Consider the following 57,671-nt stretch of genomic DNA (forward strand, 5'->3'; position numbering starts at 1 on the left):
GAGGGAGCGCTTGGACAGCTGACCGTATTCCTGCATGGACTCCACCGCGAACAGCACATGGCCCTCGGCGGCGTAGGCGTGGCCCTTCTCCAGCAGGCTTTCGATCATCGCGATCATTTCCGGCAAGTGCTGGGTGGCGTAGGGAACGATATCCGGCTCCAGGTTATTGAGCGCGGCCATATCCTCGTAGTAAGCCTGGGCATAGCGCGCCGACAGCACGCCGATTTCCTCGCCGTTATCCCGCGCGGTCTTCATGATTTTGTCGTCAATATCGGTGATATTGCGCGCGTAAATCACATCGCTGAAGTTTCTTTTCAGTACCCGGTACAGGGTGTCAAACACCACCACAGGGCGGGCATTGCCAATATGCACGCGGTTGTACACGGTGGGGCCACACACATACATGCGCACCTGATCTTCCACCAATGGTACGAAGGGTTCTTTCTTCCCGGAAAACGTGTTGTAGACCTGTAGAGACATCTTTTCTCTCAAATTCTTTTTGCTGTCTGGCTGGGCCAGCCCCTGACCCAACCGCGAAAACTGCCGCTCGGGCAGCTCTTCGCCTTGCTATTTGTTTTGCTCTTTAGCCCAGCTATCGCGCAGACCAATGGTGCGGTTAAACACCGGCGCTTCTGCGCTGCCGTACTTGCTGTCGCGACAGAAATAGCCGTTGCGCTCGAACTGGTAGCCCTGCTCCGGCTCCGCTTTGGCCAGGCCGATTTCCGCCTTACAGCCTTTTAGGATTTGCAGGTTGTCCGGGTTTACGCAGTCGAGGAAGTTTTTACCGCCGGCATCCGGCGCCGCATCGTTGAACAGGCGATCGTAGAGACGCACTTCGCAATCGACATTGTTATCGGCAGATACCCAATGAATAACGCCCTTCGGCTTAACGCCGTCGGCCGGGTCCTTACCCAGGGTGTCCAGATCAACCGAGCAGATCACCTCAACAATTTCACCGGCATCGTTCTTCACGACTTCTTCCGCAAAGATCACATAGGCGTTGCGCAGGCGAACTTTTTTGCCCAGCACCAGACGCTTGTACTTCTTGTTGGCCTCTTCGCGGAAATCCTCTTTCTCAATATAGAGAGTGCGGCCAAACGGAAGTTCACGGGCCGGCAGATCGTCCCGCACTGGGTGGCCCGGTGCTGACAACAGTTCTTCCTGACCTTCCGGGTAATTTTTCAGGGTGATCTTCAAAGGCTCCATCACGCACATAGCGCGCGGTGCATTTTTATCCAGGTCGTCGCGAATGCTGTACTCCAGCATGCTCACATCGACGACGGAATCGGAGCGGGTTACACCAATCATCTCGCAGAAGTTGCGAATGGAGGCCGGAGTAAAGCCGCGACGGCGCATACCGGACAGGGTCGGCATGCGGGGGTCATCCCAGCCATCTACATGGCCTTCGTCTACCAGTTGCTTGAGCTTGCGCTTGGATACCACGGTGTAGTTGAGGTGCAGACGTGCAAATTCGTACTGACGCGGGCGCGAAGGCACCGGCAGGTTCTCGATCAGCCAGTCGTACAGGGGCTTGTGATCTTCAAACTCCAGAGTACATATGGAGTGGCTGATACCCTCAATCGCATCACACTGGCCGTGAGCGAAATCGTAGCTGGGGTAAATGCACCACTTATCACCGGTCTGGTGGTGAGCCATCTTTTTGATGCGGTAGATGATCGGGTCACGCAAGTTGATATTCGGTGCGGCCATATCGATCTTGGCGCGCAAACTGCACTGGCCTTCTTCCATTTCACCGTTGCGCATCTTTTCAAACAGCGCCAGGTTTTCCTCGACAGAGCGATCCCGGAAAGGGCTGTTTTTGCCCGGCTCTTTCAGCGTGCCACGGTAGTGACGAGCTTCTTCTGCGGACAGATCGCAGACGTAGGCCTTGCCATCTTTAATCAGGTGCAGTGCCCACTCGTACAATTGATCAAAATTATCCGAGGAATATTTGGCCTCGCCATTCCACTCAAAACCGAGCCAGGAGACATCGCGCTTAATCGCATCGACAAACTCTTCCTCTTCCTTAGCCGGGTTGGTGTCATCAAAACGTAAATTGCAGGTGCCGCCAAACTCCTGAGCCAAACCAAAGTTCAGGCAGATGGATTTGGCGTGTCCAATATGTAGATATCCATTCGGCTCCGGTGGAAAGCGGGTTGCCACCTGGGATACCCGGCCCTCTGCCAGGTCTTCGCGAATAAGGTTCTGTAAAAAGTGAGCGGGCTTGCTCTCGGATGTCATAGGATTCTCTTATTTACAGCTGTGCGAACATAAACGGCGAATTATACCCTATTTGAGCCACAGAATATCCTATTTAGCTGAGCGCCAGACGATGATTTTTGCTGTTGGCGCACACTTTTTAGGCAATCCATTATGATATCGCGACTCGGCGTTTTACAGCTCCTGACTAAAAGGTATCATGCCGGCCGAAATCAACCCTCATAGGACATTTTATGATCACCTTGCACACTACCCACGGAGATATTGCTATCGAACTGGATTTCGACAAGGCCCCAAAGACCGCAGCCAACTTCCTGCAGTACTGCCGTGACGATTTTTACACTGGGACCATTTTCCACCGGGTGATCGACAACTTCATGATTCAGGGTGGCGGCATGACCCCCGACATGGAGCAGAAAGAAACCCGCGAGTCCATTGAAAACGAAGCGGACAACGGCCTGAAGAATGACACCGGCACCCTGGCCATGGCCCGCACCATGGACCCCCACTCCGCCAGCTCCCAGTTCTTTATCAATGTAAAGGACAACGACTTCCTGAACTTCCGCAGCAAAGACACCCAGGGCTGGGGTTACTGCGTGTTCGGCAAAGTGGCCGACGGTATGGACGTGGTCAATAAGATCAAGAGCGTAAAAACCGGCAGCAAGGGCTTTCATCAGGACGTACCCATGGAAACCATCGAAATCACCGGTATCAGCATTTCTGACGACTACGCAGACAAGTAATTTTTCGAGCCCATTTAGGCTCTAAGGCGGGGACATTGTCTATTTATTTTATTTCCGATCTGCACCTCGATGAGAACCGACCGGAGATTACTCAGGCTTTTTTTGATTTTCTGCGCGGCCCCGCCGCCGGTGCCGAAGCACTGTATATTCTCGGCGACTTCTTCGAGGCCTGGATTGGCGATGACGACGATGCCCCCCTGATTGAAGAGGTGATGCGGGAGTTAAGCCACTACAGTGGCACCGGGGTGGAACTGTACCTAATGCATGGCAACCGCGATTTCCTGCTCGGTACCGATTTTGCCCAGCGCACAGGTGCGGTGCTACTGCAAGACCCAACTACCCTCACTCTGGCAAGCCGGAAGGTTCTATTAATGCATGGCGACAGCCTCTGCACTCGCGACGAGGAATATATGACTTTTCGGCGTCAGGCGCGGGACCCCAATTGGCAACAGGGGTTGCTGGCCAAGCCTTTGGGAGAACGCCGCGCTATCGCCGCACAGATTCGCGCCGCCTCCAAAGCCATGAATAGTCGCAAAGCGGAAGACATCATGGATGTTACCCCTGAGGAAGTGGAAAGAGTGATGCGTGAATACAACGTAAATACCCTGATCCACGGCCACACCCACAGGCCCGGTCGCCACCCCTTCTCACTTGATGACGCTGCAGCAGAGCGCATTGTACTGGGAGACTGGGATCGCAATGCCTGGTGCCTAAAAGCGAGTGGGGAAACATTGGAACTGATGCACTGGCCAATCGGCTGAAGCAGGGCTACCCACATCCAGCTTCCCAATAGTTAGTGACAGAGCTTTTGTTCGAGCTTCACAGCCTCCGCCAAGAGGCGCAGGCTGTGGCGCAGACGCTTCGCCCCACCAAAGCGGAACCCTTTGGCCTGTAAATAGGCGCAATCCATTATTGCTGGCCGCTCTCCCTGAGCTTCTGGGGGCAGAGGGCTAGGCTTACCCAACATGGACTGCAAAATCTCCGCCACCTCTCGGTAACTCACCAGGCGATCACTGCAATTCACCGCCCTCCCCTTGGCATCCGCCTCCGATAGGACCAACTCCACTGCCCTGGCGACATCTTCCCCATGTACTTCTGTGGCAACTCTGGTTTGAGTGAAGGGCTCACCGCTCACCACTGCGCGAGCAATGTCATACCACTTACTGCGCTCGAGGGGATTCACCACACCATAGACTCCGGTGAGACGCAGGGAGACCGCGTGCCATTGACGCTGCTGGGCCCAAGCGGAAACCATCGCTTCCACCGCCGATTTGTAAGCCCCATAAAATGTATCGGGCAAGGCCGCCTGATGCTCGTACAAGTTGCCTCGCAAACACCCCGTCGCGTACACGGCCCTGCTGGAAATAAAAACAAATTTATCCACGGAGGCAGTATGAGCCACTTGCATCAGTAGCAGCGTACTGTTCAGGTTAGATTGGAGATAACCGGAAAGATTCTCCCCTTCCCCACCACGATAACGCCCAGGCAAGTGATCATAGGCACAGTGCACTATCGCATTCAAACCACTAACAAACCTGGATAGAACTGCACGATCCGCCATATCGCCAGCAACCCACTCAAAGTTGCTACCTGTAGCAAAGGGAAATAACCCAGATTTATGACCTGTGCGGGATAGTGCTCGCACTTTATAACCATGATCGAGAAAGTAACGGACAATAAACTGCCCCACATAGCCACTGGCGCCAGTGATGCCGATATTCACTGGGCACTACTCACTGACTGACTCTGCTCATGGGTCAACTGCTCGATTCTCGCACCGATATCACGACCCTGATTGACTGCCCACCACAATTCGATCAAGGGTCTGAGCTGCTCCATTTTCGTATGGTCCTTTTGCCAGGGTTTTTCGTATTGATAGTGAATCACATGAATGCTACTCCACAACCATAATTGCGGTAGATTAAAAAACAGATACTGCAGGGCATTGTAGATATAAGGCATGCCGTGCCAGCGGGGGAAGAATGCCTGCAGAAAAGTCTGGTCGGTGCGCCGCCAAAATGCGCCCGGCCTATCCAATAATGCCAGCATTTTCCGGTAAGTTTCTACACTAGGTACGGCGGTAAATAGGCCAGAATTCATTCGGCCAAAGCCGTCCAAGTTTTCATAGAGATTGGGCGCGGCACAAAATTCAGGGTATCCCATCAGGTGGTCGATATTGCGCAGTACCAACATATCTGCATCGAGAAAAATTAGCTTGTCATATTCCTCCAGCTGCCAGAGGGACAGCTTGCAAAAATTATTCAGAGGAATATGGAACCGAGGTTTTTCCCCCTTATCGAAAGGCGCGCGCATGTGAAGTCCTGCGCGCTCGTGACGCTGGATAAATGCCTCAGAAAAATCTGGTGGGCTGATCTCCCGCACCAGGCATCCAGATAATTCCAGCGGTTCCGTATCCACAGAATCGGCAACCACCATTGCTATCAAAGGGTGTGTAGCCCTCACCCTTTCCAGCGAACGTTTTAGCGCAACCGCACCAATCACATAATCCGGGCTGTTTACGAGGGTAATAAAGGCACAACGAGACATGATGGCTACTGCAATCTGTTTAACACTAGTTAGGTATACGCACTGCCTAGCACTCAGAAATGCCTATGGGAGACTCACAGGGGAGGCATTTTCTCATCCGCTCCATAAATTGAGCGAAGGCACCAGCGATCTGCAATGCTCTCCACCTGCTTAAAACTGAAACAGTTCACATTATAGATAAAGCTCGCCCGTAACTGACCGCCATAGACTGCCAATGAGAGATAAATTCCGTAAGGGGTGAGACGCGTTGGCAGCGGGGTCGTATGTATTTTCAAGTTCTCACTAATTTCTACCCACTCTGAAGTTTCGCCGGTATACACAGCAGTAAATCCTTCATGATGCTCCTCCGCCTGAAGAAAGGTTATAAGAAAGCAGCTTGAGGCATTGAGGCTGTGGCCGATACTGCCGTGAGGGCCAATTGAATCAGCGGCGTAGGCAGTGCGCATCGCATGCCGGATCTCTCGTGACAGACGCACGAGCTTTTCTGACCAGGATTCATTTCTGCAAACTGACAAATTGCCATAGCGAAACATGGGGCCCAGAATATAGCGGTGCTCTCGCTTTAAGCGCAGAGACAGGCTGGTATTTAGCCAAAAGTCATGATGAAGAAATTCACATAAAGTTTGCTGGTAGGCGGCGCATAAGAAGGCAAACAAGCTAATTTCTGCATCACTGACATTGGCTCGAATCTGTGCAAAATCGGCCCCGTCAATGCTGAGAGTCACCTCGCTACAATTAATTGAGACAATCTCTTGGTGCGAAGCCTGCCATACAACGTCTCTCTGCAACTCTAACTTATTGCGCCAATAGTAACTGGCCTTTTGCCCGCGCTCCGTCCCAAGATATGTCTCCTCAAAATTGATATAATCGGCAAAATCGGTGGATTCTTTGCGGGGCTTATAGGGTTTCCCAGCTCCCATTGCCAGGTAAGCAGCTAGGGATTCGGCCCACAACAGAGACAGGCTAATACCATCAGTAATAATGTGGTGGCACTTGGTCAAGAAAATATATTCATCCTCACCGGTACGAAAAAGGCTGAGGCCTAGCAGCTGGTCCGAATTTAAATCCATTGGGGAACTGCTGAACTGGCGCAGGAAGCTGGTAATATGCGCCTCGCTCATATGGCGAATATCCATATAGTCCAGTTCGATATCATCAAAACTTCGGATAGCCGGCTCATCCCGGTAGCGACAGCGAAAAATAGGGTAAGCATTTATAACCGCGGGCACAGCCCGCTCAAACAGTTCGACATCTACATCCCCCTTAATACGCATCGCGCGGGTAATCAGGTCCGCCAGTACCTTGCGGTGATTCAGGTTGTAAATACTCTGCTCCGTAATCGACAGAGGCACATGCGCAGAGCAATCCCAGCCTGGCATAGGAGTTCCAGTCGTCGGCTAAGAGTTAGTGGGCCGAATCAAATTCTGGGCCCCCTCAAGTACTTTGTGCAGGTGTGGTGTCTCAACATCTGGAGTACTTTCCTGGACTTTGTGGTTGCGCCAGTAAGAGCGACACGGGATCAGCTCTGCATTGCAGCGATAGGCATATTTCCCCGCTACTTCAGAGATTTCCTCCAGTAATCCCTGGGCCAAAAATGTCGGTTTTAAACCCAGGTTGCAGAGGCTGGCATTCTCCACAAATAAATCATTTTCTGCAGCCTCATTGCGCGGATTGTCGACAAATGCCACCTTGGCTCCGCTCACATCGGCAATCATTTTGGCGAGATCACGCACCCGATGGGTTTCGGTCATTTGGTTCATGATACGCACCCGCTCTCCTGCGACGGGAGGAGAGTTAATCGCCAGCTGGATACAGCGCACAGTATCGGAGATATGAATAAATGCACGGGTTTGCCCGCCGGTACCGTGTACAGTCAATTCATGTCCGGTAGCGGCTTGCATCAGAAAGCGGTTCAGTACAGTGCCATAATCACCGTCATAGTCGAAGCGGTTGATTAGGCGCTCATCCAGGGAGGTTTCCACGGTTTGTGTCCCCCACACTATCCCCTGGTGTAAATCTGTAATTCGCACACCATCATTTTTGTTGTAGTAGGCAAAGAGCAGCTGATCCTGGGATTTCGTCAGATGGTAAATACTGCCAGGGTTAGTGGGATAGAGTATCTGCTGGGACACCCTCTGGCCGTTTGCCATCGGTATTTCCACATCCAGATAACCTTCTGGAATCTTCATGCCCGCAGAGCCATAACCGTAAACTCCCATAGTACCGAGATGAACGATATGGCTATCGACGCCGGCATCCACCACCGCGGCGAGAAGATTATTAGTGGCATTGATATTGTTGGAAACGGTGTAGCGTTTATGACGCGAGGATTTCATGGAATATGGCGCTGCGCGTTGCTCAGCAAAGTGCACAATAGCAGCGGGCTGGGTCTCGGCAATCAACTCCATTAGCGGCTCGTAGTCACAAGCCAAATCCAGCCTGTGCAGCCGGATATTTAGCCCGGTCGTCTCCCACCAGCACTGTAGGCGCTGTCCAATACTCTCAATCGGTGTCAGGGATTCCACCCCCAACTCCTCGTCGATACGACGCCTTGAGAAGTTATCCACGATAGTGACCGTGTATCCCTGCCGCGATAAAAACAAGGCCGTAGGCCAACCGCAAAAGCCATCTCCCCCCAACACCAGAATATGGGCATTACCGTTTTGCCGCATATTAACCTCCCCAGAGAAAAGTCCGCGCCAAACACCAAAATATATGAATAAATAATATACAAGACTGCCGATCAGGTTACCGTCAAGTAAGTGAATAGTGTCATCGATTAGCCCCTGTAAGACACAAACTAGATAAGGCTAAGGGATAGCGCCTGGTTTTCTTTAACAGCCGAAAAGGCGTGAATAACGAACCCTGTCGGGGGTAATCCGTTGACCCTTTTTACGTCATAGTTGTCCCCCTAAGATTACTATTTATTCGTCGGTACTCACCAAGCAAAGGCAAATCGTGATAAACCGCCAGCCAGTCATTTAATCAATAGTCACTAAGATTCTCTTGATTTACGTCACTGCCCCATTGCATGATCCACTCTAACTAACCTCAGGGGAGAGGAGTGCGATCCAGGTGATTAATAACCTGAACAAACGCGTATTAATACTCGGCGGCTACGGCAACTTTGGCGCGCGCATTGCGCAAATGCTGAGCTCCGAGCCCAATATTCAGCTGATTATTGCCGGCCGCAACAAGGCTCTGGCAGACCAGTGTGCCGAGGGACTCGGCGGGCTCGCCGAAGGTTTACGCCTGGAGAGAGATGCCGTCAACTTGGCTGCACAACTCAAAGCCCTCCACCTGGATCTTTTGATTCACTGCGCAGGCCCCTTCCAAAAAGAGAGTGATTATCGGGTTGCAAAAGCCTGCATTGAGTCACGCACACCTTACATTGATATTTCCGATGGTCGTCGCTTCGTGTGCGATTTTCACCGCCTGTCCCCCGCCGCAGAGGCCGCAGGCATTAGTATGGTATCGGGCGCCAGTAGCCTACCCGGGCTGAGCTCCGCCGCAATCGCCGAGATCCAGCTTGAACTGCCAGTGATTCACTCCGTAGACATTGCCATAGCACCTGCACACCGAATAGATCGTGGCTTGGCGACTGTACGCGCTGGCTTTGAATCCCTTGGCCACAGCTTTCCACAGCTGCAGAGCGGCTACTGGCGCGAATCCCACGCAGGGAAAAATCTACGCCCCATCAACCTGGCCCACCCAGTGGGCAAACGCTGGCTGTGCGACTTTGATGTGCCCGACCTAGAGCTCTGCCCGAAGTATTTTCCCAAGATGCACAGTGCTCGCTTCGCCACTGGCCTTGAGCCTCTAACCCTGCAAATCGGCCTATCCGCTTGCGCCCAATTGGCGCGCCTACAACTACCGGCAACCACTGCGCGCCTAGCCCAGCTTGGCCATAAGATCAGTGACCGCTGGCCGGGAGGCACACCACACGGCGGCATGATCGTGCGTGCTACAGGGGAAAATGCCCATGGAGAAAGCGCCTCGCGCAGCTGGCAGGTATTAGGCCTAAATGGCGATGGCCCCTGGATTCCTGCAGCCCCAGCGGCAGCACTAGCACGTAAGTTTCTACGCGGAGAAATGGAAGAGACAGGAGCAAGAGCCTGCTGGCAGTTACTGAGTCTGGATGAGATTCTGCTTGAACTGAATGATCACTCAATCGTTACGGCTATAGAGACCCACTCCCGCGAGCGAATGCCAGCACTTGCCGGCTAGGGCGGTAACCAGACCAACGCTGGTGCAAAGTGAATGATTTGCGCCCATCCCCACTGAGAGTTTGCTGATATTTTTGGCGCAGTAATTCAAGCAAACTCGGCCTAACAGCCATTCTCTAAGATAAAACGCCACCGATCACTGAGTTTTTGCACGGTGTCACGGCTGAAACAGTTGGCGTTATAGACAAAGTTACTATGAAGGTGCCCACCGTAAGCCGCAAGAGAGAGATAGATTCCATAGGGTGTAATTCGGGTGGGCAAACTCATTGAGCACATTTTTACTCTCTCATTTAAATTGACCCAGTTCGAGGAAGCATCGTTATAAATCGCTTGCAGTCCCTCCTGCTGTACCTCTGTTTGCAGAAAGTTAATCAAATAGGTGCAGGGAGCAGGCAGGTTATTGCCAATAACACCATGGGGACCAATCGAATCAGCCACGTAAACCGTTCGTACGGCATACTGGATTTCTTTGGCCAGCCGCCGTAGTTTTCCCTTCCAGGTTTCCTCAGCTACCACTGCCAGATTTACCTGGCGAAACATTGGCCCCAAAACCTTCCGATGTTCTCTTTTTACCCGCAGTGACAAGCTGGTATTCATCCAAAAATCTTTTTGTAGGAGTTCGAACAAAGCCTGCTGAAATCCTGCACACAGATAGACAAAGTGACTGACCCCGGCAGCCCTTGCCCGCTCTTTAATATGGGAGAACTCTTTCTTATACAGGGTGCAAACCAAGTCTTCACAATATAGAGAGACTCCTTTCCCTGATGAGGCCACTTCAATCGCGCCTCTTTGTCGGGCCAGCTTATTTTGCCAATGTTGTAGAGCTTTTTGTCCCCGCTGGCTACGGATGTAGTTATTTTCAAAACCCACGTAATCGGCGTAATCAATGATTTCCGGCTGAGGACGGAAACCAGCCCCGCTCTCAAGATCCAGATAAGTGCTCAGTACCAATCCCCAAAGCAATGTCAAACTGATCCCATCGGTAATAATGTGATGACATTTCGTTAAGAAAATGTATTCATTCTCTCCGGTGCGAATAAGGCTTAAGCTCAGCAGCTGATCAGTATCCAGTGCTAATGGCGCATTACTGTATTGGGTTAAGAAGCTCTTTACATGAGAGTCACTCATGCCCCGGACATCCAATATATCCAATTCGACATCTGCAAAAATCCGCCGAACGGGTTCGCGGGTATAGCGACAACGAGCAATAGGATAAATATTGACAGTTCTTTGAACCGCCTCTTTGAACAGGTCGATCTGGAGGGTGCCCTTGATACTGATTGCACGGGCGATCATATCTGCCAAGGCTTTTCGGTAATGTAAGTTGTAGATACTCCTCTCGGTAATCGATAAAGGTACATCCGCAGCATGCTTCCATCCCGACATGCTTATCTCCCGTGAACGCTCAATCAATCTTATTTCTGCCAGAATTTTGTCAGGCAACTACTGGAATGCTCTGGCAAAGAACTCAGCCATTCGCAAAGGCCCACCCCATACCACTCGACCTTCAAGCCTCAATTGAAATTACTGAATTATTCAGAGGCCCGTTCCCTTATTAAGTATTGCAGGCCTCCCCGCATGGAAATAAACAGCTGCATACACTCAATGCCTAAAGCCAGTATTTACGCGCCTACAAACAGTAGATTGGCAAGATTCATACTGGGGGTGGTCAGTTTTGCGGCAGATCGTGGACCGATAGCGGCAAAGCCCCCTGTGATGATCTAGGTTCATTATCGGAACTCCCAGTAATGAGATTGAACCCACACACTATGATCATCTCCACAGCCTGGCGCGCCTATGCCAGTCGGAATGGAATCAAGCGCGCCATCATTCCAGTGACCGCCCTGGTTCTGACACCGATATTTTTAATACTCACCATTGCTGTCGATGCCTGGTGGGTGATCGCATTGCTACTCAGCCTGTTCTTAGTGCTACTGGGCATTTATGACATGCTCCAGCCCAACTGGAGTTTGACACGTAATTTCCCCGTTGCCGGGCGCATACGCTGGTTATTTATGAATCTGCGCCCCTACTTCCGCGCTTACATCGTGGAGGGTGATGAGGAGGGCAGACCATTTAGCTATGAGGCGCGCAGACTGGTCTACGCCCGCGCCGACGGTTTCTCGGATATGCACCCCTTTGGTACTGAGCTGGATGTACGCAGTGATGAATACATGTGGCTCACGCACTCCATTAACCCGGCCAAAGAGGCTGATATAAAGTCCCGCATCGAAGTGGGTTCTGGCCGCTGTGCAAAACCCTATTCGGCAACGCTATTAAATATTTCCGCCATGAGCTTCGGCGCCTTATCCGCCGCTGCGATTGAGGCACTGAATCAGGGCGCAGCTATCGGTGGCTTCTATCACGACACCGGAGAAGGTGGCATCAGCCCCTATCACCGCAAACACGGCGGGGACCTGGTGTGGGAGCTGGGTAGCGGCTATTTCGGTGCCCGTAAGGATGACGGCAGCTTCGATCCCGACCTTTTTCGCGAAGCCTGCGATGATCAGGTAAAGATGACGGAAATTAAGCTGAGCCAGGGCGCTAAACCTGGCCATGGCGGTGTATTACCCGGAGCAAAAGTTACCCAGGAAATTGCCTCAACCCGCAAAGTCCAGCCCGGCGTCGACTGTGTATCTCCACGCGCCCACTCGATGTTTTCCACCCCTATTGAAATGCTCGAATTTGCCGATCAGATGCGCAGCCTGTCCGGTGGCAAACCGGTGGGCGTCAAACTGTGCGTAGGGCAGGTTTTTGAAGTACTGGCCATTATGAAAGCCATGCTGGAAACAGAGAAATATCTCGACTTTATCGTGGTCGATGGCGCCGAAGGCGGGACGGGTGCCGCGCCTTTGGAATTATCCAACCATGTGGGTATGCCACTGCTGTCGGGGCTGATCGTAGTCCGCAATGCCTTAGTTGCTACCGGCTTGCGCGATAAAGTGCGCTTGGCGGCGAGCGGTAAAATCTACTCGGCTTCAGAGCTCGCAGCCTGTCTGGCGATAGGCGCCGATTGGTGCAATGCCGCGCGGCCTTTTATGTTTTCCATCGGCTGTATTCAGTCGCGACGCTGCCACACCGATACCTGTCCTACCGGTGTCACGACCCAGGACCCCAAGCGCCAGCGGGGCCTGGTGGTGGATGTGCAGAGCAAGCGCGCGGCGGCTTTCCAGGCCAAGACCCTGGAGGCCCTGGGGGAGATTGTCGCCGCCGCCGGTTTAACCGAACCGCGCGACCTTCAACCTTACCATCTCTATCACCGCATCAATGGTACTGAGTCATATCCTATTGATCGCATCTGGCACTTTCTCAATGAGAACGCCTTGATAGACGCCCCTGAGGAGACGCCTTACCGGCATTGGTGGCAGGCCGCCAGGGCTGATTCATTCCGGCCCGCAGTCAACCTGGCTCACCACGATGATCACTCCGCACTGCGGCGCTTGTAAGCCCTGCACCTTACTCTGGAGATTTCCATGGAGACCGTTTCGGAAATTATTGTCGATGCCCTGGTAAAAGCCGGAGCAAAGCGCTGCTATGGCATCGTCGGCGATACCATCAATCATTTCACCTCCGCCGTGCGCCAGTCCAAGCTGGAGTGGGTCCACGTTCGTCACGAAGAGGTGGGTGCCCTGGCTGCGGGCGGTGAGTCTTACTTGAGCGGGGAGCTCAGTGTCTGTGCCGGTACCGCTGGCCCCGGCAGCCTGCATTTTCTCAACGGCATCTTTGAGAGCCACCGCAATGGCGCACCGGTATTGCTGATCGCCACCCGCATTGACCGAGCCGAGCAGGGGTTGGGATTCCCGCAGGATGTCGATCAGATCAAACTCTACGAGCAGTGCGCAGTATTCTGTGAAACCCTTTCCGACCCTGAGCAGGCTCGCCGCATTGTGAGCCAAGCTGCTCAGGCAGCCCTCAACCACAGAGGCGTTGCGGTGGTTGAGGTCAGTGGCGATATCTTCAAGACCAAGATCAAAGACTCAATTCCCTGGGCTGTTCATCGCCCCCAGTGGATAGCACGCCCCACTGATGAGGAGCTGGATGCGCTGGCAGAAAAGCTCAACCAAGCAGGGAAAATTGTTATCTATGGCGGTATCGGCTGCCGCTTCGCGCACGATGCAGTAGTTAAGCTGGGACAGCAGCTGGCAGCACCCATAGTGCATACCACCCGCTCCAAGGAATATCTGGAATACGACAATCCTTGCAACGTGGGCATGAATGGTATCCTCGGCAACCCTGCCGGTTATCGCGCAGTTCAAACCTGTGACCTGCTGTTGTGCCTGGGTAACGATTTCGCCTACACCCAGTTTTACCCGGAAAAAGCCACCATTATTCAGGTGGATATAGCGGCTTCCCACCTCGGGCGACGCACGCCCATTCATATGGGCCTGGTTGGCGATGTCGGCGCGACCATTGAAGCCCTATTGCCGAGATTAAAAGACCGCAGTGACCATGCATTTCTCCAGGACCTGCTCGGTCGCTATCAAAAAGACCTGGAGCAGTTGGAAGAGCGCGGCCACGAGCCAGACCCCAAACTGATTCACCCACAGTACGTTGCCCAAGCCCTGGACAAACTCGCCAGCGACGAAGCTGCATTTACCGCCGATGGCGGCTCTCCCATGGTTTGGCTGCTGCGCCACCTGCGCGCCAATGGCAAACGCTCCTTCCTCACCAGCCTCTCCCACGGCACCATGGCCAATGCCTACCCCCAGGGTCTGGGTATGGCTAAGGCAGACCCCAACCGCCAGGTAATTGCGATGTGTGGCGATGGCGGAATGACCATGCTAATGGGCGATCTATTGACCCTGGTGCAGGAAAAAATCCCACTCAAACTATTGGTCTTTAACAATCACTCCCTCGGCTTTGTGGAAATGGAACAGCGTATCGAGGGACTGCTGGATAGCTACACTGACCTGCAGAACCCCGACTTCAGCCGCATGGCGGAAGTGATTGGTATTCCTGGAGAAAAAGTCGAGAAAGCGGGTGATCTCGAAGACGCGATGAAACGCTGGCTGGCAGTCAAAGGACCTGCCTTACTGGACGTCACTGTAAACCGGCTGGAACTGGTGATGCCCCCGGAGGTGACAGCGCAGCAGGTGTCTTCCACCGCGCTATTTGGCCTCAAAGCCATACTCAACGGACGCGCTGATGAAGTGGTCGACCTGCTGAAAGACAACTTTCTGCGCTGACGGGGAGCCGGCCAACTCGACCCGAGACGCAACCCAGGCGGGAGGTTCATGCACCAGCTCGGAAAACAAATGCCCACCAATATGTTGGCCCTGCTCGCCAGTGGGGAGATCGCCAGCAACAGCGCTCCTGGCCGCGCCGCCACACGCCTGCAGGAGGAGCTGGCGCAGCGCCGCATCGACCTGATCACCACGGTTTCCAGTGACGATGCCAGTGCCATGTTGCGCGCCAACCCGGCAATACAATGTCTGCTACTGAACTGGGAACTGCCCGGCAGCGGTCACCCCCCTGCGCTGAATGTACTGGAGCAGTTGCGAGCACGTAATCTGCATCTGCCGGTATTTCTGCTCGCAGACCGCGAAACCGTCAGCAATATGCCACGCCGCGCCCTGGAGCTGGCCAATGACTTCATTTGGATTCTGGAGGACACCCCCACTTTTATCGGCGGGCGCATCCAGGGTGCAATAAGGCGCTACAGCCAGGCAGTGCTGCCGCCCATGTTTGCCGCCCTAACCCATTTTTCCCATGTGCATGAATACTCCTGGCACACGCCCGGCCACACTGGTGGCACCGCATTTTTAAAGTCCCCTGCAGGGCGCGCCTTCTATGACTTTTTCGGCGAAAATATGCTGCGTTCAGATTTGTCCATCTCTGTGACAGAGCTGGGCTCCCTGCTCGATCACACAGGCCCCATCGCCGCAGGGGAACGCTACGCAGCCAAGGTATTCGGCGCAGATCGCACTTACTATGTCACCAACGGCTCCTCCACCTCCAATCGCGTGATTGTGATGGCCTCTGTGACCCGCGGCCAGCTGGCCCTGTGCGACCGCAATTGTCACAAGTCTGTAGAACATGCCATCACCATGTCCGGCGCTGTTCCTACCTACCTGATACCGTTGCGCAATCACTACGGTTTGATTGGCCCGATTCCCCCGGATCAGTTGACGAAAGCAGCCATTTCACAAGCCATTGTTAACAATCCCCTGGTGGACAGCGCCGATAGCCAGCGGGCGGTACATGCGGTGATCACCAACTCCACCTATGACGGCCTCTGCTATAACGTGCGCCGGGTGGAGGAATTGCTGGGTGAGTCCGTAGACCGGCTGCATTTTGATGAGGCCTGGTACGCCTATGCGCGCTTCAACCCAATCTACCGGGATCGCTTCGCGATGTACGACAGCGAGGACGACGAGCCTCACACAGGCCCGACAAAATTTGCCACCCAGTCCACACACAAACTGCTGGCGGCCCTATCGCAGGCCTCCATGATTCATATCCGCGATGGGCGCAGCCCCATCGAACACGGCCGCTTTAACGAGGCCTTTATGTTGCACGCCTCCACTTCACCCCTCTACTCCATCATGGCCTCGAATGATGTCAGTGCGGCGATGATGGACGGCCCTGGCGGCACTGCGCTCACGGGCGAATCTATCGCTGAGGCGGTGGCTTTTCGCCAAGTGTTGGCACGACTGAAACGAGAGTATGGGGAAAAGGGGGAGTGGTTTTTTGATGGCTGGCAGCCGGATCAGGTAACAGAGCCCTCAAGCGGCCAGAAATACGCCTTTCACAGCGCACCTACAGAGCTACTGTGCAGCGAAGCCAGCTGCTGGTTGTTGAATCCCGGAGACTCCTGGCACGGATTCGGCGAGCTAGAGAAAGGCTATTGCATGCTCGACCCCATTAAGGTCTCCATCACTACCCCGGGCATGCAGCGCAACAGTCAGCTGGCGGAATGGGGTATTCCAGCCGGCATTATCAGCAAGTACCTGGATAACCTCGGCATTATTGTCGAGAAGACCACTGATTTTACCATCCTGTTCCTGTTTTCCATCGGCATAACCAAGGGCAAATGGGGCACGCTGATCAACGCACTACTCGCCTTCAAACGGGACTACGATGCCAATCAGCCTCTCAGCCAGTGTCTGCCCAATCTGCTGGCCAAACACTCTGGTTATGCCGATATAGGCCTACGCGACCTGGCGCAAAAAATGTTTACCCGTATGAAGGAATTGCGCAGCACAGCAAAAATGTCCGCTGGTTTTTCTGCTCTGCCACAGGCCGACTGCAGCCCTGTGCAGGCCTATGAAGCCCTGGTGCGCGGCGAAGTGGAATTGCTTCCCTTGAGCCAGTTGGCAGGGCGGAGCGCAGCAACCGGGGTTATTCCCTACCCACCGGGTATTCCGCTATTGATGCCGGGGGAAAATTTTGGCAGCGAGGGCAGTCCTGCCCTGGAATATTTACGCGTGCTGGAGTCCTTCGACCGGGAGTTTCCCGGCTTCGGCCATGACAACCACGGTGTCGAAGTACACAAGGGGCACTACCATGTCTACACCCTGAGCCGGGGGGCCGCGCCATAACCCCCCGGACGGCGGAGAGTAATAAAATCGGCCTGGTGCCAGCCACGCTGATGGTGGCCGGCAATATGATGGGCTCCGGCGTATTTATGCTGCCTGCTAACTTGGCAGTTATAGGCAGCATTTCTCTGATTGGCTGGTTGATCACCATCGTGGGCGCCGTATCACTAGCACTGGTTTTTGCCCGCCTTGCCGCCTTGGACCCAGCCGCCGGAGGCCCTTATGCCTACGCACGCAGGGCATTTGGCGACTATATCGGCTACCAGACCAACCTCGTGTATTGGCTCGCCAATGTCATCGGCAATGTCGCACTGATCACCGCCGGGCTGGGCTATATCACCCATTTCTTCCCCCCGCTCCAGGACCCTATGACCTTCGCCCTGGCCCAGGTGGCCATGATCTGGCTACTTACCTACGCGAATATCCTCGGGCCGCGTATGGTTGGTCGTATCCAATCGCTCACCACCAGTTTGGTATTTATTCCCATTCTCGGTACAGCACTCTTTGGTTGGTTCTGGTTTGATAGCCAGACATTCAACGCCAGCTGGAATGTCTCCGGCAAGAGTAATGCCAGTGCAATTATGGCCACGCTCACCTTTACCCTGTGGGCATTTATCGGCGTGGAAACCGCATCTGTATCCGCCGCAGTAGTGAGAAACCCCAGCCGCAATGTGCCGATCGCCACTGTTGGCGGGGTATTGTTGGCATCGGTAGCCTATGTCCTGAGCTCTTCAGTCATTATGGGCATGCTGCCCAACAAGGAACTCATCGCCTCTTCGGCACCTTTTGCCGACGCCGCACGTTTGGCGTTAGGTAATACCGCCGCGAATATTGTTGCAGTCTGTGCAGCAGTAGGTTGTATCGGCTCTCTCGGCGGCTGGATTCTTTTGGTAGGGCAATCTGCCAAGGCCGCAGCTGATGACGGTCTCTTCTCCAAAGCCTTTGCCAAAACCAACCCTAAAGGGGTGCCCTCTGTCGGCCTGACATTGGTGGCCATTCTGATGTCCCTATTGGTACTCGCCACCATTTCTCCCAGCGCCAGCCAGCAATTTGGCAAGATCGCCTCAGTGGCGGTCATCATGACATTACTGCCCTATATCTACTCGGCAATTGCATTGCGGGTACTCGCTTACGGCAAAATACCGCAGCAACAATACACACTGTTTACTGTAATACTGCTAATTGCCGCAATCTATTGTCTGGTGGCACTGGTGGGCTCCGATGGCCAGCAGACACGCTGGTCGCTGATATTTGTTATTGCCACCGTTATTTTCTATGCGCTGATATTGAATCGCCGCCGCAGCGTCGCAGAGAAACACTGGCTACCCGGCGGACCGGAGCCAAAGTGGGTGCAATACTTTACCCTCGGCGCAACAGTTACTGCGCTGTGCGTTTTTTTCTGGTTTTCCGTGGGCCAGCATACAGACCTAGAGCTACGCCTGCGCGCGCCACAACCACAAGTCTCGAACCAACAGTCGCAACCAATTAACCACTAAATACCCGCTGTATGGTCTCGGCCGTGCGCCAGGTAATTCCCTGAGAATTTGATTCCCTATTGCCGGCCACATTTAAAATATAAGGTTTATTTTTACCGATAAAATCGCGAATTTGTTTGCAACAGTAATCCCAGGGATCAATCACTAAAAAGGGTTTCCCCAGCTCCCGGCAAAACTTAATGGTATAAGAGGTACCATCACTGCCGGGATTGTCGGTAAAAATCAAAGTTGCATCAGAATTACGGATATTCTCCCGAGTGCGCTCTGCTAAATTCCCAGATGCCAGTTCAATCAGCCCGAAGCTTTTGAGAAAATCGGCGCGCTCTCCAACTTCGGTCCAATACCCCTGCGGGGCAGTACCACCGGTGGCAATACCCAATCGTTGCCCGGCGATCAAGCCACCAGTATCCGCACCGGTCTGCCCACCGCTGATAATTTTTTCTGGTTTGAAACTCATAGCCAAATCAAACCTATAGGATTGAAAGTTATGCGCTAAAACTCTACCTTATTGCCGGTTTATTTTGGTCTGCCGCTTTATGAATTACTACCTCGCACTCAAGACACTACATATTCTCTGCGCCATTATCGTACTCGGAACCGGCACCGGGATTGCCTGGTATACTTTGCGCGGCTGGCTGTCCGGTGATTCCCAGGTGATTCAGTGGGTGAGTAAGGAAACGGTGCGAGCAGACTGGATATTTACCGGCAGCGCAGTGCTCGGTTTACTGGGAAGTGCCATGGGGATGCTGGTGATTAACCCGGCATGGATAGAACAAACCTGGCTGCAATTGGCTGCCGGGCTAACCCTAGCGGTTTTCCTATTGTGGCTCCCGGTTGTCTACCTGCAATATCAATTGCGCGCACATGCAAACCAAGAAAATAGCCACAGTCAAATCCGCTGGATCATGCGCACCTGGTGCCTGCTAGGTGCTCTGGCCTTTCCCTTAACGATTGCTATCGTTTACCTGATGGTTTCCAAGCCCTCCTTTTAAACAGCATCACGAAAATTTGATGATGACCAAATACACGTTTTCAGCCTTAACTCCCTCCCCGCAGTATTTTATAGCTCGCTCTCTCCCCCATATCTTTCCACTGCCGCTTAAAGTCCTCCAGCACAACCCCTGCGATAATATCGGCAAAACCGTCAGGGGTTTTACTCAAGCGCTCTAAGGCTTTCTTTTTACATAGTGGAATAATAACCGCAGATTTCTCGCGCCTATCACACCTCAGCAAGCGACTGCGAATTTGCTCAGCCTCGCCACCGGAACAACTTGCATCGGTAATGACAAAAACATTGGTATCACTATCGAGATCAGGGCAGATCAGGTCCCACCCAAGATCAAACTGCCGGAATACAACCCCGCGAAAGCGCCCCCTGCCCACCTCACTACCTGTGATAAAGGGCCAGGCATGGGCTAGGGTCCAAAGATAAGATTTACTGAGCACATATTGCAGGTGTTGGTTTCTCACCAAACCCAACTGACACTGCTTTTTGAAAGTTTCATCATCCAGTTTTGCCTTACTGCAGATTGCCTTGGGAATAAGCTCCCCTTTATAACTGGTGGTAGGAATTACCACGACAAAGTCATCGGCCTCTTTCTTTTTTTCCAAGGCTTTAACAATGGTGGCCTGTAAGTGCAGAATAAATTCTTCAGTAGAAATTACGTCATGGGGTAAAGACGCCCTCTCTTCCCCCAGGTTCATGTATCGCGCTTCATTTCGATACGCCGAAATAATTGGCTCTAGTTCTTCTCTGCTAAACAGCAGCTTCTCATCCAAAACCGCTTCTTTATTAATTTTTCTGGCATAGCAATCCAGAAGCATCTGGTCAGCCCGGTAAATTCCTTTATTTTTAGATGAGACACAGCGTGAATATTCAGCATCCTGAAACGCGAGAAAACGCTCAACTACCGGCCGGCTGATATCCCTGCCAAACAACTCATACAAAACCTCTTCATCTCTGGGTAAAAAATAATTGTTCGGGCGAAATATATTTTGCAATTGCCTATGAGCCATTCATCCAACTCACTTTTAACCTTCTTCTTGAGATCCTGATGGCATTCACACAGTGCCCTCAAACAACTTGGCATATCTCATCGAATTCAAAGCGCGGATTGCGCGGATGTAACTTGGCATCCACACCGTATCCCAGATTACAGAGAAAGTTGGATTTAATATGGCCTGGACAGTGTTCCTGTACAAAGGCTGGGGTCGAGGACTGATCACTGAAAAATTCATGATCTACTAGGGCATTATCAAACCCAGACATAGGGCCGCAGTCCAGGCCCAAAGCCCTCGCCGCCAGAATAAAGTAGCCACCCTGTATTGAACCATTGCGAAATGCCGTGGTTTCTGCCAACTCTGGATTATCGGCAAACCACTCACGCGCCGGTGTGTGGGGAAACAACTTGGGAAGATATTCGTAAAAGCGCATATCAAATGCGATGATTGCTGTCACCGGTGCCGACATGGTTTTCTCAATATTGCCCGCATTCAAAGCCGGTTTAAGCCGGGCTTTTCCCTCCTTGCTCACAATAAAAACAACCCGCATCGGGCAACAGTTAGCGCTGGTGGGCGCCATCCTGACAAGATTGTGCAACTTTTTCAGCAACTCTTTCGGCACCGGTTTATCTTGCCAGTAACTGTGTGTTCTAGCTTCAAAAAATAATTGATCTAATGCTGGAGGGGCAATCGATTTCATACCTGGCATTCTCGTGTCGCTTTCTGGTGAAAGTCTAGCTTTCAGAACGACGGAGAAACGGTTACTCCAAGTGTTAACGCAGCAGTATCATGCCGATATGGCAAGCAATCACCAGATAGGTCACGATACTGCGAGTACGAAAATACTGCTCCCGACCAGGCAGATTGGGATTTAAGCGGGCCTCCATCCAGGCCACAAAGGCAAAACCTATTGCGAGAATGGGCAACCCCCAAGCACTTTGATAAAGCATTAATCCCACCCACCCGGCAAGCGCAACCACATTACTGAGCACGATCAACGCCAACCGGTGAGGATGGCCGGGCCGGTTCAGCACGCCCCCCCACCAGATACCACACAAAAAGCTGAGAATCACTGCGCTATAAGCGGTAAAGAATAGGCTGGCATCAATACCCAGGAGGGAGACTTCAGTTAGCTGCAGCAATAGACCGACAACAAAAGGACAGAGCCCCAGGTAAGCCAGGGCATCAAATAAACGGGTATCCACCACCGGCTGCTGATAGCCGCTACTATCCATGCTGTCTAATCTTCCATACAGTAAGGGAGAACAGAAACAACAAGTTTAGTGGCACGGGGAAGCCAGTATGGAAGAGGAGAGCAAAATTGATGTCAAACAGGCCTTGCGGGTATTTGATCGTGTCACCCGGGAGGGACACAGGGAAACAGACGGCTGGCACTACAAAGGACTGACAGTGAGCACCGATTTTGATGGCTACACCGTATTTATCAACTCAGCAAAAGTGAAGCTCACCGTCTTTTTTCACAATAAGTTTTCTATCGATTATTCGAGCGACAGAGAACTGCAGGATTTTATACGCCTACTGGCTAGTCTTGATCAAAAATGAATACCTTAAGCGCCGTTGCTCCCCAGTGGACTAGCACCTTGGTAGCGCCTAAACCGCGGTAGTACCTAAACAGTATTTTGGTGTCCAATGTACTGCCTGCAACTGATGTAGAACAAATTCACAGCCCTCCTGTCTAGTCAGGCAAGAAAGTGATCTCCATCAGTGACAGTTCAATGATTTTTAACGGACCCTAACCCTGCGACTTTCCCGGCACACCGCTATGGAAACGAAACTCACCATCGCCACTCAGCACGAGCTCTTTTTCCAGCGCTAACAACGCCTGCACTCGCGGCTCAATATCTTCGTCTGCGGCTTTTTGCGCGAGATGTAGATAGTCGCGGAAATGGCGAGCTTCAGATTTCAGCAGAGACAGGTAAAATTTTTGCAGCTCTTCATCCAAGTGTGGCGCTATACGGGCAAAGCGTTCACAGGAACGTGCCTCAATAATGGCTCCACAAATCAGAGTATCCACAAGGCGCCCTGGCTCTGCGCTGCGCACCTGAGCACGCAACCCAGCCGCGTAGCGGGAGGCGCTCACGTGGGGGTAGGCAATGCCGCGCTTTTCCATAATGGCCAGTACTTGCTCGAAGTGGCGCAACTCCTCACGAGCCAAACGCGACATCTTGTGCAGCAGCTCAAAATCCCCCAGATAGCGAAACATCAGGTTGAGCGCTGTACCGGCCGCCTTCTTTTCACAGTTGGCGTGGTCCACCAGCATCATTTCCGGCTCAGCCAGTGCTGCCTCAATCCAGGCATCCGGGGTGGCGCACAGCAGGAATTCGTGAATCGCGGACAAATCGGGAACTTGGGCACTCATGGGATCAGTATTTCATCTGGTATCAATCATTTGGCGCGGGATTATAGCGGCACAACAGCAGAAAGGCAGGCCCCAACAGAAATCAAGCGCTGCTCTCCAGGGCGGCTTTTACTGTAAACAGCTATCTATCCTTTTCCCTATGACGCACCCCCTTCAGTCAACCTCTAAACAACTTCACACGCCAGGCACCCCCAGTTTTAAACAGTCCAAATAGAAATTTGTTAACGGTTTATTAAGTGCATTAAAATGTTGATCTTTTGGATAGTGGAACTCGGCGATGAAAGACCATCGGCAATTGGCACTCAGCATCCCCCCCTTACTGGAGCAGATCCACAGCAGCGCAGCAGAATTACGCGACTCTCTTGAACAACTTCAAACTGCCAGTAAGCCCTGGCAACACTATCTGCTGCAGCCACCTTTTGCCTTGGAAGCAGCCCAGTCCTTGCAAGAAAGCTTTGAGCGGCCCTTTTCTCTTGCTGGCGCCCTGTATAACCAGCTGGATTATGCCGAACCTCTCGGAACCGGAGGCGATGCCCGTGCAACCCTGCAAATCCCGGGTCTATTGGCGGTTCCAGACAAGACTCTGGCACTGGCAAAACAACTCAACAGCGACAAAGAGGCCTTTGCCAATGCTATCGCCGAGTACCGATCAGCCTTAGCAGAGCGGCCCATGGCAGAGCGAGACCGCAACGTGCGCGAGGTACTGGCGCAAGCAGGCTACCCCCGCGCGCACCTGCGCCAGTGCTACCGCCTGGTTTTACTCTGCGAACAGCATCCGAATGCCATTACCCTCTCCTGGATAAAGGCACGCAAGTCCATTCGCAAAGTCACAGTGCAGTGGTGTGAAAAAAAGCTGGTCCAGATGGACCCAACCGGTGCAGATCCCGGCATCCAATACCAACGGCAACTGCTTGCCGGCCTGCACAAAAGCCAACAGGAGGACCTGCGCCAGGTACAAGTGCAGAGCCGCCCCAATCTACAGGTCGCCGAAATTTTCTTCGCACAGGAAGCTGGAGAGGAAGACCAGTATCGACAAGTGGGTTACTCCTCCATGCCGATACTAGTGGCTGCGAATGAAGCCGGGCGATTGCCTGAATTTACTCGGGTCGATCATCAACCCAGTGTCAGCCGGCGCCGACAAAGAAGGGACCTGGCTATTTCCACAGAGCCATTCCTACCTGCCTTGCGTGTCTTCTTGCGACAGCAACGCTAGCGCCGGTTAACCGGAACGCCCAAAGGGCTACCGGAGCCTTTGAGCCAGCTCCACCAATGTTTCTTCGAGTTGAGTCCGGCAGACTTCTTTAAGCGCCTTGTGGGATTTATCAAGAGCACTCAACTCATCATCGTTAAGACGCGCAAGTAGCTCACGATCGGCGTCTTGACGCTTTTTGAAAATCTCTTTGGTTTTGTCCTCAGCCAGTAGGGGCGCAAAGCTCTGCAGTAGCTGTTCACCAGCCTTGAGGTCCCTATCCGGCTCAGAAGGCAAACTATCTTCGGCACGAATTGCCCGCTCTAACTTGTCCGCAAGCACCTGCCGGCGTTTGGTAATTGTGTTTAAGAAATTAGCTGCCGACTTTTCTTCAAGTTGCCCGGCCGCTGCCCGGTAATCCTCCTCGCTACGGCTAATAAGCATAAAAAGATCATTCAATGCTGCCTGGATATCAGTGCGAATGAGTGTCATTGCCCTCTCTCTTTTCTACTGAGGAGTTCCTCTGAATTGCGTGGCACCAGAACCTCAAGCGCTCTGGGAATCACCGAAAAGGTTGCAGGGGTTTCAGCAACCGGCTCCCCATCCGCATGAATCTGCAGACGCGGCTTGGTTTCTACCTCTATTCGCTGGGCACTGGCATTAAAAACCCCCTCGGTTAGATGGTGCTTGCCACCGCGGAGCAATAGTGCCATGCCCAGCAACTCCAACAGGCCGCGCGGACGCAGACTATAGAGGTTAAGCTTGGCATCATTGATGCGTGCCTTCTCTGCAACCAGGTTGCCGCCACCGTAATAACGACCATTGCCCACGGCCAATTGGATTGACCGCATTTGGCAGCGCTCTTCGTCCAGTGCCAGATTTACCCGGAATTTTTGTGTACGCCTCAGGGCAATAAAGAAGGCTCTCAGATAACTCAGAACCCCCCAGCGCTTTTTAATCTCGGAGTCCTGTGCTTCAGTCACTTTTACCCCAAGCCCCATATTGGCCACATTGAAAAAATAGTGACCATTGACAACACCGAGGTCGATTAGCTGGCGATGGTTGCCGATAATGACATCAAAAGCCTGCTCCAAGTCGACAATGCCAAGGGAGCGTGCCAAGTCATTCGCGGTACCCAGCGGTAGAATTGCCAGGGCCAATTGGCACTCTTTCAATACCCGAGCGGTGGAGCTGATGGTGCCATCTCCGCCACCGACTATCACAAGGTCGAGGTTCTTATGACTCTGCCGGATCGCAGCCTCGGTCTCCTCTGGGGCCTCGGAATGCAAGACTTCAACCTCTATTCCGTCAGCGCGTAAGCGCGCTAGGCCGCTGTCGATATCCGCCTCGGCACCATTCCGGCTTTTTGGATTAACCACGAGAAGTACTCTACGCGGATTTTTGTGAGCTGAGCTGATAGCCGGTTCTCCATTACCGGAAAGATGAACATCAATTCTAAAGGGGTAAGTCGCCTCGGGAAATACAGTAGCCCAGGCACGTAAGAATGAGTTGAGGCTGTAAGTCAGTCTTGTATCAAGCCAGGGGCGATAAAGCGCTGATAGTAAGCCACAGACAAGGCATAAAAATCTTCATCGATGCGCCGGCGAATTTCCACCAGACTCACTCCCCTGGCCTGAGCTGTCGGGCGCAGGCCGTAAGCACCCAGATCGCCAATCTGGCTGGCACCGGCGCGCAGCAGTTCAAAAACCCAGCAGTAGGCACTTTGGCTTTCATCAAAGCGAATTTGTTGATGGCGCAACTGGGAAAGCAGCAACGACTCATCAATGATTTCCAGCTGGCTGCGTACAGCATTGGTTAGATAGCCCTCCCGCCTGGAGGCAATAATACGGCGCTGCTCTTCGGTATAAGCATTCCAGTCGATCACCTCGTGGGCAAAACGCTTGCACCCACGACAGACATCATCACCTATTCCCGTTGAACAGACACCAATGCAAGGTGTACGGACTTTTTTGTACATCAATTAACCAGATTTAGCCGATCAGGCAACGCGGGCCTGGATTAAAATTGCGCGTAGACTATTTTGTTTCGGCCACTAAGAAAAGAGGTGAGGCAGCTGCAGTGGGCACAGTAAAATTTGCCCTGCGAATAGTCGAAATTCACTTAAATTATTGATTTTTCGATAAACTTAACAGCCGTAGGGCTTTGCTGTAGTATTCGCCACCCCGCCTTCAGCGGCCTCGAAAAAAAAATCCCGACAACAGTACAAAGATCGGGAATTCCACCCGCTGTTGGTGCCACCCCACACACCAAGAGGGACTTATCCGTGCTTGAAGCCTATCGTAAACACGTCGCAGAACGCGCCGAACAAGGCATCCCACCGAAGCCACTCGACGCAGAGCAAGTCGCTGGCCTGGTTGAGCTGCTGAAAAATCCGCCAAAAGGCGAAGAGCAGGAATTAGTTGACCTGCTAACCCACCGTGTACCCCCCGGTGTTGACGAAGCCGCTTACGTTAAAGCCGGCTTCCTGTCCGCCATTATCAAGGGCGACGCGGAGTCCCCGCTAATCGACCGCAAACACGCTGTAGAGCTGCTGGGCCAAATGCTGGGCGGCTACAACATCTCCACCCTGGTCGAGCTGCTGGACGACAAAGATCTGGCCGAACTGGCTGCCGAGCAGCTGAAAGGCACTCTGCTGATGTTTGACGCCTTCCACGATGTGGAAGAGAAAGCCAAAGCCGGCAACGAATTCGCCAAAGCGGTAATGCAATCCTGGGCTGACGCCGAGTGGTTCACCAAGCGCAACAAAGTGCCCGAGAGCATCAAAGTTGCCGTATTCAAGGTCACTGGCGAAACCAACACCGACGACCTATCTCCGGCACCGGATGCCTGGTCTCGTCCGGACATTCCCCTGCACGCGCTGGCCATGTACAAAATGAAGCGCGACGGCCTGGAGCCTGAAGAAGCCGGCGTTACCGGCCCGCTGAAGCAAATTGAAGAAGTGAAAGCCAAGGGCCTGCCCGTTGCTTTCGTTGGTGACGTAGTCGGTACCGGTTCTTCCCGTAAGTCCGCCACCAACTCCGTGTTGTGGTACTTCGGTGAAGAAATGCCTGGCGTGCCCAATAAGAAGGGTGGCGGTATTTGTATCGGCGGTAAAGTTGCCCCGATCTTCTACAACACCATGGAAGATGCCGGCGCACTGGTATTCGAAGCCCCCGTTGACGAACTGGGTATGGGCGACGTGATCGAGATCCGCCCTTACGACGGCAAGATCCTGGCCGAAGACGGCAAAGTCCTGTCTGAATTCCAACTGAAGTCCGACGTACTGCTGGACGAAGTTCAGGCTGGTGGTCGTATCAACCTGATCATCGGCCGCGGCCTGACCGGCAAAGCCCGTGAAGCCCTGGGCCTGGCGCCTTCCGAGCTGTTCCGCAAGCCTGAGCAACCTGCCGACACCGGCAAGGGTTACACTCTGGCGCAGAAGATGGTTGGTAAAGCTTGTGGCGTTGAAGGTATCCGCCCAGGCACCTACTGCGAACCAAAAATGACTACCGTGGGTTCCCAGGACACCACTGGCCCCATGACCCGTGACGAACTGAAAGACCTGGCTTGCCTCGGCTTTTCCGCCGACCTGGTAATGCAGTCCTTCTGTCACACTGCGGCCTACCCCAAGCCCGTCGATATCGACACCCAGCACACCCTGCCGGACTTCATTATGAATCGCGGCGGTGTTTCCCTGCGCCCGGCTGACGGCATCATCCACAGCTGGCTGAACCGCATGCTGCTGCCAGACACCGTAGGTACCGGTGGTGACTCCCACACCCGTTTCCCCATGGGCATCTCCTTCCCGGCAGGTTCCGGTCTGGTAGCTTTCGCCGCCGCTACCGGCGTTATGCCGCTGGATATGCCTGAGTCCGTACTGGTGCGCTTCAAAGGCAAAATGCAGCCTGGCATCACCTTGCGCGACCTGGTTCACGCCATTCCTCTCTACGCCATCAAGCAGGGCCTGCTGACCGTTGAGAAGAAAGGCAAGAAGAATATCTTCTCCGGCCGCATCCTCGAGATCGAAGGCCTGGAAGACCTGACTGTAGAGCAGGCATTCGAGCTGTCCGACGCCTCCGCCGAGCGCTCCGCTGCTGGCTGTACCATCAAGCTGTCCGAAGACACCATGGCCGAGTACCTGCGCTCCAACGTAACCCTGTTGCGCTGGATGATCGCTGAAGGTTACGGCTCCAAGCGCACCCTGGAGCGCCGCGCGCGCGCCATGGAAGAGTGGCTGGCCAACCCGAAACTGATGGAAGCGGACGCCGACGCCGAGTACCTGGAAGTCATCGAAATCGATCTGGCCGAGATCAAAGAGCCGATCGTCTGTGCTCCTAACGATCCAGACGACGCTCGCCTGCTGTCCGACGTTGCTGGCGATAAGGTAGACGAGGTGTTTATCGGCTCCTGTATGACCAACATCGGCCACTTCCGCGCTGCCGGTAAACTGCTGCAAGAACACAAAGGTGGCATCTCCACGCGCATGTGGATCTCCCCGCCCACCAAGATGGACGAGCACCAGTTGATGGAAGAGGGTTACTACAACATCTACGGTTCTGCCGGTGCCCGCACCGAAATGCCCGGATGTTCCCTGTGTATGGGTAACCAGGCGCGTGTGGCTCCGAACAGCACCGTACTATCTACCTCTACCCGCAACTTCCCCAACCGTCTGGGCGATGGTGCCAACGTGTACCTGACCTCCGCTGAGCTGGCTTCTGTAGGCGCCATCCTGGGTAAACTGCCGACTCCGGCTGAGTACCAGGAATACGCACAGAACCTGGATTCCATGTCCAGCGAGATCTACCGCTACCTGAACTTCGATCAGATTGAAGACTTCCAGAAGTCTGCCGAAGAAGGCAAGCGCATCGCCGCGACTGAGATCCAGGAAGTTAGTGTATAACTAACCGCCCTACCTCACTAAAAAGCCCCGCCATTTGGCGGGGCTTTTTTATTGCCCGAATACTTTGCGCAGTCATAATCTAGTGCTATCTAAGAAGTAAAACTATAAAAATAAAGCGTAAAACTGAGTTAAAGTGAGCTTTGCCTTTGTTCAGAACGGGACACTTAACGCAGTAAACCCATCCAAATCAAGCCTTACCTCTTCCATTAATAAAAAACACACTCACCACCATACCTAACAAAGCCAAGTGTGCATTCATCAAAAAGGCCCTACTCATACCTGTTGCTAGATCTGGAGCCAGTGCAACGATTGTCGTATTCAAGCCCAAGCCAATAGCACCGCCAATAATCTGAAACATATAAATAATGGCTGCTGCGAGGCTTGCACGGTTGAAACGAAGGATCAATATCGCTGCCGTCGTCACAGTTGGATAGAACAAGCCCATACCAACCCCCATCAATATCAGGCCCGGGACAAAGGCTGTTGGATCAATTTGAGCACTAAGCCTCGAAAGCACCAACATACCGATCCACATAAATAAGGCCCCTAGACTGGAAAGGCGTTTGGCCCCATACCGCCCATAGAGATGTCCAGCCAGATAAGAAGTGACACCAAAAGCAAGCATCATGGGGAGCAATGCAATACCACATTGGATTGCAGAAAAACTCCAAACCTTGCTTAGAAATTGGGGGATAAACATAAGTGCAGCAATAAATGCCACAGAGACCAGAAGGGTCGCCACTCCCTCCGCTAAGAACTTCTTATTCTTCACCACATCGATGGGAATTAGCGGCTCTTCTGAGGAGTGGTAATCCAAAAAGATAAAAACTGTAAAGAAAATCGCAAACGCCAAAAATAAAAGTATTGCTCTATAGTCAGTAAATCCCATATCTACCGACAGGTCCAATCCAACCAATAGCGCAAGTAATGCCAATGAGAGGAAGAGTAGCCCCATTAAGTCCACACGCTCAGAGGGAGCCTCAGGCAAGTCACTACCAATCAGTCGCCAACAAACCAACATTGCTACCAAAGTTATCGGGAGATTAAGAAAGAGAATCCACCGCCAGCCTAAAGAATCAGTCACAATACCGCCAATAATTGGACCAAGTGCGTTAGCGACAGCACAGCCAAGCATTAATAACCCACCAGCCACTCCTGCGCGTTTACTATCCAAAAGGTGGTATGTCATTCCAATCACGGCGGGCCACATCAAAGCACCACCAATACTTAACATTACGCGGCACCCCATCAACATCCAGATGTTAATGGAAAAGCCCCCCAGCAATGAGAACATCGAAAAAAGTGAGGCGCCTATGAAGAAAGTTCGGCGCCTACCCAGCATATCGGCTAAACGCCCACACGATATTACAGAAACACCAAAAGCCAAGGCATAAGCATTAACCAGCCACATTGTTGTAGTAAGATCGATATTAAAGGTTTTTTGGATCGCAGGTAGAGCAACAGAAAAGGCCGTATAGTCATACCCAATAAGGAAAATAGAGAAAATTAACGCCGCCAGCCCCAAACTGCGGGCTTCGGAAACCGTTAACCCCTTTAAATTCATTATTTTTTACTCACCTAGCCATAAAACACGTTTTATCGACTACTCCATTTTCTGCCCCCCCAACAAATACAGCAACTTTAAAACTCCGCTACTTTGCACTCCAAGCATTATCAAAGCCCTTTCTATAAGTCGTTAAATTTTACCTGTCAAGTCAAAAATCACACTAAAAAAGCATCCCCATCTCACTATTTCATTAGAGCATTCATTAGTGACCATCGCTTAAAAATAATCCTTAGTCCCCTTCCACAACTGTAAATCATGAAGTGAATCATTCATTAGCCAAGCACAATAGAAAAATACTGAAAAAGAAGCTGATGTTTACCCAAACACAAAGCCTTCAATCTTCCATTCGGTAAAAAGAGTAAGATCTCACACCCTGCAAAGCACTGTTAAATTGAATTGCTCCGCAAACAGATAATCAAAATTGATCTTAAAATTTTACCCAGCAGACAAGATATATAAAGCGTCAAAACGAACCTCAAGAAAAACGTGCATCAACACCCCTCAAAAAATAAAGCGGCAATAAAAAACCAAGAAAAGTTATAAAAGCATCCACCTCAAAAATCCTGTAGACACCTTCAGCAATATCATCATAATAGGCTAGGATTATTGCGTTGAACCCAAGAGCAAGCGCACCACCCAAAAAACGGAACATATAAACAATTCCCCCCGCGAGACTTGACTTACTGGGATCAACCAAAGCAACGGCAGCAGTAACCGCGGCTGGTGAATAGACTCCTAAACTTGCCCCTACCAATGCCAACCCAGGGATAAAAAAAACATAACTTGTGGATTCATTGAGTACTGACAGCCAATAGAGCCCGACACTCATACCAAGGGCTCCGCTACAAATTAACAACCTTGCACCACACTTTTCGTGTATCAATCCAGATATAAAAGAAAAAATACTGGAGCTTATCATCATTGGCAAAAGTGCAACCCCTGCCATAAGGGCACTATATTTATGAACCTTAATAAAAAGTAGAGGTATATAAACAAGGACAGCAAAGAAGGCTGTCGCAACCAACAAAACACTAAACACTATAGATAGAAAACTGGCATCTTTTATCAACTCAACGGGTATTAGCGCAGCAGATCCCTTACTGATCTCTCTACAACCAAACCCCACAAGAAATACCATTGAAGAACACAACAATAAAGTGGAAAATAATCCAAAAGCATGCTTTTGAGCCAGCACTTCCATAGCCAGCAAGAAACAAAATAGTGACACTGAAAGCAATAATGCACCCAGATAATCAACATCCTCCTCAATTCTCACTACTTCATCAGCTGGGTACTTCCTACAACACAAAAAAATTATTATAAATGCCAATGGTATGTTGACAAAAAGGACCCACCTCCAGGTTAGGTACTCACTAAAAAAACCACCCAATATGGGCCCTAGGGATGTCGACAAACCAAGGGCAGCCAGTATTAACCCTCCCGCCAAACCGGCTCTCTCTGGAGGTAACAGGTTATAAGCCATCCCAAGAATCGCGGACCAGATCAAGGCTCCAGCAAACCCCATTAATGCCCGACATAAGAGAAGCACCCATAGATCTTGTGCCAAACCACCCACAAGCGAGGACAACGCAAAGACAATAACGCCAAATATAAATAAGCGCCTACGGCCGTAAACATCTGCCAGTCGACCACCAGTCACAATGATCACTCCATAAGTAAGAGAGTAAGCATTTATTACCCAGTGGACTGAAGTAAAATTTGAGGAAAAATTGGCAGCAATCGCCGGCAATGCAGGAGAGAAAGCTGTAAAGTCCCCTGCAACCAAGAAGACGGCAAGAGAGAGAACAGATAAGCCCCAATAGTGAAGTGATGTGAGCGTACTTTTATCTGCCATCATAAAAAACTATTGAGTGATAACATTCTATTATTTACCAGCCTAACAAGACAGATTTGACGTGAAATAATGTGAGGAAACTGTAGATATTTTCATATAATTCGACCTCATCAAAAATAGATATCCTTTACCACAACCACTAGCCTTAAAATATTTTTATGCTTACCTTTAAGAAATAAAAATCCCTATTGTAGGCACGAAAATCCGCTGACACATGATCATTACCCTCCTTCTAATTCTCGGCCTGGTTACTGGCTACATTTCTATTATGGCTGCAGGTGGTGGCGCACTGCTGCTGGTCCCCCTAGTAGGATTTCTAGTTGGCCCCCATTTAGTCGCCCCAGTATTAACAACAGGAAATGCGATTGCATCTCCATTCGGCGTGTATTTATTTTGGAAGCACATAGATTGGAAGGTGGCATTATGGCTAATCCCAGGCATCATACCTGGAGCAATTATTGGCGCCTACGTTTATACCCAGATGCACCCACTATTAATAGAGTTTACTGTCGGCTTATTCTTAGTTTCGACCATATTTCAGTTTGGATTCGGGCATAAGAAACGTTCATTTGTTATGTACCTGCCGTACTTTCCAATGCTCGGCTTTGTCACCACACTCTTCTCTTCAATTATTGGCGCTGTAGGCCCCGTACAAAATCCTTTTTTCTTAAATTACGGACTTAACAAAGAGGAGCTAGTCGCAACCAGAGGCGTGAGCTCTTTAATGATGCACTCGACGAAACTTGTCGCTTACTTCCATTTTGGCGCGCTTAACACTGAATTGATCACTTACGGCTTGACCATTGGACTGGGAATTATGACAGGCATGTTTATAGCGAAACATTTCCTAAAGATAATAAGCATACAAAAATTTAACAGCTACGCACTTTCGATCATGTTTGTATCTGGGTTGATTTTAATTTTCAGAGTTAGCGTGCAGCTATGGGAGGCAGTTTCATGACCCCAAAATTACAATTAAAACTGGCAGGCAACAATTCAATTTTGAAGCCTTCAAAAACCTTAAGACCTTATGATTTCACCTGACACAAAAGAACACCTCCTTCAACAAACCCAGTCATAAAAATTCAAAACATCTTATAAGCCCCACACCACCATAAAGACCACGAGATTATTATCTTTAACTCCTTGGATATACTCACAATTAGACATTAACCCTCATTTCCTTTCCCCTTCCCCTTCCCTTTAAGATATTCTTCCTGAGATATTTCTTGCCCATGCCGGAGGGCATCATTAAACAGTCGATTATTGCTGGGAATTGGAGTTTGACCTTCCTCTTCACCATAAAATTTTCTGTATATATTTTTAGTCTGATGATCCCTCCTAAACATGACTGACTCAAAAGGATAGTCAATAAAAATATGCCTTAGATTTAAATATTCACCCGTTTTAATCGGCATCAGCTCAGACCTCAAAGACGTATAGTAATTTTTACTTTCAACTTCAATCTTCTTTCTTCGTGGATCATCTTCTTTCAAAGAGCGCCATTTCTCGTATAACTCATGTCCTTTTCCACCTTCAACTGTGGCTCTATTTGAAATAGATGCATATGCGTCCTTACCCAGTAGAGCTATCGCAGACTCAGGAGATTCTTTTGCATATATCATCTCAGGGGAGTTCACCTGTATTTCTGCAACCAAACCACTACTCGTTTTAATTTTAGAGTTTACTCCGCTATAACCTAATGGATCCACAGATCCATCGATAACTTTTACCATTGCTCCTTTTGCCCTAAGCATTCCAACTACTATAGGGATTTTATCCTGCGGTACAACAATGGTATTCCTTGCAAGATCCTTGATTCGAGTTGGGTCACCGCCGTAATCATTAATAACTTTTTCCTTAGATCTCTCTAATGACTTTATCGGCACTTTAGCAACACTCCCCTCATTCATAGCCGCTATTTTATCGGCCAGAAGGTCAATTTCTTTCTTCGCTGCGGGAGCTTTTGCATATAACTCATCAAAGCCTTCGATCTTCTCTGAGTGGAACGATGACTGATCGCTTTTTGAAGCCTCATTTGGTGCATACTGATGAGACTCAACCCCAACAGGCAACCAATTTTTATTTTTCTTTGAGCTCCCAACAAATAAATTAATGACATAATATCTAGAATCAATAACGCAACTGCCTTTAATGGCACTAGATTCCTGCCAGAACGGATTAGGCCCTGAAAAGCAGGGCTGAGCCAGTGTCGCAGAATCAACCTTTAAAGGTACCAATAAGCCGCATACTAAATAAATGAAATTATAAAGAGTCAAATAGCATAAAATTGAGCGACTATTCATGAATCGACCCCAATTGAAACGTTTACTCACAGTTTATATCTGGAGAGTAAAAAATGGATACTTTAAGGTAACCCGCGACAAGGGTCAGAATAAGATTACCCAGAATTACTATATCACTTAAATGACTTTGAAGATGTAAATATGGATTTCACCCAACACCATTTAGACCATTATCAGGGAGTATCATCTTGCCTACCTGATTACCAATGGAAAGCATTTGGCAAGCTCCAGGATAACCGCTTATTAATTTCTATACATATTATCCTAGGAGATAGGTAGGATTCCCTGGCAAATCATTCATAAATCCTTGCCGCATAAATAATTTCAGCAAAGACTTGCCACTGAATATTTTCAGGCATACCCTTCCCTTGATTTGCATAAAATCCATCCATATCTTCTGTCCATGCAGCCATTGCTTCGAGAAAATTGGCTAAATCAGTATTTTCCCAGGTTGATGCGTTATTTTTAAAATCCTCAAGTAGATCCAAGATGAAACTGGAAAAATCAGCCCTTGTTTTAATTTCACCCAGCTTATTTGGCAGATCTAGTGATTTCATCGATCTTCACCTTCTTCACGGATACGAATAGATGTACCATCGTTACGACTGGTAAACTTAAATGATCTGGTAGATAATTCCTCTGATGTGGCGGGAATTATTCTTATCGGCTTATTCGCCTCTTGGAAAGCTTTGAGCCTTCTATTATCCAGGGAGTAAATCTTTCCGTCACGACCAAAAACCCGAATAGGAGGGACATCATACGCAGTTACTTTACCCTCTTTAAGACTTTGAATTAAATCTTCAACTTTACGACCATTTGAAAACGTTGGCTTAATACTATCCTGGGTAAATCTAACTTCTTTGGGATTTATCAGCCCCTTTCGGATCACAGCAATCCTTGGGGATGCTACCCATTTACTGTAGGACGTAAAACGACCTCCCGTAGCATAAGACCGAACTCGAAACTTGTAAGAGCCACTCTTTAATCGATTATTTTTTTCAATTGGGAGGGTTACTGAAACAGCTTTTGCTCCCATATAGACTGAGGACCATGTTGCGCAATCATCTTTACACTGTTCAATTTCATACCCTGATACTTTTGCTCCAGTATCTGGAGCTTCCCATTGAACTTTGACCGTTCCATGAGATTCTGGATTGTCTGAAGCTGTAATCACTGATAAGGGGGCTGACTGTACAGGAGGCTGTACCTGCTGAACTCGCTCTCCCTCGCCACCAGAAGCGGTAACATTTCTTGGCGAAGAAGGTGGGATAGCTACATTTACCCACTTTTCAATGGAGTAAGCGCCACATCCACTACTATTACAAGCCCGGACCTTAAATCCCCAAGATCCTGTAGATAGCTTTTTAACCCGATAAGAATGCCCAGCAATTTTTATGGGCTTAGACCAATCTCCATCATTTTTTTGCTTTACAAGCTCATAGGTGTCTACCGTCTCTGGGGGAGGATGCCAAGTTAACGTTATATCCCCAGTTCGACTTTTCATTTCCGAGACAGCTACTTCAACTTCTGAGGGCGGTGCCACCCCAAAGGCTGACTGACTAGAAAAGTTATTAGCAAAGGTTATAAGAGAAAAAGAAAGTAAATATAAATATGTAATGATATGCAGTTTAAAAGCCACTACTATCACCCGAAAATTTATATGGTGAGTGGGAATTACCAATTGCCTTATTACGGCTGACAATTATAGGGTATAGCTTAGCTATAAAAGAAGATAACTGCTGAATTACTGGTCAGCTTTAAGTGTGGAAAGTTTATGAACCTCTACGGAAAAAATGTTTAGGAAAGTAATACAATTTATGTAGATATACGGAGTCTATGAGTTAATTCATAAAGGTAACTCCGTACACTAATGTTAGATTCTGGCGGAATTTTAATTGACTATAACCTAGCCCCTTAACCTTTACCTATAAAAAATCCAGTGAGCAAGTCACTCATCCCGCCTGAACTCTAAAATATCACCTGGCTGACACTCTAGTGCCTCACATATTGCCGATAGGGTGTCAAACCTAACGCCCTTCACTTTACCACGCTTCAGTAGGGAAAGATTAGCCTCAGTAATTCCTATCTCTGCTGCCAACGACTTTGAACTGACTTTTCGCTTGGCCAGCATTACATCTAGATTGACAATGATAGCCATGCTAAACAAACTCTTTGTTTTCTTGATCGATTTGTTTTGCTGCACGCAAAATATAGAGGACGCTCACTAGCACGAACAATGTAAATAGCCTGCCGATATCAAGTGCAAGGAATAGAGTAAGTTCATTATTATGCAAATACGATAAATAACTAAGCCACAAAGATTCTAACATACGTACCAAAATCGCAGCGCCATAAAGCCAAACCAGCCATAGGTAGCATCGGTCACTCTCCTTACCAAAGTAATCCCCCTTGGCGTACTGTCCAAAAAGTCGCCAAAGCCAATAAATAAACAACCCGGAAAGCACAAAAGTTGGCAACTGGCCGAGGAATAGCATCGGTCTGAACTGATCACCTAGCCCCCACAACTCTTGAAAAAGTGGGTTGCTGCTATTGAAGGCATTCATGTCATAGAAAAAATAATTGATCAGCAAGCTGCTAACAGCAATAAGGCTGATTACCACGATTGCCCAGCGCAGACGTGCACTTAATACCTGGATCTTATGATTCACAGATTAACTCCTATTGGATAGGCAGGCATTATACAAAAATATTGCATTTCTGCAATCAAGCAATAAATTATTGCTTTACAATAATTTATTGCTGATCTACAGTATGCCTCATAGTCATTATTGATAAGGAGTAAAGCACATGGAATTACAAAATAATCGTTGGTCAGTACGTAAGGCCATCTGCTGGCTAAGTCTTGCGGCCGCATTTAGTGGCTGCAGCATTAACCACCTCGTGGAGGATTCAGTATCGGCGGAAACTCAGCAGGAACTACTCTCTGTTGAGAGTTTCTTTAATGACTCTGCAATCAGCGGGGTTAAATTATCTTCAGATGGGCAGTGGCTAGCCTGGCTCCAGCTGCACAATGGAGCACCGAATATCTATGTAATGCCGAGCAATGGGAGTATTGAAGATGCCTTCCCGTTGACCGCTTTTGCCGACGGCGCAGATAGCTTTTCTTGGGATAAACATCAGCTCGGCATGTTTGTCTCTAAAGACTCGAAAGGGAATGAACTGCACCAGATCTATAGATTGGATCTGGAGGTAAAAGATAAAGATCTAAGTTTGCTCGACACCCAAAAATTAACCTCAAAAGACAGCGCGAGATACATAATTTTAGGGCAAGCTTCAGAAAAGCCCAACAGTCTAACTCTCTTTGCTAATCACGACGATCCGAAGTTGTTAAGTTTTTATCAATTGAACACCCAAACTGGTAAGTTGACATCAATAATGTCTAATAATCAGCGCTTCCATGATGTACTGATTGACAAAGAGGGAATTCCTGTCGCCGGTGTAAGGTCCAACCCAGACACATCCATGGAATTGTTTATTCACAAGAATAAATCCTGGCAAGAGGCTCTGAAAACTGAGCCTGGAGAAATCTTACACCTATCCAGTTATAACTCAGATCTCGGGAGAGTGTATTTCGAGTCTAGTTACGGTGAGGCAGACACATCAGGGTTGAAGCAATTGAACCTGGCTTCAGGAAAAATTACTGATGTGCATACAGATCCTAATAAACGTGCCGATGTTTACAAGACTCTTTTCAATAAAGATGGTGAGCTTCAGTTGGTTTCTTACTACTATGGGTACCGAGAAGATTATCCGGTTAGTAAGGAATTCCAAAAACACTGGCAATTTATCACTACTCAGTTTACTCGCAGAGTAGAGATCGATGTTATCTCTATAAATGAAGAGTCTGGCATTTGGTTGTTGGACATTGCTAGCGATGTCGATCTGGGAGCTTTTTATACCTACAATCAAACAGACCAGTCGCTAACGCGCTTGATTGATAAAGATACTAAATTAGACTCTGCATCTCTGGCAGAAAGACATTCTATCACCTATCAGGCCCGTGACGGTATTACCATCCAGGCCTATCTTACCCTGCCCAACGGCAAGAGTAGTCAGTTACCGCTAGTGGTATTGCCGCATGGTGGCCCATGGGCTAGAGATTATTGGAGACTGAGTGATAGCTTTTTCAACCGTGTGTCTCAACTGTTAGCAAATCGTGGTTATGCCGTTTTGCAACCTAATTTTCGTGCATCGACTGGCTTTGGTGAAACCTTTATCTCTTTGGGTAATCGCCAGTGGGGAACCGGTGGGATGCAACACGATCTTACTGATGGTGTTGAGTATTTAGTAGAACAAGGCATTGCAGATAAACACAAAGTGGCAATCATGGGTGGCTCTTATGGAGGCTATGCAGCACTTTCCGGGTTGACTTTCACCCCAGATGTATATGCCGCCGCGATATCTTTTGTTGGCCCATCAAGTTTAATCACATTGATAGAGTCATTCCCGGAGTATTATCGACCCTTTATTTCTAACTGGTTCAATGCTGTTGGCGACCCTTTGATTCAAGTTGATCGAGAGGATATGCAAACCAGATCGCCCATAAACTTTACGGATCAAATTAAAGCACCCTTACTGTTGGTGCAAGGTGCAAATGATCCTCGCGTTACTCAACTTGAGTCTGATCAAATTGCTGTAGAAATGTATCAAAAAGACTTGGATGTCGAGTATATTTTAGCAAAAGATGAGGGGCATGGGTTTAGCAAGCGCATTAATAAGATGGCTTATTTAATAAAGATGGAAGAGTTTCTTGCTGAGCACCTTGGTGGTGAATTGAATCCTGAAATCCCTGAGGAGCTTACTACTCACCTGGCAGGGCTTGAGGTCGATATATCAAAATTAGCCAAACAATAATCTCAAGTCGATTTCTTGCGATCTTAATTTGATTGCCAACGTAGCACGCCTGTCTTTGACCGATATTAATCAATATCGGTTAAAGACAGGATACCTGTTATCAGTCTTACCTAAGCAGTGAAGACCAAATGAATTTACTACTTCTCCACTACCTGACCTCAGCATTTCCAATCGAAGCAATGTCACTATGTTGATTGGTTTCAACCCGTTTTAAACCTTAGAGCCCAGTCTTAGAAATTAAGAAAAAGCGTAGTAACCATATGGAGGAAGCCATGCATTCTCGTTTAATCACCATTCTCGGAACCCTTGAAGTTTCAACAAACACAAGTGCAGCCGAGTTCGACAACCAAAGCCACTAAGTTTCCATCCGTATATACCCTTGAACACAAGGTATAGAGAAATGGAACTTACTAGAAATTATCGAACAACTGAGAAAGGAAATACAAAGGAGTTTAGCTACTTAGAATTCACTGCTTCTGAGAGCGAGTCATGGAATAGTATTTCAATAGGGGCAGACTTTGACAACTATCCGCTGAAGTTGCGATTATGCTACTGTACCGTTTCTACTGATAAAATTGATGCATGGGATTTTGATGAGAACAACCCCATCTTTGCGCTTATTTTTGATGCCTGGCAAGAGTATGATTTAGAAGCATTCTCTCTGACTGATGTTTTTGAGCTATCGAAATCCTGCCAAAAAGCCTGCCTGTAACTGCTAGGGGGTTATAGCTTTGCCGAACTAGATTGGTCTCTATCTATGGAAGGGGTAATTGAAGGTATCGATAGTCACGAGTCGAAATTATTCAACAAAAGCTTCGCCCACCTTGGAGATGGGTTCCGCTACAAGTTCACTGGCTCTTTGTGTATGAATACTGAATACATTCAACACAACATCGATTAGATCGGCAAATATAAAATAACTGAAACAAACGAATGGAATTCGATCTGGATAACCTTGGTGTATGGCAGGCAAGAGGTATCTTATATTTTCCAACTAGAGATGAGTACGCTACTAAATAACAACTAGAGGCCTCACCCCTATGGCCCTCAACAATAATGAGCTAATAAAGCTGACAGGCTAACTCCAATAAAATCAGGCCCAGCGAAATAGCAAAACACCGTCGGGCCTTTATTTATTTGGAAATTCTTATAGCAACTGAACTAACAATTTTCACTGTTTATTAAGGCAAGAGTAAGTCTTAATTCATCGACTGTTGCGCCCTATTGTTAAAATATTTTTCGTACTATTTAACTCCCTTTAAGGCGAAGATGATAAAATCCTTGCGACCAAATCTCCCCCCATGACTGTGAGCAGGAAGAAAATTTATCCTCATTAAACCACAAGGTTACACTCTTACCAGTTGCATGTGCAGTGGTTAGAAGAGAAAAAGCAGCCTTACAGGATTCTTGCTTGAACCCGCCCTCCAAATTCTCGGTGATCCGGCAAAGTGCGACACTATGAAAGTTAGTGCCACTTCCACTGTCTATTATACTGGCGTTAACATTTCCGTTTAACGCAATTTCTACCGTAGTTACTTTACCGGTACACTCAGTCCCAGAGTAAGCACTACCAGAGGCAAAAATCAGCCCCAACAGCATAGCTTTTCCTGACCTTACTGTAAGCTTCCCGAATTTACTATTCATATCTACTCGCAATCAATTCAAATTTGGTATTAAATAATTCTGGAGGAAATATACTATATTTACCCCTGTCATGAGAAGGTAAATAACATAAATTATACGCCCTTGCTGGATAATACCATACTTGTATTTTCAGTTTGGTAAGAGTCGATAATTAGATGGAACCAAGTAAGAAAGTTGTTTTAGATAGCGGTAGAAGCTCATCAAGCCAGCTCCAAGAAATAACTATATAAGTGCTATATAGAGAATATTCGCTCTAGTGTAAAACGGAAGTATCAATTAGCAAAGTAGTTTTGATACACTGCGCAAAGTTAGCCTCATCATTAAATAGCCTATTTCGAGCCCCTAAACCTGAACAACCTAAGCAGTACCAGAATTCAAGAGTACTTATTGACCAGTCAAATTATAATCCGCTAAGAAAAAAATTATCAATATTTAAAATTGCTTATTAAGGTTAAAAAAGTCCCTGCAACTCTTAAATTACACCAATCATTTACTGTATATCCGACGATGAATATTTGATAAAAACCCTATCCCACCAACCCCTAGAGATCAAAAAAAGTGTAATAAAGGATCAAAGTCGACTCTAGTTTATCGCATATTCATTTGATGGTGAGCTTTTAGGCTAATAATTGAAAGGCAAGCTATATCTTGTCACAGCTGGAAAAGTCGGCCGCTCAAACTTCTACTCTAGAGCCCGGCTTACACCGGGCTCCGCGCTACAACTTCCCAACAATATTTACAAACATCCCCTGGCTGTCGTAATCCAGCTGAGTGAGATCATCGGAGAAATCCGTAAAGTTGTAGCCCACCCCCAGCTTGAGGTGGTCACCGATATGGCGATATAGGCCAATTAATGCACCGCTCTTGCTGTCCTGCGCGTCGGGTAAATCGAGCAGGCGCCCTTCGATGAGGAGATCCCAGCGTTTTACAAAATGCCAGTCTGCGCGCAGTACATAGAGGCTAGCACGGCTGTCAAAGAATTCCGGGTTTTCTCTATCCAGGCTTAGCTGGCCAAGGCGGTAGGCGTATTTGCCTCCCAGGGTCCAGCGCTGGGTGAGATCATAGCTGGCATCCACGGAGAAAATATGGCTCTTCTGAATAAATTCAGCTGAGGTGTTTTCTACGGTTACCTGATCTTTGGTGGGCACGTTATAGAAATAGGTGTATTTCAATAGCGTGTTGAGGCGATCGTGATTCACCGGGCGGTAGGCGTAGCCCATTACCGCTTCGGTAAATTTTCCATCATAGAACTCGCCCTGGGAACTTTTGCTATCGGAGTAATTAAATTTGCCAACCAAGCGCCAGTCTGGGTTGAGCTGATAGCTCAGGGTATTCTTCAACAGCCAGGTATCACGCTCGGATTCCAGCACGGTGTTTTCATCCACTGCGGTTTCCATGGCATCGGTACGGTATTCTACCGCCGAGGCCAAACGGATCGCATCCAGGCTATAGCCCATATTAAGCCCCAGGGCGTTGCGCTCGGTTTTGGCACCGGTGCGTGGGTCTTCCAGGGTGCCCGCTTCTACCGTGGTGCCGTATGTCCAGCGATCGTTGGGCGCCAGGTCCATACCCAAGGCATGCGTCAGGCCGGTGGAGACATCGCCGTGACTGTAGCGCTCCTCACCATACATACTCAGGGTATCGGAATAACGGCTGCGGAAGCCGGTACTCATATTGCCTTTACGGGCACGTACGCCGGTATCGCTGCGCTCGTTATCGAGGGTGTAATTCAGGTATACGCTGGTTCTGTCGCTCACCAGGAAGTCAGTGCCCAGTCGCGCGCCCATACCGGTATCGCCGCTGGAAACCTCACTATCCATGGTGAGTCTGTCGCTCACCCGGTAGGCACCGCCGACACCGACACGATTGTTTTCCTCACGAGTGCCGGTCACCTCTAGGGTACCCTGCACAAAGCCGAAAGCACTCCAATTTTCGCCAGAATCATAACTGGCCTCCACTGCCATATCAGTGCGGTCGCCCTGAGTTTGGGTGGCCGCCACAACTTGAGAGAAATCTTCGCGGCTATCGCTGCGCACACCGGAACTGAGATGCCAGTGATCGTTGAGGCGGTAGCCGAGCATGAAATCCGTTGCACTGGTGTGCAGACCGAATTCCTCTTCTTTACTATCCGCTTTCAAGCCCACATCGAAACTTTCACCGAGAGGTAGGTTGATCCCCGCTCCGAATTGGGTGGTTTCACCCCGGGCAAATTGACCGGGGCCAGAAAAGCCCGCTTCCCGTTGCTGGTGATAGAAATTACCGGAGCCGCGTAGGCTTTCGAAGAAATCACCCAGCTGCAGGCTAGCTTCAATTTTGTTGGCAGCAGCGCTAGCCTCAGGATCAAAAGTTTGACCGCTATCAAAAGTAAAACCACCATCTAAGGAGTTGGTACTATCGAGATTACCGCCTTCACTGTTGGCCACTTCCACTTTCAGCCAGCTGCCTGCCGTTTTACGTAATGTTAAGTCAAAGCCTTGCAGCGCAGTTTCGTTGTCATCCTCATCCTGTTGGGTAGCACTGAGCCCCAGCTTTACGTGATCTCCAAACCAGTAATGGGCGCGGCCACCAAAGGCGAGAGTGTCCATCTCTTCAAAACCGGGGGTGTATTCGTAGCGGGCTACCAGATACTGGGGATTACCGTTGTAGGAGCCATCCTGGATTAACAGATTATCGTTAGCCAGGGCAGACAAGGGCTTGTTCAGCAGTACGCGGCCTTGAATGTAATCGATATCGTAATCGATCACCGGGGAAAGATTTTTTACTGCCAGTACCAAACCGGAGTCTTTATCCCGCACTTCAACCCGCAGGCGTTCGGAGCCGTTGAGAATATCCTGATGACGCATGAAATAGAGGGAGCCACCGGTTCCACGATACTCATCGCGCCCGGCAATAGTGCCAGGCTCCGCACCAAAGGCATCCACCTGAAAGCGTTTTTCCCCGAAGCTGGTCATAGCGTCGCTTTCGAAGTGGCCGTTAGCACCATAGAGTGCGCGGTCTATTTGCGCCAGTTCGTTATCGGCATAGGTCGCTTTGAAATTACCCCACAAGCCGTAGTCGTCGTACTTGGACAACTTCACATAAAACTTGCCGGAGGTGGGTGCGTCTTCCACTACGGTGGAGTCGTCACCAAAGGTAGGATAATAAAGATCACTATCTAAACGGCGGAACAGGGCATCGGGCGTTTTTTCCATAAAGTTGGAAAATAAATCATCCACCGGCCCCTCTTCCGTATCCGCACTGGCAGAGAGGCGCCAGCCCTCACCGAAACCACCGCTGGTATAAAACGCCAGGCGACCATCGTAGCTAACGGAATTGTCGTAGTGGGTTTCATCGCCGGTAACCAGCGCCGCTGGGCCGTTGGTTTTGTCATAGCCAATCGTGAGATCGGCAATACCCACGGTAAACCAATCGTTTTTGGCAAATTCCAGATCGCGCAGGAACAATTCGCCATTGCCCTCTTGGTCCAGAACCGCCACTTCCACGGTGTGCATACCGGGGTCGAAAATTTGTTCGGCGACAAACTGGCCCTGCTCGTTGACCGGTACCGGGTTGCCCGCCAGCCACACAGTGTGCCCTGGCGGTACCTCGGCACCGTTCACCAGCACACTGTTACCATCCAGAGGAATATTTCTTCGCGCTAGGCGATTTTCACCGTAGCCAACCAATAATTCCTGTGAAACGTTTACCTCTTTCGTTGACTCTTCAACCTTATCCACCAGCCACAGAGTCTGTTCGGCAGTTTCATCGAAGCGGCCTTTTTTATCGTACACCCGCAAGACATAGTGCAGTTTTTTTAGCGGTGCCTGGAAATGGGAAAATTCTGCAAACCACTCCCCTTCTCCGGCAGCCAGCGGGACTATGTCAACCGGCGTGTCTCTCAGGGACTGCCCTTCTTCAAACAGGCGTACCTCGGCCCGCTCAATAAAACTGGGATAGTTGGTGTAGCTGCGGAAAACCACGCGGTTCTCGCTGTGCTCGGTATCCGGGTTATCCGCGTAGCGAATGGTATTGGGCCAGGCTGAAATATTCAGACGCGGCTGCATTTTTTTGTTATCGAAGCGGAACTGGATATTCGCATTATCCAGCGCCACATCGGTACAGCGCTGCAGATCGGCAGAGTTTTTATAGGGATCGTATTCGGGACTGCCATCCACAGTAATACGCATTAAATTCAGTGAATAGGGGTTGTTAGCGATGGCTTCGCGGTTAATACGCTCGATCTCCAGGCGGTCGCTCTCCGCCAGAATCGCCAGCTCATCGTAGAGCACCTGCACTTCAACCCTCGCGCCTTCATCCAGGGTGAAACCGTTGGCCACTACATCGTCGGACTGCACATAACCGCGCCCTTCAAATTCCACTTGGGAGTCTTCGAGGCTGAGAAGCTCTTTTACCTGCTCCATCGCACGGCGCGCGCGTGCACCAGAGAGCCCAACATCATCGCCGTAAACCATGGCTTCCCGGCGGTCCATGCGCTTATTTTCGCTATAACCAATAAAACTCAAGCGCACATTGGCTTTGCTCGAAATTTCCCCCATAGCAGCGCGAATTTGAGCCAGCTGCGCCTGGGTAATAATCGGATCGCCATTATCGAAACGGATAGGCGCTATATCGCCACGCAGGGATTGGTGGGCAATGGTAATGGTTTCCGCGGCTGCCGCCTCTGGGCAGGCCTGTACGCCATCCACCGCCACTTCGAGGGGATCGTCGTACCAGAACTCCACTTCCACACGGCGGTTTAGGGTGCGCCCCTTGGGTGTGTCATTGGCGGCTATGGGCTGACTGGCGCCCTTGCCGCTACTGGAGATCATGGTGTCCGGTAGGCCCAGGGCATCGCGCACCGCCAGAGCAACACGTCGGGCTTCGCTATGGGACTTTTCCTGATAGGCACTCTGTTGCTGCTCAGAGCTTTCACCAATTTGCAGAGGCAGCGCATCGGTATGACCAACAAAATGAATCACCAGATTATTCTTATTGGACAGATTTGTACGCACTTCGCGGATACGCCGTAAGAACGCCTCAGGTAAATTCGCTTGCCCCGGCTGCCAGCGCAAAGGATTAACCAGGTTCTTCAAGCGCGCGCGCTGCTCAGTGCCAGCGGTATAATTCAATCTACAAACCGTTTCCTGGCGACACACTTTGACCCGGTTAAGTGCCAGGGCTTCAGCGCGGGCACGGGCTGCCATAGCCTCTGCATCCAGAGCATCGTAACTCACCTGCACTTGCACGCGACGGTTCAGTTCGCGTCCGGCAGTGGTGATATTGTCGGCAATGGGCTCTGCGTCACCGCGGCTTTCCACCGCGATCATCTCTTCCGGCAGTTCCAAAGCCTGCTGGAAAAAATCTGCCACGAATTGAGCGCGAGCAAGGGTAAATTCTTCCTTACTTGCGTAATCCGCAACGAATTCTTTTTGCATCGGGTCCGAATCGGTGTGACCAATAAAATGCAATTGGAAATTGGGCGTTTCTCCCAGCTCATCCAGCTTTTCACGCAATAATGTGATGGCCTCAGGAGAAACTTCATCACCTACAGCAAAAAACTGTAATGGCTCGATAAAGTCTTCCACCACAATCGGCTCGGGCGGGGCAATAAAAGTACCCGCATCCTGCAGCCATTGATTGGAAGGGGCGCGCAGCAACATCGTTTCCGTATTGCTGCCTATGGATTTTTCCTCAAACTCCGTCTGCGGCTCCTCTACTTCTGGCGCCAGTCCGGGAATTTTTTGCCACACCTGCCACCAGCTGGTTTCCTGGGGTTCGGCTACCTCGGTATCAGATTGCTGCTGCGCGTGTACAGGCATTGCCAAGGCCAAAGTAATCGCTGTGGCCAGGCAACGCTCACGCCGACGAAATGTGCGAGTGTTTTTTTTCGCAACAACCGCTGTGCCAGGTGTGCGCGAACACTCCAAGTTACTGCGCTTTTTATTGCCATCTGCAAAGGACATTACTGCCACCCTCCTTTGCTGGGCGGCGCACCACGCCGCCAGAACACTTCCGTTTCAATCGTCAGTTCGTAGTCGCCATAACTACGCGCCCACTGCTCGGCAATATCCGCCTTGATCGTTTGCAAACGCTCTTCCACCAAATCCGGGTCTTCATTTTCCGCGAGGTAGGACAGGCGCAATACCGAGGGTGCTTCGCTGAGTTTTTCCAGCAGCAGCTCAATACGGGAGTGCCATTGGGGACGCATCTCGGTAGTTGTCGGTTCGAAGACCGCCTCGGCCATATCCAGGCGCACTACCCGATGCAGGCTGGCGCCGAAGTTAAACTTCACCATCTTGCCTCGGGTCGCACGCACCACGCGCGGGTTTTCTGTGGTGAGACGATAGCCGCTTGGCAAACTGCGGTCGTCGAGCTTGAGCACAAAATTGGAACCGCGATCGGGGTTCGGCACCAAAGCACAGGTAATATGGAATCGACCGTGGGCATCGGCAGTGGCATTGAGACCCGTTGCGCTGACGACCCTCGCACCGGCCAGTCCACCTTCCCCGGCATCTTGGTAGCCGTTCATATTTTTATCGTCGAAGACCTTACCGATCACATCGGTACAGTCGAAAGTGGGGTCCGGTACCACACGCACGGTCGCCGAAGCTTCACCAGACGCCGTCTGTCCGGAGAGCTGGTTAAACATACGTGCACGGTTCACATACTTGCCCTCCCCTACACCGGAGCCTACAACGAGTAGCAGTTTCAACTCGCGGGTCTGATCCGCCTCTACACGTAGGTCCGACCAGATCAACTGTAACCCTTTCATCTCCGGTTCCACCGGTTCACCATCGAGACGCGCCGAGCCGGCCACGTATTTGAAGCCTGCGGGGAAAAAGTCCACCAGCTGCAAATCGGTGAGCGGTACCGGCAGGTTATTGCCGAAGGTAATGGTGTAAGGCACCAATTGGCTGCGGGTCACATTCAACATGGCCGCAGTTTTAGTAATAGAGAGCGCCCCCTCTAATTTCGGGTCCAGGGGGATATGGTTGTTGAACAACTGGCTATCCCCTGGAATTTGTTTGTTATCCAGAGTCAGGCGCAGGTAATAGTTGGTCAGGGTATCACGTGCTTCTATATCCAGTGGCGGATTAGCCGGGGACAGTTGCACCTCGCAGTGTTGCGCAGTACCCGGCACCATATCCGCATTACTGCCGAGGCAAGCGCCCACATCGAATCCGGCAGTCTCCTCATTGGTCTGCGCTGGAATAACCAGGGATTCACCACCGACATAATTGTCATCGGCCAGTTCTACTCGAATCAGGTAGTCCGCATTGGCCGGACAGGCGGCATCATCGAAATTAATATCGAACTTGTAGTAGCCACCGGCACGGGTTACCTGACCCTGCTGCTTTTCATCATCGAAGCAACGATTCGGCAGCTCCTGGCCTGAGCTGGCACGCAGCATACTCAGCGTAGCGCCGGTAATCGGAGCACGCAGGATGGAGTTGTAAATGACTCCGTTTGGCGTGAGCGGCAGGTTTAAGTCTTGCGGATTAGCACCAGACTCCACAAAGATCTCACTGATACGCTGGGGACCATTGGTGAAATCGGAAACCGGATTACCCAGAGATGCGGTACTTTCGCTGGCATCCGGCGCGGTGTAGCGCATCTCGTAACTAAGACCACCATAATTGTTGGGCACCAGTCCCTGGAAATTGAAATAGCCATTTTCATCAGTCTGGATAGTTTCCAGCAATGCACCGTTGAAATACAGATCCACTGCCCAGTTCAACAACAAGCGTTCATCGGCATCGGCCTGATTATTGAAGTTCACATCGTGCCACAGGTAACCGGCCAGATTAGCGATTCCCGGTGTGCCACCAACATCGATAGCAACACTGGCCTGATTGCTTGAAGGTGGATCATTCCAGTGCACTTCCGCGGTATTCACCACGGTGTAGCCAATTTCCAGGCTGTCGGAAAGTTTTGCCTGGAAGCGCAATGTCACACTTTCACCCGGCAGCAAATCTCCATAAGTTGTGGAGTAGTCAGCAGTAATTACCGTACCGGCAACGCTGACTCCATCTACTTGGCCATTTAGCATGGCAGAGTCTGCAACGTAGGTAAGGACACCATCGCCAGCAACCATTAGGTCATCAGTAATACTTACCATGGTCGCCGGCACACCACTGATATTTTCAATGGTCACCAAATATTCCAGCACTGCTCCGGCTTCGGCTGCGCCACCGCCGACAACGGCAACTTCTTTTACAATTGAAAGCAGCTGTGCATCACCCACCACCACTAGTGTCGGTTGGGCACCATTGGCCGGATTGCCATCTGCATCAGTGAGTACCAGTGGTAGTTCTTCTGCAGCAACACTGCCCTGGTTGCTGATTACCGTACCCCTGGCAGCATCCATATTCACCATTACATCAAAAGTTACGGTGGCAGTTTGTGCAGAAGTAATCACCCCCTCGTTGGCACCTGGCAAAGGTGGGGTTAGGTCATCAGAAGATACCGGCAATGCAGTATTCAGCAGTGACATACCACCGGCATTATCAGCAACCGCGATTCCATTTAAGGTGGTACTACCGGCAACATAATTGGTATTTGCGGGCACTTGGTCAGTGAGTGCCACCTGCAGCGCATCAACCCCCCCCATATTGGTAATCGCAATGGTGTAACGCAGCACATCACCGGGGTCGACAATACCCGTGGAAATATTATCCACCGCAATTACCACGGTCTTATGAGCAACCAGCAGGGGAACATCGCCAACAATATCTATTGTTGGATCGTTGGGGACATCTGTAGCGGGGTCATCCGATGGGACTTCATCGAAGGGGCCACTACCAGCACCTTCGCCATTAACAAAGCCTTGGTTTGAAATAATAGTGCCGTCATTGACATCATTAATGGTGACATCAAAGGTAACCATCACAGGCACAGCGCCAGTTGCCGCTGCAGCAATAAAACCATCGGCTTCGCCAGATGTATTAATGTTCATACCCGCTTCAAGCGGCGAAGCGTCACTTACATCTGTAAGCGCAGAACCATTCAAGGTGGTGGAGCCAGCAACATAAGTAGTGTTCGCTGGGATCTGATCACGCAACATCCCGTTAACGATATTTTCGTTACCGGTATTTTCCACGCGAATGGTATAGCGCAGGGTATCCGCCACCATCAGCAGGTCCGGGTCACCGGTCATATCTGCTGAGGTTTTATGAATTACCAGCAGTGGTTCAGATTCAATTAATACCTGAGTAGGATCTTCATCCCCCGCAGCGTCAGGATCATCAGTACCGTTAATATTGGGATCATCACTGTTTTTCAGTAATTGACCGGGCAACTGTACCTGAGCCTGATTCAACACAGTTGTACCGCTGTCAATTACAGAGGCGAGACTTACTTCATAGATCAACTGAATGGAATCACCCGCACTGCCACTTGCCGCCAGGTCAAGATTGGTCACCTTCAACAAGCCACTGCCGTGGGTACCAGCAGAAGCATCTGTCCCGCTACTATCGCTACTCGCCGGAGCAGTAACCAGTTGCAGGGAGCCCGACTGGAACAATGGCAAGCTGTTTAGGCGGCCCAAGTCATCAGTAATCTCAATACCACTGACATCCACACCGCTGATATTTTTCAAAGTGAGGGTGTAGCGCAGTACTTCTGCAGGGCTGGCCGTGGCAGCCGGATTTTGTCCGCGAGTAACATTCTCGACAGTCTTGTAGAAAGTTACCTTGGGTACTGAAGCACTTAGGGTATAGGCATCCTCATGATCGAGCACGCCAGGTGTACCATCGGTAGGCGCCGGACGGGTGTACTGACGCGCTTCAGGCGCACTGCTATCCCAACTGTGCCACAGCGTTACCCCGGCAATATTAGTGAGCGTATCGCCATCGCGGGTATCTACATCCAGAGTAGCGTCGTAACTTAGCAGCAGATGGTGATCCGCAGCCAACATTGCCCCAGCACCAATTGATGTGATGGTAAGAGTACAACTGGCTGCATCAAAGGCCGTATTAAAATCGGTTCCTTCACTCAGGGTGGCAATCGCAGTACCGGCCGCATCGGTGATTTGTGCGGCAAAATTATTTGGTGCGGTTTCACACATGCCACCGGGATTATTGTCCGGCAGGATATCGGTCACGCTGATATCCCAGGCTGGGCCGGTACCAATATTGTGTAAGTCCAAAGTAAAGGTGCCAGGTAAACCGGACTGCACACTGGCCGGGCCGGTTTTTGTCAGGGTAATCGCCGTGGGTTCTACCACCTGCATATCCAAGGTGGAATTACCCGCACCAGCACCCTGCCCCATGGCCGGGTTGTTATTATCGTAGTTGTAGCTGTAACTGGCGCTGTTGCTAAACAGGAAGCCATCCACATTGGGTGGATTGCTGTCGCGCAAGCGCAGCGTTACATCAATAACCACCTGCTCACCAGCGGGCACATCGATGCCGTTGGTAGTATCGGCAATCACCAGTGCAGAAGCGGAACCGGTATTTTGCGGAGTAAATGCATTTTTACCGGAAACCTTGGCCGCACCAATAAATTCCAAATCCGCCGCGGAAGCACTGAGGTCAATCAACACGCTAACATCGTGCAGGGCTGCTGGCTGCGGCGTTTGCGGAATAGTAATGCGGTAATTGAACGGCTCGCCAATAGAAGCCGTGGGCTGAGTATTTTCAATGAAAAGCGGCGCGGCATTGGGAGTATTAAACTGCACACTCACCGGGGCTGTGGGGCCGTAGTCTTCGCGCATATCCGCAGTCACGGCCGTTGTACCGAGAGAAGGCAGATTGTCGCCATCCAGAGAGTAATAAGTCTCCACATAAGCGGCATTTTGCAGATTAAGGCCCGCGCCCAAATTAGCATCCGCCTGAACGCGGTACACCATTTGTAAAGTCTGGCCCGGGTTAATGGCGTAACCGGTACCCGCGGAGAAATCCCAAACCGCTGCGCCAGTGCTGCTGTCGAAAGTTGGAGCAACAGCCGTTGCAGTAGCGCCATTGATAGTTACTGACTGCACATTGATACCAGCCTGGCGCAGGCCGAGGGGAATCAAGTCTTTAAAGAGCGGATCATAGGCGGGCGCAGAACCATTATTGGTAATCGTAATGGTGTAGTCGACCCTATCACCGGCGGAGAGAGTGGTACCCCCAGCAGGATTCGCACTGATTGCTATTGCCAGGTCTGGCTGTAGCAGATCCAGAGTTTCACTGTCATTGCGTGTTTCATTACCGGTAGCGGCATCGAAGCTGAAAACAACATTATTAGTGAGTGCAGTATTGTTGGCGGGCCATGGGTGCACATCGCGGTTTAATACCCGCGCGCGATAGCGCAGCACAAATTCATCATTAGCTGCGTTGTTATCGCCTTGGTTGCGCAAATCAGCAATATTCCAACTCAGTGTGGTCGGGCCCGCGGCCGGGTCACCAGCCTGCACCGGCTCGGCGATAGCGTTGTGGAGGAAAGGTGCCACAGCCGCGAAAGGTGCATTGTTATCGCCATTGATCGACACAGTGCCGGCAAATACCATGCCCTGCGGCAAGGTATCGACAATCTGCGCCTTCGGTGCTGTACCTTCTGGCAGGGCCAGACGCAGCTCGTATTCCACCAGATCGCCGATACGCAACTGCACATCAGTGCTACCGTAGCTATCGTCAACACGGGTTTTGCTCAGTACGCTGTCATTGGCGGCGGTCAGCTGTGCGGCAATATTTTCCAGTACATAATCATTTAAACCGCCGACACCGTCAGCACCATTGCGCTCATGGGGACTGCTGTTATCTTCATCCAGACTGGTCCACTCGATGCGCGCAGTGGTGGAAAGTGTGGCAGCTGCCAGCACTTCATCCAGTACCAGAGCATCGAATACCAACAGGCTGTTATTACCGGCAGAGATATCCAGATCGCTGTTGGCACGGCTCCACTCGAGAGTTTGCGCAGCATTAACACCATCGCCGGTTACCGTGGGGTCGGCCTGGGCGGCACCTGCAAAGGTGACACTGCCCGGTACCAATTGCAGCCCCAGAGAGAGCTGCTCAAGGATAGCCAAATCGAAAGCGGCGGAATTCTCCGGGCTGCCCGCAGCGGCTAGGTCCAGGGTAAAGCGCAGAATATCGCCCGCATCGGGGTCATTACCGGGGCTGGTCTGGTTGGCCACCGTATTGGTTGCGGATAAATCCGGCTCCACAATAGTAAGCACCGGCGCAGTGCCGACACCGCCGGCCTGTGCAGCCCCACCTTTAGTGGCGGCAAAGGTATAACTGGCTTGATTGGCAAAGTTGTGCCCCGCTTGCGCGGTTGCATTATTGGCAACCCGTGCGCGCACTTCAAAAATTGCCACTTCGCCGGCCGGAAGCATGTCAACAGCCAGGGCAATATTGTTACTGCTGGTGTTATCGGTAAATGCGCGGCCATTAATTTCCTGCAGCTGCACCAGTGTCAGGCTGGGGTCGAGCACATCGGTAATCACCAAATCGTGAATCGCCGCAGTAGTGGCGCTACCCGGTACTTGAATGCGGTATATCACTTCCTCACCCACTGCCGCTGTGGGGGCAGTAAGCAGCGTTTTCTGCGGAGGCGTTACCGTAGTGGCAACAGTACCCATCGGGTAAGGCGTTGCCAGGGGAACTGCAGCATACTGTTCACCGCTCTTGCTGGGCAGTGACCAGAATTCATTTGCTGTAAAAGTGTTTACCCAGTTTTCACCGCCGCCGATATCAGTATAAAAGCCAATTTCATAATAAATATCCAAGCAGGTACCAGCGTCGATAGGCACCTGTAAAGTAAAGTGCATATCGTCACCGCGATTGACCGGTGCAGTGTAGCTATAATCAGTACCTTGAGTCAGTACTGAGCCATCCAGGGAGACCCGTAAATTGGCGATGGAACTTTGCTCCATCTGCGTCGCCAGATCATCGGTCAAAGACAGATCGTAAGCTGGAGCCAAGCCAGTGTTACAGGCTTGTAAAGTAAACTGCATCACATCATTGGCCGGATCCACATTCATATGGGAACTGGGCCAGTTGGCATCGGTTTTAGTCAGATTCGCAAGGCGCGGTTGCAGTACTGTAATACTGGCGCTGTCCTGCAATGTGCTGGCAGCACCGGTGTAATTCAGTTGCGCAGTATTGGTGAGGGTGGCTGTGGGCACCGCAATGCCCGCGCCGGTTTGTACCTTGGCGGTGTACTCAATAATAAATTGATTGGTATTACCGAAGTTACTGAGAATATCGCCCAGATTCCAGGTCACGGTACCAGTATCCCCCGCGCCAGGCACGGCAATCGCCGCATAGGTGTAATCATTCAAGTTGTCATCGTAGGGCGCGGTGGTATCACCGTTCACGCTGATAATGGAATCAAACTCCAATCCGCTCGGCAGCGTATCGGTAACGGTTACCGCCGGTGTGGTGCCCGCCTGCAGATTCAGAACTAGCTGATAGGTAACAGTGTCACCAACCCGTACCGTACCCACTGGAGTGGCGCTATCGGAATCCGCAATGACTGTCTTGGAAATAGTGGTGTTATCCACCGTGTCGATACTGGCGCTGGCCGGGCCCACACAGTAATCATCCGGTGCCGAAATACTTGGGCAGCCAGCACCATCGCGTTCATAGGCCTGATTATTTGTACTGCTGTTGTCGAGAGAGGTCCAATCCAACATCACACTATTGCTAATGGGAGAACCAAATACCCCATTCACCTGAGTGCGGTAGGTAATCACCAGAGTTTCCCCCAGTTGCAGGTCCAGACTGTTATCACCGTTCTCCCGTCCCCAAATCAAGGGGCCATTGGGCGCTGCCGCCGGTGTTGAGACAAAACCTGCCACAGCACCACCATTAATTAGTGCCGTTGGGGTGAAACTGCTATCCAGGCGCAATTCCGAAGGTAGTGTATCCACCAGGTTTAAGTCGTAAGCAGCTGCTGTGGAGCCACCATCGTGGGCCACGGTAATTTCGTACTCCAGTACATCACCACCCACAGGCAAATTGCCGGGGTTGGTCGCATTACTGACAGTTTTACTGACCGCTAGCAAAGGCTCTACCACGGTAACCGCAGCGGTGTTGTCATTGAGATTTTCCCCGGCTCCGGTTTCGCCATTGCGGTAAGACAGGGTGGCACCATTGCGACGGGAATCGCCATTATTTGTAGCCAAATCATTGGCGATACGGGCAAAGTAGGTAATACGAATCAGTGGTTCAATAGTACCGCCAACCGTGTCATTTTCACTGGCAGTATCCACGGTGCCAATATTCCAGGTGGCATTGCCGGCAGTATTATCTGTGGGGAAACTATTGAATGCTGTTTCAGATGGCACTGCGCCATTAATGGTTTCGATACCGACAAAATCATAAGTAATATCGAAATCGGCATTATGGCTAAGCACATAGCCTTCCGGGCTGCCGAGCTGATCGGTAACCGCTACATTTTGGCTGATACCTTCTGGCAAGCGGATTTCCAGCTGGAATTTTTTATGAGCACCAATGGTGGGAGCTAAAGCGGGCTGTAAATCGGTTTTGTTTATCTGTAACGGCAAGACTTCTGTCTGGGCACTGGCATTGGTTTCATAATCATTAATCGCGTCGCCACCATTGGGTAACACGCCGATACGCATACCGTCAGCAGCTCCATCATTGCCAATAGTCTTACTGCTATTCAATGAAATATCTTTGCCCGGCAGGGACTGCCAGCGGGCCTGAATGGTGTTATCCAGAATCTCATGGGGCTCTACACCCTGCTCTACCCGCACATCAAAGGTGAATGACTTGGTAGCGCCCACGGCGATGCTGTAATCCGCATTACTGCGATTCCAGCTAAAGATCGGTGCATTAGCACCCACGGAAGTGATATCGACATTTTGGGGTGGATCATTACCTCCAATATTGCCGATATAAACTAACTTGGAGCCTGTAAGGTCATCGAGTACTTGCAGGTTATAGGCGGCGGCGGTACCGATATTTTCTGCAGTGACAGTTACTGTGAGAATATCATCCGCATCGCTGTTAGTTACTGCGAACGATTTGTTCAGCTGTATCCTCGGACCCGTTACATTAATTGTATGTGGATCAAAAGTAGTGGCTACCGGGGTAGCTCCAACCGCAGGCCTATAAGTCATTTGCGCTACGCCACTAACATTAGGATTAACTAAAGTAGCGGCATGAGGTGTATATTTATTGTTCTCCACTCGCGCGATAAATGTTAGTTCGACAGGTACCAAACCGTCAGGATAGGCTCCACGGTCAAAAGACAATAGATGCTGATCGCCATAACGCCACTCAACAAAGTCATCGTTACAATCGATTTGAGGGGTTGTTGCTCCACCACCAGTAAACCATGTGGTACCCAGAATGGATGTTAAATCCAGCGATACCGCCTCAATACAACTTAACCCCTCGGGAAGATCATCACGGAAAGTAAAATCAATTAATCGGGAGGCAGGCACCTTACCCGTCAGCTGATATCGGATTTCTTCGCCAACAACCACGTTATTATTTTTTGGGTCGCTCAGGGAGAGTGAAATAATTTCTTTCGGTTCGGTTTTAACATCAATGATGGTCATAGTCGCATCATCAGAACCGCAATAGCCACTCCCATCAACACAATAAATACGAGCACCACCAAGCGCCGGAGTGGCTGTACGTGGTGGAACTTTTCCATCTGTGCCAGGGTGGTTATTATTATCAATAACTGGCTTACTCTGCGCCCCCGCCAACCCTTTTAGACTGTCGTAACGAAAAATAGAGGCCGTATTTTTAAACGACTGATTAGGAACCACTGTACGGTGTGGGCTCACACGATAGTAAAGATTAACACTATCTTTATCGTCAATTTGTTTTAATGCTGTTGAATGATCATAGGAAAAGGTTAAGAAAGCCTGGCTTCCATTTTCCAAACAGTGCGGGGAGGCCTCGGGATCATTAGGGTCGTAGTCATAATCATTTCGACCAACCAAAGTGCCCACAAGACCAAAGTCGCCCTCAGGAGTATTATTTAGACCATCCAATGCAAATGGCCAAACACACATTTGTGCACTCTCCAGCTCGTCGGTAATTACGACATCATATGCTGGGGCAGCACTTGGACCGCTGTCTTGATTATTTTCTACAGTTATTCGGTAGACAAAGTCATCAAACTTGCTACCAGACACCGAGTCCACCCAGTTACAGCTGTTAATATTTCCTCCAGCCTGACTAAAATTACAGACCTTTTTAGAGATATTAAGGTTTGGCTCAGTTACTGTAAGCTCT

39 protein-coding genes (2 of these 39 cut by a window edge) are annotated in these 57,671 nt (G+C 50.4%); 14 read left to right on the forward strand and 25 right to left on the reverse strand.

What is annotated here, in order from left to right; all coding sequences use genetic code 11:
* A protein-coding gene (cysS, locus tag ACJJIC_RS16005) for a cysteine--tRNA ligase (RefSeq protein ID WP_444909289.1) crosses the window boundary here: on the reverse strand, positions 1–480 show its start. The gene continues 897 nt to the left of window position 1, outside the view; the window shows 480 of its 1,377 coding nt (coding positions 1–480); the start codon lies at positions 478–480; its stop codon lies off the left edge, out of view.
* A gap of 87 nt (positions 481–567) precedes the next feature.
* The gene (locus ACJJIC_RS16010) at positions 568–2,241 is read right to left on the reverse strand and encodes a glutamine--tRNA ligase/YqeY domain fusion protein (protein ID WP_444905139.1); all 1,674 of its coding nucleotides are present in this window, start codon (positions 2,239–2,241) and stop codon (positions 568–570) included.
* Positions 2,242–2,453: 212 nt separating this feature from the next.
* Here ACJJIC_RS16010 and ACJJIC_RS16015 point away from each other — a divergent pair, with 212 nt between their 5' ends.
* Together ACJJIC_RS16015 and ACJJIC_RS16020 are read left to right on the forward strand one after the other, a co-directional pair.
* A complete protein-coding gene (locus ACJJIC_RS16015; RefSeq protein WP_252082100.1) occupies positions 2,454–2,963 on the forward strand; it encodes a peptidylprolyl isomerase in 510 nt (169 codons plus the stop codon).
* Between the two features lie 35 nt (positions 2,964–2,998).
* Positions 2,999–3,724, forward strand: a complete 726-nt coding sequence (locus ACJJIC_RS16020; protein WP_444905140.1) for a UDP-2,3-diacylglucosamine diphosphatase — start codon at positions 2,999–3,001, stop codon at positions 3,722–3,724.
* A gap of 32 nt (positions 3,725–3,756) precedes the next feature.
* Here ACJJIC_RS16020 and ACJJIC_RS16025 read toward each other — a convergent pair whose 3' ends face one another.
* The 4 genes from ACJJIC_RS16025 to ACJJIC_RS16040 all read right to left on the reverse strand — a co-directional run bounded on the left by ACJJIC_RS16025 (position 3,757) and on the right by ACJJIC_RS16040 (position 8,182).
* Positions 3,757–4,686, reverse strand: a complete 930-nt coding sequence (locus ACJJIC_RS16025) for an NAD-dependent epimerase/dehydratase family protein (protein WP_444905141.1) — start codon at positions 4,684–4,686, stop codon at positions 3,757–3,759.
* Entirely contained in the window at positions 4,683–5,510 is an 828-nt protein-coding gene (locus ACJJIC_RS16030) for a glycosyltransferase (RefSeq protein WP_444900462.1), read from the reverse strand. The genes ACJJIC_RS16025 and ACJJIC_RS16030 overlap by 4 nt, the downstream gene beginning before the upstream one ends.
* Positions 5,511–5,584: 74 nt before the next feature.
* Positions 5,585–6,889, reverse strand: coding sequence for a condensation domain-containing protein (locus ACJJIC_RS16035; protein WP_445357389.1), 1,305 nt, complete (start codon positions 6,887–6,889; stop codon positions 5,585–5,587).
* Positions 6,890–6,907: 18 nt separating this feature from the next.
* The gene (locus tag ACJJIC_RS16040; protein ID WP_444909285.1) at positions 6,908–8,182 is read right to left on the reverse strand and encodes an NAD-dependent epimerase/dehydratase family protein; all 1,275 of its coding nucleotides are present in this window, start codon (positions 8,180–8,182) and stop codon (positions 6,908–6,910) included.
* 403 nt (positions 8,183–8,585) lie between these two features.
* Between ACJJIC_RS16040 and ACJJIC_RS16045 the strand changes: the two genes are divergently transcribed.
* Positions 8,586–9,737: a saccharopine dehydrogenase NADP-binding domain-containing protein gene (locus tag ACJJIC_RS16045; RefSeq protein WP_444909284.1), complete on the forward strand. Its 1,152-nt coding sequence runs from the start codon at positions 8,586–8,588 to the stop codon at positions 9,735–9,737.
* A gap of 101 nt (positions 9,738–9,838) precedes the next feature.
* Here the strand turns inward: ACJJIC_RS16045 and ACJJIC_RS16050 are convergent, their stop codons facing one another.
* Positions 9,839–11,122 carry a condensation domain-containing protein gene (locus tag ACJJIC_RS16050; RefSeq protein ID WP_444909283.1) on the reverse strand — a complete coding sequence of 428 codons (1,284 nt, stop codon included), beginning with the start codon at positions 11,120–11,122 and terminating at the stop codon, positions 9,839–9,841.
* A 362-nt stretch (positions 11,123–11,484) separates the two neighbouring features.
* On the opposite strand from ACJJIC_RS16050, the gene ACJJIC_RS16055 reads away from it, so the two are divergent.
* The 4 genes from ACJJIC_RS16055 to adiC are packed head-to-tail and all read left to right on the forward strand — an operon-like array spanning position 11,485 to position 18,770.
* Positions 11,485–13,182: an FMN-binding glutamate synthase family protein gene (locus ACJJIC_RS16055; protein WP_444909282.1), complete on the forward strand. Its 1,698-nt coding sequence runs from the start codon at positions 11,485–11,487 to the stop codon at positions 13,180–13,182.
* 27 nt (positions 13,183–13,209) lie between these two features.
* The gene (locus tag ACJJIC_RS16060) at positions 13,210–14,922 is read left to right on the forward strand and encodes a thiamine pyrophosphate-dependent enzyme (protein ID WP_445357390.1); all 1,713 of its coding nucleotides are present in this window, start codon (positions 13,210–13,212) and stop codon (positions 14,920–14,922) included.
* A gap of 48 nt (positions 14,923–14,970) precedes the next feature.
* On the forward strand, positions 14,971–17,277 hold the full coding sequence (locus tag ACJJIC_RS16065; RefSeq protein WP_445357391.1) for an Orn/Lys/Arg family decarboxylase: 2,307 nt from the start codon (positions 14,971–14,973) through the stop codon (positions 17,275–17,277).
* Positions 17,274–18,770 carry an arginine/agmatine antiporter gene (gene adiC, locus ACJJIC_RS16070; protein WP_445357900.1) on the forward strand — a complete coding sequence of 499 codons (1,497 nt, stop codon included), beginning with the start codon at positions 17,274–17,276 and terminating at the stop codon, positions 18,768–18,770. The genes ACJJIC_RS16065 and adiC overlap by 4 nt, the downstream gene beginning before the upstream one ends.
* On the opposite strand, the gene ACJJIC_RS16075 is transcribed toward adiC, so the two are convergent.
* Positions 18,760–19,227: a YpsA SLOG family protein gene (locus tag ACJJIC_RS16075; protein ID WP_445357392.1), complete on the reverse strand. Its 468-nt coding sequence runs from the start codon at positions 19,225–19,227 to the stop codon at positions 18,760–18,762. The genes adiC and ACJJIC_RS16075 overlap by 11 nt on opposite strands.
* Positions 19,228–19,306: 79 nt before the next feature.
* Here ACJJIC_RS16075 and ACJJIC_RS16080 point away from each other — a divergent pair, with 79 nt between their 5' ends.
* Positions 19,307–19,762: a DUF2269 family protein gene (locus ACJJIC_RS16080; RefSeq protein ID WP_444886531.1), complete on the forward strand. Its 456-nt coding sequence runs from the start codon at positions 19,307–19,309 to the stop codon at positions 19,760–19,762.
* 46 nt (positions 19,763–19,808) lie between these two features.
* Here ACJJIC_RS16080 and ACJJIC_RS16085 read toward each other — a convergent pair whose 3' ends face one another.
* From ACJJIC_RS16085 to ACJJIC_RS16095, 3 genes are all read right to left on the reverse strand, one after another.
* Complete coding sequence (locus ACJJIC_RS16085; RefSeq protein WP_445357393.1) at positions 19,809–20,786, reverse strand: hypothetical protein; 978 nt, start codon at positions 20,784–20,786, stop codon at positions 19,809–19,811.
* A 58-nt stretch (positions 20,787–20,844) separates the two neighbouring features.
* Positions 20,845–21,471: a malonic semialdehyde reductase gene (locus ACJJIC_RS16090; protein ID WP_444886533.1), complete on the reverse strand. Its 627-nt coding sequence runs from the start codon at positions 21,469–21,471 to the stop codon at positions 20,845–20,847.
* A gap of 73 nt (positions 21,472–21,544) precedes the next feature.
* Positions 21,545–22,006, reverse strand: a complete 462-nt coding sequence (locus ACJJIC_RS16095; protein ID WP_445357394.1) for a DUF3429 domain-containing protein — start codon at positions 22,004–22,006, stop codon at positions 21,545–21,547.
* Positions 22,007–22,073: 67 nt separating this feature from the next.
* Between ACJJIC_RS16095 and ACJJIC_RS16100 the strand changes: the two genes are divergently transcribed.
* Positions 22,074–22,334: a DUF3081 family protein gene (locus ACJJIC_RS16100; RefSeq protein WP_444909278.1), complete on the forward strand. Its 261-nt coding sequence runs from the start codon at positions 22,074–22,076 to the stop codon at positions 22,332–22,334.
* Between the two features lie 190 nt (positions 22,335–22,524).
* Here ACJJIC_RS16100 and ACJJIC_RS16105 read toward each other — a convergent pair whose 3' ends face one another.
* Positions 22,525–23,151 (reverse strand): MiaE family protein, encoded by a 627-nt coding sequence (locus ACJJIC_RS16105; protein ID WP_445357395.1) that lies wholly within the window; start codon positions 23,149–23,151, stop codon positions 22,525–22,527.
* 277 nt (positions 23,152–23,428) lie between these two features.
* Between ACJJIC_RS16105 and ACJJIC_RS16110 the strand changes: the two genes are divergently transcribed.
* Positions 23,429–24,364, forward strand: coding sequence for a hypothetical protein (locus ACJJIC_RS16110; RefSeq protein WP_445357396.1), 936 nt, complete (start codon positions 23,429–23,431; stop codon positions 24,362–24,364).
* A 27-nt stretch (positions 24,365–24,391) separates the two neighbouring features.
* Here the strand turns inward: ACJJIC_RS16110 and ACJJIC_RS16115 are convergent, their stop codons facing one another.
* From ACJJIC_RS16115 to ACJJIC_RS16125, 3 genes are all read right to left on the reverse strand, one after another.
* A complete protein-coding gene (locus tag ACJJIC_RS16115; protein ID WP_445357397.1) occupies positions 24,392–24,832 on the reverse strand; it encodes a hypothetical protein in 441 nt (146 codons plus the stop codon).
* Entirely contained in the window at positions 24,829–25,794 is a 966-nt protein-coding gene (locus ACJJIC_RS16120) for a lipid kinase (protein WP_445357901.1), read from the reverse strand. The genes ACJJIC_RS16115 and ACJJIC_RS16120 overlap by 4 nt, the downstream gene beginning before the upstream one ends.
* A 68-nt stretch (positions 25,795–25,862) precedes the next feature.
* The gene (locus ACJJIC_RS16125) at positions 25,863–26,318 is read right to left on the reverse strand and encodes a DUF1289 domain-containing protein (RefSeq protein WP_444884455.1); all 456 of its coding nucleotides are present in this window, start codon (positions 26,316–26,318) and stop codon (positions 25,863–25,865) included.
* Positions 26,319–26,624: 306 nt separating this feature from the next.
* Between ACJJIC_RS16125 and acnB the strand changes: the two genes are divergently transcribed.
* On the forward strand, positions 26,625–29,240 hold the full coding sequence (gene acnB, locus ACJJIC_RS16130; RefSeq protein ID WP_444886539.1) for a bifunctional aconitate hydratase 2/2-methylisocitrate dehydratase: 2,616 nt from the start codon (positions 26,625–26,627) through the stop codon (positions 29,238–29,240).
* Positions 29,241–29,427: 187 nt separating this feature from the next.
* Here acnB and ACJJIC_RS16135 read toward each other — a convergent pair whose 3' ends face one another.
* Both ACJJIC_RS16135 and ACJJIC_RS16140 read right to left on the reverse strand, forming a co-directional pair.
* The gene (locus ACJJIC_RS16135; protein ID WP_444922847.1) at positions 29,428–30,804 is read right to left on the reverse strand and encodes an MFS transporter; all 1,377 of its coding nucleotides are present in this window, start codon (positions 30,802–30,804) and stop codon (positions 29,428–29,430) included.
* A 478-nt stretch (positions 30,805–31,282) separates the two neighbouring features.
* Entirely contained in the window at positions 31,283–32,665 is a 1,383-nt protein-coding gene (locus ACJJIC_RS16140; protein ID WP_445357398.1) for an MFS transporter, read from the reverse strand.
* A gap of 211 nt (positions 32,666–32,876) precedes the next feature.
* Here ACJJIC_RS16140 and ACJJIC_RS16145 point away from each other — a divergent pair, with 211 nt between their 5' ends.
* Positions 32,877–33,623 carry a sulfite exporter TauE/SafE family protein gene (locus ACJJIC_RS16145; RefSeq protein WP_444886542.1) on the forward strand — a complete coding sequence of 249 codons (747 nt, stop codon included), beginning with the start codon at positions 32,877–32,879 and terminating at the stop codon, positions 33,621–33,623.
* 208 nt (positions 33,624–33,831) lie between these two features.
* On the opposite strand, the gene ACJJIC_RS16150 is transcribed toward ACJJIC_RS16145, so the two are convergent.
* The 5 genes from ACJJIC_RS16150 to ACJJIC_RS16170 all read right to left on the reverse strand — a co-directional run bounded on the left by ACJJIC_RS16150 (position 33,832) and on the right by ACJJIC_RS16170 (position 37,637).
* Complete coding sequence (locus tag ACJJIC_RS16150; RefSeq protein WP_445357399.1) at positions 33,832–34,968, reverse strand: hypothetical protein; 1,137 nt, start codon at positions 34,966–34,968, stop codon at positions 33,832–33,834.
* 293 nt (positions 34,969–35,261) lie between these two features.
* A complete protein-coding gene (locus tag ACJJIC_RS16155) occupies positions 35,262–35,525 on the reverse strand; it encodes a DUF7660 family protein (protein WP_445357400.1) in 264 nt (87 codons plus the stop codon).
* Entirely contained in the window at positions 35,522–36,607 is a 1,086-nt protein-coding gene (locus ACJJIC_RS16160; RefSeq protein ID WP_445357401.1) for a hypothetical protein, read from the reverse strand. Before ACJJIC_RS16160 ends, ACJJIC_RS16155 begins: the two co-directional genes overlap by 4 nt.
* 309 nt (positions 36,608–36,916) lie before the next feature.
* A complete protein-coding gene (locus ACJJIC_RS16165; RefSeq protein ID WP_252082131.1) occupies positions 36,917–37,126 on the reverse strand; it encodes a helix-turn-helix domain-containing protein in 210 nt (69 codons plus the stop codon).
* Position 37,127: 1 nt separating this feature from the next.
* Positions 37,128–37,637, reverse strand: a complete 510-nt coding sequence (locus ACJJIC_RS16170) for a DUF2975 domain-containing protein (RefSeq protein WP_444909265.1) — start codon at positions 37,635–37,637, stop codon at positions 37,128–37,130.
* Positions 37,638–37,776: 139 nt separating this feature from the next.
* On the opposite strand from ACJJIC_RS16170, the gene ACJJIC_RS16175 reads away from it, so the two are divergent.
* Both ACJJIC_RS16175 and ACJJIC_RS16180 read left to right on the forward strand, forming a co-directional pair.
* Complete coding sequence (locus ACJJIC_RS16175) at positions 37,777–39,843, forward strand: S9 family peptidase (RefSeq protein WP_445357402.1); 2,067 nt, start codon at positions 37,777–37,779, stop codon at positions 39,841–39,843.
* Between the two features lie 400 nt (positions 39,844–40,243).
* Positions 40,244–40,555, forward strand: a complete 312-nt coding sequence (locus tag ACJJIC_RS16180; RefSeq protein WP_445357403.1) for a hypothetical protein — start codon at positions 40,244–40,246, stop codon at positions 40,553–40,555.
* A gap of 536 nt (positions 40,556–41,091) precedes the next feature.
* Here the strand turns inward: ACJJIC_RS16180 and ACJJIC_RS16185 are convergent.
* The 3 genes from ACJJIC_RS16185 to ACJJIC_RS16195 form a co-directional block, all read right to left on the reverse strand.
* Entirely contained in the window at positions 41,092–41,487 is a 396-nt protein-coding gene (locus ACJJIC_RS16185; protein ID WP_445357404.1) for a hypothetical protein, read from the reverse strand.
* 716 nt (positions 41,488–42,203) lie between these two features.
* Complete coding sequence (locus ACJJIC_RS16190; protein WP_445357405.1) at positions 42,204–47,429, reverse strand: OmpA family protein; 5,226 nt, start codon at positions 47,427–47,429, stop codon at positions 42,204–42,206.
* A protein-coding gene (locus tag ACJJIC_RS16195; protein WP_445357406.1) for an isopeptide-forming domain-containing fimbrial protein crosses the window boundary here: on the reverse strand, positions 47,429–57,671 show its 3' portion. It continues 2,936 nt past the right edge of the window; 10,243 of the gene's 13,179 nt are visible here — the last part of the coding sequence; its start codon lies off the right edge, out of view; its stop codon occupies positions 47,429–47,431. The genes ACJJIC_RS16190 and ACJJIC_RS16195 overlap by 1 nt, the downstream gene beginning before the upstream one ends.

Source organism: Microbulbifer mixtoriginis (SeqCode), assembly GCF_052468275.1.

Bases quoted from the DNA above. Each gene is read 5' to 3' on its own strand.
- ACJJIC_RS16010 (WP_444905139.1), bottom strand. From the start codon at position 2,241: ATGACATCCGAGAGCAAGCCCGCTCACTTTTTACAGAACCTTATTCGC.
- ACJJIC_RS16015 (WP_252082100.1), top strand. From the start codon at position 2,454: ATGATCACCTTGCACACTACCCACGGAGATATTGCTATCGAACTGGAT.
- ACJJIC_RS16030 (WP_444900462.1), bottom strand. From the start codon at position 5,510: ATGTCTCGTTGTGCCTTTATTACCCTCGTAAACAGCCCGGATTATGTG.
- ACJJIC_RS16035 (WP_445357389.1), bottom strand. From the start codon at position 6,889: ATGCCAGGCTGGGATTGCTCTGCGCATGTGCCTCTGTCGATTACGGAG.
- ACJJIC_RS16040 (WP_444909285.1), bottom strand. From the start codon at position 8,182: ATGCGGCAAAACGGTAATGCCCATATTCTGGTGTTGGGGGGAGATGGC.
- ACJJIC_RS16050 (WP_444909283.1), bottom strand. From the start codon at position 11,122: ATGTCGGGATGGAAGCATGCTGCGGATGTACCTTTATCGATTACCGAG.
- ACJJIC_RS16055 (WP_444909282.1), top strand. From the start codon at position 11,485: ATGAGATTGAACCCACACACTATGATCATCTCCACAGCCTGGCGCGCC.
- ACJJIC_RS16060 (WP_445357390.1), top strand. From the start codon at position 13,210: ATGGAGACCGTTTCGGAAATTATTGTCGATGCCCTGGTAAAAGCCGGA.
- ACJJIC_RS16065 (WP_445357391.1), top strand. From the start codon at position 14,971: ATGCACCAGCTCGGAAAACAAATGCCCACCAATATGTTGGCCCTGCTC.
- ACJJIC_RS16075 (WP_445357392.1), bottom strand. From the start codon at position 19,227: ATGAGTTTCAAACCAGAAAAAATTATCAGCGGTGGGCAGACCGGTGCG.
- ACJJIC_RS16080 (WP_444886531.1), top strand. From the start codon at position 19,307: ATGAATTACTACCTCGCACTCAAGACACTACATATTCTCTGCGCCATT.
- ACJJIC_RS16085 (WP_445357393.1), bottom strand. From the start codon at position 20,786: ATGGCTCATAGGCAATTGCAAAATATATTTCGCCCGAACAATTATTTT.
- ACJJIC_RS16090 (WP_444886533.1), bottom strand. From the start codon at position 21,471: ATGAAATCGATTGCCCCTCCAGCATTAGATCAATTATTTTTTGAAGCT.
- ACJJIC_RS16095 (WP_445357394.1), bottom strand. From the start codon at position 22,006: ATGGATAGTAGCGGCTATCAGCAGCCGGTGGTGGATACCCGTTTATTT.
- ACJJIC_RS16100 (WP_444909278.1), top strand. From the start codon at position 22,074: ATGGAAGAGGAGAGCAAAATTGATGTCAAACAGGCCTTGCGGGTATTT.
- ACJJIC_RS16105 (WP_445357395.1), bottom strand. From the start codon at position 23,151: ATGAGTGCCCAAGTTCCCGATTTGTCCGCGATTCACGAATTCCTGCTG.
- ACJJIC_RS16110 (WP_445357396.1), top strand. From the start codon at position 23,429: ATGAAAGACCATCGGCAATTGGCACTCAGCATCCCCCCCTTACTGGAG.
- ACJJIC_RS16115 (WP_445357397.1), bottom strand. From the start codon at position 24,832: ATGACACTCATTCGCACTGATATCCAGGCAGCATTGAATGATCTTTTT.
- ACJJIC_RS16125 (WP_444884455.1), bottom strand. From the start codon at position 26,318: ATGTACAAAAAAGTCCGTACACCTTGCATTGGTGTCTGTTCAACGGGA.
- ACJJIC_RS16135 (WP_444922847.1), bottom strand. From the start codon at position 30,804: ATGAATTTAAAGGGGTTAACGGTTTCCGAAGCCCGCAGTTTGGGGCTG.
- ACJJIC_RS16140 (WP_445357398.1), bottom strand. From the start codon at position 32,665: ATGATGGCAGATAAAAGTACGCTCACATCACTTCACTATTGGGGCTTA.
- ACJJIC_RS16145 (WP_444886542.1), top strand. From the start codon at position 32,877: ATGATCATTACCCTCCTTCTAATTCTCGGCCTGGTTACTGGCTACATT.
- ACJJIC_RS16150 (WP_445357399.1), bottom strand. From the start codon at position 34,968: ATGAATAGTCGCTCAATTTTATGCTATTTGACTCTTTATAATTTCATT.
- ACJJIC_RS16155 (WP_445357400.1), bottom strand. From the start codon at position 35,525: ATGAAATCACTAGATCTGCCAAATAAGCTGGGTGAAATTAAAACAAGG.
- ACJJIC_RS16165 (WP_252082131.1), bottom strand. From the start codon at position 37,126: ATGGCTATCATTGTCAATCTAGATGTAATGCTGGCCAAGCGAAAAGTC.
- ACJJIC_RS16175 (WP_445357402.1), top strand. From the start codon at position 37,777: ATGGAATTACAAAATAATCGTTGGTCAGTACGTAAGGCCATCTGCTGG.
- ACJJIC_RS16180 (WP_445357403.1), top strand. From the start codon at position 40,244: ATGGAACTTACTAGAAATTATCGAACAACTGAGAAAGGAAATACAAAG.
- ACJJIC_RS16185 (WP_445357404.1), bottom strand. From the start codon at position 41,487: ATGAATAGTAAATTCGGGAAGCTTACAGTAAGGTCAGGAAAAGCTATG.
- ACJJIC_RS16190 (WP_445357405.1), bottom strand. From the start codon at position 47,429: ATGTCCTTTGCAGATGGCAATAAAAAGCGCAGTAACTTGGAGTGTTCG.